General features: G+C 63.5%; 52 protein-coding genes (1 of these 52 running past the window's edge). 12 read left to right on the forward strand and 40 right to left on the reverse strand.

The features are described 5' to 3' along the window. Positions 1 to 547: 547 nt before the first annotated feature. From E4L96_RS19685 to E4L96_RS19705, 5 genes are all read right to left on the reverse strand, one after another. Positions 548 to 1,189: a Vat family streptogramin A O-acetyltransferase gene (locus E4L96_RS19685; RefSeq protein ID WP_135208917.1), complete on the reverse strand. Its 642-nt coding sequence runs from the start codon at positions 1,187 to 1,189 to the stop codon at positions 548 to 550. 58 nt (positions 1,190 to 1,247) lie between these two features. Next, positions 1,248 to 1,607 (reverse strand): DUF1428 domain-containing protein, encoded by a 360-nt coding sequence (locus tag E4L96_RS19690; protein ID WP_135208918.1) that lies wholly within the window; start codon positions 1,605 to 1,607, stop codon positions 1,248 to 1,250. A 150-nt stretch (positions 1,608 to 1,757) separates the two neighbouring features. Continuing rightward, positions 1,758 to 2,177, reverse strand: coding sequence for a 4-fold beta flower protein (locus E4L96_RS19695; RefSeq protein WP_135208919.1), 420 nt, complete (start codon positions 2,175 to 2,177; stop codon positions 1,758 to 1,760). A gap of 168 nt (positions 2,178 to 2,345) precedes the next feature. Next, positions 2,346 to 4,046 carry an AMP-binding protein gene (locus E4L96_RS19700; RefSeq protein WP_135208920.1) on the reverse strand — a complete coding sequence of 567 codons (1,701 nt, stop codon included), beginning with the start codon at positions 4,044 to 4,046 and terminating at the stop codon, positions 2,346 to 2,348. A 262-nt stretch (positions 4,047 to 4,308) separates the two neighbouring features. Beyond that, complete coding sequence (locus E4L96_RS19705) at positions 4,309 to 6,714, reverse strand: outer membrane beta-barrel family protein (RefSeq protein WP_135208921.1); 2,406 nt, start codon at positions 6,712 to 6,714, stop codon at positions 4,309 to 4,311. A gap of 128 nt (positions 6,715 to 6,842) precedes the next feature. Between E4L96_RS19705 and E4L96_RS19710 the strand changes: the two genes are divergently transcribed. Beyond that, complete coding sequence (locus E4L96_RS19710; protein ID WP_135208922.1) at positions 6,843 to 7,526, forward strand: response regulator transcription factor; 684 nt, start codon at positions 6,843 to 6,845, stop codon at positions 7,524 to 7,526. 184 nt (positions 7,527 to 7,710) lie between these two features. Here the strand turns inward: E4L96_RS19710 and E4L96_RS19715 are convergent, their stop codons facing one another. The 5 genes from E4L96_RS19715 to E4L96_RS19735 all read right to left on the reverse strand — a co-directional run bounded on the left by E4L96_RS19715 (position 7,711) and on the right by E4L96_RS19735 (position 14,406). Beyond that, positions 7,711 to 9,420: an acid phosphatase gene (locus E4L96_RS19715; protein ID WP_135208923.1), complete on the reverse strand. Its 1,710-nt coding sequence runs from the start codon at positions 9,418 to 9,420 to the stop codon at positions 7,711 to 7,713. Positions 9,421 to 9,843: 423 nt separating this feature from the next. Continuing rightward, entirely contained in the window at positions 9,844 to 11,721 is a 1,878-nt protein-coding gene (locus tag E4L96_RS19720; RefSeq protein ID WP_135208924.1) for a diguanylate cyclase, read from the reverse strand. A gap of 71 nt (positions 11,722 to 11,792) precedes the next feature. Beyond that, a complete protein-coding gene (locus E4L96_RS19725) occupies positions 11,793 to 13,127 on the reverse strand; it encodes a GGDEF domain-containing protein (RefSeq protein ID WP_135208925.1) in 1,335 nt (444 codons plus the stop codon). Positions 13,128 to 13,366: 239 nt separating this feature from the next. Further along, a complete protein-coding gene (locus E4L96_RS19730) occupies positions 13,367 to 14,137 on the reverse strand; it encodes a hypothetical protein (RefSeq protein ID WP_135208926.1) in 771 nt (256 codons plus the stop codon). Continuing rightward, a complete protein-coding gene (locus E4L96_RS19735) occupies positions 14,134 to 14,406 on the reverse strand; it encodes a helix-turn-helix domain-containing protein (protein ID WP_135208927.1) in 273 nt (90 codons plus the stop codon). The genes E4L96_RS19730 and E4L96_RS19735 overlap by 4 nt, the downstream gene beginning before the upstream one ends. Positions 14,407 to 14,484: 78 nt before the next feature. Here E4L96_RS19735 and E4L96_RS19740 point away from each other — a divergent pair, with 78 nt between their 5' ends. Then, on the forward strand, positions 14,485 to 15,741 hold the full coding sequence (locus E4L96_RS19740) for a DNA cytosine methyltransferase (protein WP_135208928.1): 1,257 nt from the start codon (positions 14,485 to 14,487) through the stop codon (positions 15,739 to 15,741). 459 nt (positions 15,742 to 16,200) lie between these two features. Here the strand turns inward: E4L96_RS19740 and E4L96_RS19745 are convergent, their stop codons facing one another. From E4L96_RS19745 to E4L96_RS19800, 12 genes are all read right to left on the reverse strand, one after another. Continuing rightward, complete coding sequence (locus tag E4L96_RS19745) at positions 16,201 to 16,662, reverse strand: very short patch repair endonuclease (protein WP_135209012.1); 462 nt, start codon at positions 16,660 to 16,662, stop codon at positions 16,201 to 16,203. A 297-nt stretch (positions 16,663 to 16,959) separates the two neighbouring features. After that, entirely contained in the window at positions 16,960 to 17,358 is a 399-nt protein-coding gene (locus E4L96_RS19750; RefSeq protein ID WP_135208929.1) for a hypothetical protein, read from the reverse strand. 95 nt (positions 17,359 to 17,453) lie between these two features. Next, complete coding sequence (locus E4L96_RS19755; protein ID WP_135208930.1) at positions 17,454 to 20,624, reverse strand: efflux RND transporter permease subunit; 3,171 nt, start codon at positions 20,622 to 20,624, stop codon at positions 17,454 to 17,456. Beyond that, a complete protein-coding gene (locus tag E4L96_RS19760; RefSeq protein WP_135208931.1) occupies positions 20,621 to 22,237 on the reverse strand; it encodes an efflux RND transporter periplasmic adaptor subunit in 1,617 nt (538 codons plus the stop codon). Before E4L96_RS19760 ends, E4L96_RS19755 begins: the two co-directional genes overlap by 4 nt. Further along, complete coding sequence (locus E4L96_RS19765; protein ID WP_229414631.1) at positions 22,234 to 23,535, reverse strand: TolC family protein; 1,302 nt, start codon at positions 23,533 to 23,535, stop codon at positions 22,234 to 22,236. The genes E4L96_RS19760 and E4L96_RS19765 overlap by 4 nt, the downstream gene beginning before the upstream one ends. A 558-nt stretch (positions 23,536 to 24,093) precedes the next feature. Further along, entirely contained in the window at positions 24,094 to 24,438 is a 345-nt protein-coding gene (locus E4L96_RS19770) for a hypothetical protein (RefSeq protein ID WP_135208932.1), read from the reverse strand. Next, entirely contained in the window at positions 24,435 to 24,878 is a 444-nt protein-coding gene (locus tag E4L96_RS19775; protein WP_229414633.1) for a hypothetical protein, read from the reverse strand. The genes E4L96_RS19770 and E4L96_RS19775 overlap by 4 nt, the downstream gene beginning before the upstream one ends. A 53-nt stretch (positions 24,879 to 24,931) precedes the next feature. Continuing rightward, a complete protein-coding gene (locus E4L96_RS19780) occupies positions 24,932 to 27,247 on the reverse strand; it encodes a heavy metal translocating P-type ATPase (RefSeq protein WP_220433458.1) in 2,316 nt (771 codons plus the stop codon). Further along, a complete protein-coding gene (locus E4L96_RS19785; RefSeq protein WP_135208933.1) occupies positions 27,244 to 27,537 on the reverse strand; it encodes a DUF5676 family membrane protein in 294 nt (97 codons plus the stop codon). Before E4L96_RS19785 ends, E4L96_RS19780 begins: the two co-directional genes overlap by 4 nt. Continuing rightward, complete coding sequence (locus E4L96_RS19790) at positions 27,521 to 28,189, reverse strand: methyltransferase family protein (protein WP_135208934.1); 669 nt, start codon at positions 28,187 to 28,189, stop codon at positions 27,521 to 27,523. The genes E4L96_RS19785 and E4L96_RS19790 overlap by 17 nt, the downstream gene beginning before the upstream one ends. Further along, positions 28,186 to 28,419 (reverse strand): DUF2933 domain-containing protein, encoded by a 234-nt coding sequence (locus E4L96_RS19795; protein ID WP_135208935.1) that lies wholly within the window; start codon positions 28,417 to 28,419, stop codon positions 28,186 to 28,188. Before E4L96_RS19795 ends, E4L96_RS19790 begins: the two co-directional genes overlap by 4 nt. A gap of 120 nt (positions 28,420 to 28,539) precedes the next feature. Beyond that, a complete protein-coding gene (locus E4L96_RS19800) occupies positions 28,540 to 28,914 on the reverse strand; it encodes a four-helix bundle copper-binding protein (RefSeq protein ID WP_135208936.1) in 375 nt (124 codons plus the stop codon). Positions 28,915 to 29,650: 736 nt separating this feature from the next. Here E4L96_RS19800 and E4L96_RS19805 point away from each other — a divergent pair. The 4 genes from E4L96_RS19805 to E4L96_RS19820 all read left to right on the forward strand — a co-directional run bounded on the left by E4L96_RS19805 (position 29,651) and on the right by E4L96_RS19820 (position 31,685). Beyond that, positions 29,651 to 30,022 (forward strand): hypothetical protein, encoded by a 372-nt coding sequence (locus tag E4L96_RS19805; protein ID WP_135208937.1) that lies wholly within the window; start codon positions 29,651 to 29,653, stop codon positions 30,020 to 30,022. A 123-nt stretch (positions 30,023 to 30,145) separates the two neighbouring features. Further along, complete coding sequence (locus E4L96_RS19810; RefSeq protein ID WP_167758751.1) at positions 30,146 to 30,445, forward strand: copper-binding protein; 300 nt, start codon at positions 30,146 to 30,148, stop codon at positions 30,443 to 30,445. Then, positions 30,442 to 30,801 (forward strand): copper homeostasis periplasmic binding protein CopC, encoded by a 360-nt coding sequence (gene copC, locus E4L96_RS19815; protein WP_229414635.1) that lies wholly within the window; start codon positions 30,442 to 30,444, stop codon positions 30,799 to 30,801. Before E4L96_RS19810 ends, copC begins: the two co-directional genes overlap by 4 nt. Next, complete coding sequence (locus E4L96_RS19820) at positions 30,801 to 31,685, forward strand: CopD family protein (RefSeq protein ID WP_135208939.1); 885 nt, start codon at positions 30,801 to 30,803, stop codon at positions 31,683 to 31,685. Before copC ends, E4L96_RS19820 begins: the two co-directional genes overlap by 1 nt. A 25-nt stretch (positions 31,686 to 31,710) precedes the next feature. Here the strand turns inward: E4L96_RS19820 and E4L96_RS19825 are convergent, their stop codons facing one another. From E4L96_RS19825 to E4L96_RS19845, 5 genes are all read right to left on the reverse strand, one after another. After that, positions 31,711 to 32,409 (reverse strand): DUF305 domain-containing protein, encoded by a 699-nt coding sequence (locus E4L96_RS19825; RefSeq protein ID WP_135208940.1) that lies wholly within the window; start codon positions 32,407 to 32,409, stop codon positions 31,711 to 31,713. A 45-nt stretch (positions 32,410 to 32,454) separates the two neighbouring features. Continuing rightward, positions 32,455 to 33,093 (reverse strand): PEP-CTERM sorting domain-containing protein, encoded by a 639-nt coding sequence (locus E4L96_RS19830; protein WP_167758752.1) that lies wholly within the window; start codon positions 33,091 to 33,093, stop codon positions 32,455 to 32,457. 47 nt (positions 33,094 to 33,140) lie between these two features. Then, positions 33,141 to 34,145, reverse strand: coding sequence for a copper resistance protein B (locus E4L96_RS19835; RefSeq protein ID WP_229414636.1), 1,005 nt, complete (start codon positions 34,143 to 34,145; stop codon positions 33,141 to 33,143). After that, positions 34,142 to 36,265, reverse strand: a complete 2,124-nt coding sequence (locus E4L96_RS24490; protein WP_135208942.1) for a copper resistance system multicopper oxidase — start codon at positions 36,263 to 36,265, stop codon at positions 34,142 to 34,144. The genes E4L96_RS19835 and E4L96_RS24490 overlap by 4 nt, the downstream gene beginning before the upstream one ends. Before the next feature lie 538 nt (positions 36,266 to 36,803). Continuing rightward, positions 36,804 to 37,469 carry a cation diffusion facilitator family transporter gene (locus E4L96_RS19845; protein WP_135208943.1) on the reverse strand — a complete coding sequence of 222 codons (666 nt, stop codon included), beginning with the start codon at positions 37,467 to 37,469 and terminating at the stop codon, positions 36,804 to 36,806. Between the two features lie 251 nt (positions 37,470 to 37,720). Here E4L96_RS19845 and E4L96_RS19850 point away from each other — a divergent pair, with 251 nt between their 5' ends. Continuing rightward, positions 37,721 to 38,002 carry a hypothetical protein gene (locus E4L96_RS19850; RefSeq protein ID WP_135208944.1) on the forward strand — a complete coding sequence of 94 codons (282 nt, stop codon included), beginning with the start codon at positions 37,721 to 37,723 and terminating at the stop codon, positions 38,000 to 38,002. On the opposite strand, the gene arsH is transcribed toward E4L96_RS19850, so the two are convergent. From arsH to E4L96_RS23910, 13 genes are all read right to left on the reverse strand, one after another. After that, a complete protein-coding gene (gene arsH, locus E4L96_RS19855; protein WP_135208945.1) occupies positions 37,977 to 38,693 on the reverse strand; it encodes an arsenical resistance protein ArsH in 717 nt (238 codons plus the stop codon). The genes E4L96_RS19850 and arsH overlap by 26 nt on opposite strands. 15 nt (positions 38,694 to 38,708) lie before the next feature. Beyond that, the gene (locus E4L96_RS19860) at positions 38,709 to 39,989 is read right to left on the reverse strand and encodes an arsenic transporter (RefSeq protein ID WP_135208946.1); all 1,281 of its coding nucleotides are present in this window, start codon (positions 39,987 to 39,989) and stop codon (positions 38,709 to 38,711) included. Positions 39,990 to 40,052: 63 nt separating this feature from the next. Continuing rightward, positions 40,053 to 40,532: an arsenate reductase ArsC gene (locus E4L96_RS19865; RefSeq protein WP_135208947.1), complete on the reverse strand. Its 480-nt coding sequence runs from the start codon at positions 40,530 to 40,532 to the stop codon at positions 40,053 to 40,055. Between the two features lie 19 nt (positions 40,533 to 40,551). Continuing rightward, a complete protein-coding gene (locus E4L96_RS19870; RefSeq protein ID WP_135208948.1) occupies positions 40,552 to 40,890 on the reverse strand; it encodes an ArsR/SmtB family transcription factor in 339 nt (112 codons plus the stop codon). A gap of 13 nt (positions 40,891 to 40,903) precedes the next feature. Next, positions 40,904 to 41,443 carry an arsenate reductase ArsC gene (locus E4L96_RS19875; protein WP_135208949.1) on the reverse strand — a complete coding sequence of 180 codons (540 nt, stop codon included), beginning with the start codon at positions 41,441 to 41,443 and terminating at the stop codon, positions 40,904 to 40,906. An 88-nt stretch (positions 41,444 to 41,531) separates the two neighbouring features. Continuing rightward, entirely contained in the window at positions 41,532 to 42,230 is a 699-nt protein-coding gene (locus tag E4L96_RS19880; RefSeq protein WP_229414637.1) for a ZIP family metal transporter, read from the reverse strand. Between the two features lie 8 nt (positions 42,231 to 42,238). After that, complete coding sequence (locus tag E4L96_RS19885; RefSeq protein ID WP_135208951.1) at positions 42,239 to 42,448, reverse strand: hypothetical protein; 210 nt, start codon at positions 42,446 to 42,448, stop codon at positions 42,239 to 42,241. Beyond that, entirely contained in the window at positions 42,445 to 44,481 is a 2,037-nt protein-coding gene (locus E4L96_RS19890; RefSeq protein WP_229414639.1) for a heavy metal translocating P-type ATPase, read from the reverse strand. Before E4L96_RS19890 ends, E4L96_RS19885 begins: the two co-directional genes overlap by 4 nt. 81 nt (positions 44,482 to 44,562) lie before the next feature. Continuing rightward, positions 44,563 to 44,898: a P-II family nitrogen regulator gene (locus E4L96_RS19895; protein WP_135208953.1), complete on the reverse strand. Its 336-nt coding sequence runs from the start codon at positions 44,896 to 44,898 to the stop codon at positions 44,563 to 44,565. 13 nt (positions 44,899 to 44,911) lie between these two features. After that, on the reverse strand, positions 44,912 to 48,013 hold the full coding sequence (locus E4L96_RS19900; RefSeq protein WP_135208954.1) for an efflux RND transporter permease subunit: 3,102 nt from the start codon (positions 48,011 to 48,013) through the stop codon (positions 44,912 to 44,914). A 10-nt stretch (positions 48,014 to 48,023) separates the two neighbouring features. After that, positions 48,024 to 49,190: an efflux RND transporter periplasmic adaptor subunit gene (locus E4L96_RS19905; RefSeq protein WP_135208955.1), complete on the reverse strand. Its 1,167-nt coding sequence runs from the start codon at positions 49,188 to 49,190 to the stop codon at positions 48,024 to 48,026. A gap of 17 nt (positions 49,191 to 49,207) precedes the next feature. Continuing rightward, positions 49,208 to 50,521: a TolC family protein gene (locus E4L96_RS24615; RefSeq protein WP_135208956.1), complete on the reverse strand. Its 1,314-nt coding sequence runs from the start codon at positions 50,519 to 50,521 to the stop codon at positions 49,208 to 49,210. 90 nt (positions 50,522 to 50,611) lie between these two features. Then, the gene (locus E4L96_RS23910) at positions 50,612 to 50,977 is read right to left on the reverse strand and encodes a DUF2946 family protein (RefSeq protein WP_167758753.1); all 366 of its coding nucleotides are present in this window, start codon (positions 50,975 to 50,977) and stop codon (positions 50,612 to 50,614) included. Between the two features lie 153 nt (positions 50,978 to 51,130). On the opposite strand from E4L96_RS23910, the gene E4L96_RS19915 reads away from it, so the two are divergent. The 5 genes from E4L96_RS19915 to E4L96_RS19935 all read left to right on the forward strand — a co-directional run. Then, entirely contained in the window at positions 51,131 to 52,996 is a 1,866-nt protein-coding gene (locus E4L96_RS19915) for an ATP-dependent nuclease (RefSeq protein WP_167758754.1), read from the forward strand. Between the two features lie 12 nt (positions 52,997 to 53,008). Further along, positions 53,009 to 54,664: a UvrD-helicase domain-containing protein gene (locus E4L96_RS19920; protein ID WP_135208958.1), complete on the forward strand. Its 1,656-nt coding sequence runs from the start codon at positions 53,009 to 53,011 to the stop codon at positions 54,662 to 54,664. Between the two features lie 100 nt (positions 54,665 to 54,764). Then, a complete protein-coding gene (locus E4L96_RS19925) occupies positions 54,765 to 55,277 on the forward strand; it encodes a hypothetical protein (protein ID WP_135208959.1) in 513 nt (170 codons plus the stop codon). A 139-nt stretch (positions 55,278 to 55,416) separates the two neighbouring features. After that, a complete protein-coding gene (locus tag E4L96_RS19930) occupies positions 55,417 to 56,499 on the forward strand; it encodes a hypothetical protein (RefSeq protein WP_135208960.1) in 1,083 nt (360 codons plus the stop codon). Positions 56,500 to 56,536: 37 nt separating this feature from the next. Beyond that, a protein-coding gene (locus tag E4L96_RS19935; RefSeq protein ID WP_135208961.1) for a hypothetical protein crosses the window boundary here: on the forward strand, positions 56,537 to 57,671 show its 5' portion. 197 nt of this gene lie beyond the right edge of the window; 1,135 of the gene's 1,332 nt are visible here — the first part of the coding sequence; it begins with the start codon at positions 56,537 to 56,539; the stop codon falls past the right edge of the window.

Below are 57,671 nucleotides of genomic sequence, written 5' to 3' on the forward strand. Positions count from 1 at the left end.
GCGCCGACCGCATCCGATGCACCTGCCGCGGCGCAGGCCACGGCGGGCACGCCCGAGGATGCCGCGCTGGGACTGCACGTGATTCCGGACCTGCGCCCGCACGCCAGCCCGTGGGCGCTGCTGGCGGTGGCCGTGCTGGCCCTCGGCTACGTGCTGGTCAAACGTCCCCGCTGACCGGCCGCGCAGGCCTGCATTGGCCTCCGCGCTTTACTGGCGCATGCCACCCGTGCTGGCGCTCGTGCTGGTCAAGCGTCCGCGCTGACCGGCCGCGCAGGCCTGCATTGGCCTCCGCGCTTTACTGGGGCATGCCGTGCGGTGCCTGTCATGACAGACTGTTCATTAACTGATGTCGTTATCCAACAGCGGCCCATCCGGCTGTGCAGTTCGTCGCAAATCTCTTGCCTCTGGCCCACAAAGGGGCGCAGAATTCCGATCGGAAAGCCGGTTTTCTCAGTTGGCGGCGAGAGCCTTCAGCCGGGGTCGACAGGGCGCCAAGTGACGAGTAGTACCCAGGAGCCCGGCGGAACACCGCACCGCCGGGCTTCTTTCATTTCAGGGCTTGCAGCGCCCGCACATCGCCGCCCACGATGAGGTCCAGGTGGGCCGTGATCTTCTCCACCGGCCAGTTCCACCAGGCGATCTCCAGCAAGACCTTCACCGTGGCCTCATCGAAGCGGGCGCGGATCGGCTTGGCCGGATTGCCGCCGACGATGGTGTACGGAGGTACATCCGCCACCACCACCGAGCGCGAGGACACGATGGCGCCATCGCCAATGGTCACGCCCGGCATGATCAGGCTGTCGTAGCCGATCCAGACATCGTTGCCGATCACCGTGTCGCCCTTGTAGGGCAAGTCACCCGGCTGGGGCATCACCTTCTCCCAGCCATGGCCGAAAATCTGGAACGGATAGGTCGAGATGCCGGACATCTTGTGGTTGGCGCCGTTCATGATGAACTTGACGCCGGTGGCGAGCGCGCAAAACTTGCCGATCACCAGTTTGTCGCCGATGAAGGGGTAGTGGTACAGCACATTGCGCGCGAAGTCCTCGGCCCCGGCCGGGTCGTCGTAATACGTGTACTCGCCCACCTCAATGTTGGGGTGGCGCGCCGGGTCGATGGTGTTGCGGATGTAGCAGACCTGGGGAAAGCCTGCCATCGGATGGGGGTTGCGGGGATCGGGACCGTTCATGCGCCGATTGTAGCTGCCTCCCCGCCGGGACCGCTACTGGGCGTGCTGCCTGCGCCGGCTACAGCGTGACGCGCGGCTCGAAGCCGCCGTAGATCATGCGCTTGCCGTCGAAGGGCATGTTTTCGGGCTTCATGTCCTCAGCCAGGCGCGGGTCTTTCATGACCTTGTCGTTGATGGCGTCGCGGTCGGCGCGCGACGGGTATTCGATCCACGAGAACACCACCACTTCATCCTCCTTCAGGTCCACGCTCTGCGGGAAGGAAGTCCACTTGCCAGGCTTCACGTCATCGGCCACGCACTCGCGGAAGGCCAGCGCGCCATGCTCTTTCCAGACGGCGCCGCAGCGGCGCGACATGGCCAGGTAATCGTCCAGCCTGGCGCGCGGGACGGGGACCACAAATCCATCGACATAAGACATTTTTCAGGCTCCTTTGAGGTTGAGGGGGGGCCTGCTCAGCATAGACGCTCAGCGCGCGAGCGCAAGGTGCGATCGCGCGGCGGTGCGGCGGCGCTCCCGCGTTGCCGCACGGCGCTGGGTTTCGCGCCTGCGCCCGGCCCGGCACCGGGATCAGCGGGCGATGGCTTCGGCGGAGCGGGTGGCCAGGAGGGCCGCGGTGGCGTAGCCGGCCGCAAGGTCGGCGTCGGTGTGGAACAGCGCTGCAAACGTGAGCGGCGACGGGCCGCCGGTCAGGCTGCGCGGCTTGCGCGGCTTGAGCTTGGGCACCTTGGGGCGGCGCACGGCGGCGCCCAACGGGAAGCCGGCGCCATGCACCGGCATCTGCTGCACCGTGCCCAGCACACAGCCGTCCAGGTCCAGGATGCGTCCGCCATCGCACCAGCCGACGTGGGTGCCGTCGAGCGAATACAAGCCGGTGCCAAACACGAAGCCGAGGATGCCGTCCTGGCGGTCGGTCACCCAATGGTCTTTCAGCTGGCCCACCACGTCGCCGTCATGGTCGCGGACGAGCCGGTAGTCAATGTCGTGCATACGCGCCTCCTGTTGCGGTGGAAACATGGTAGCTCGACACGGCGCCGGACCGCGCACGGCTGGCGCCGCCGTTGTAAATGATCCCCCTCGCGTGGGGAGACCGGGGAATGCTGGCGCTAGCGATGGGCTGCGGAACGTTTAGCCCGCCGGCCACCGCCGGCGGCCCGCTCACAACTGGACGTCGTCTTCCCAGTACTCGTGCTGGCGGCGCGTGCCATCGCTGGGCGCGTGCTCCAGGCGGCGCAGTTCCACACGGCGGATCTTGCCCGAGATGGTCTTCGGCAGGTCGGCAAATTCCAGGCGCCGGATGCGCTTGTATGGCGCAAGCTTCTCGCGCGCGAAGGCGAAGATGGCGCGGGCCAGCTCGGCGCTGGGCTCGTGGCCGGCGCGCAATAGGATAAAGGCCTTGGGCACCGACAGACGCAGCGGGTCCGGGCTCGGCACGATCGCCGCTTCCAGCACCGCCTCGTGCTCGATCAGCACGCTCTCCAGCTCGAACGGGCTGATGCGGTAGTCGGAGGACTTGAACACGTCGTCATTGCGGCCGACGTAGAAGTAGTAGCCGTCGGCGTCACGGGTGGCGGTGTCGCCGGTGTGGTAGAAGCCGCCGGTCATCACGTCGCTGGTGCGCTGCGCGTCGCCGGCGTAGCCGAGCATCAAGCCGATGGGGCGCGGGTCCAGGGCGATGGAGATTTCGCCTTCGGTGGCGGGCTGGTCGTCGCCGTCCAGCAGGGCCATCTGGTAGCCGGGGAGCGGGCGGCCCATGGAGCCGGGCTTGATCGGCTGGCCGGGCGAATTGCCGACCTGGCAGGTGGTTTCGGTCTGGCCGAAGCCGTCGCGGATGGGGATGTTCCAGGCGGCGCGCACCTGCTCGATCACCTCGGGATTGAGCGGCTCGCCGGCGCCGACCAGCTCGCGCAGCGGGACCTTGTATTGGGTGAGGTCCTCCTGGATCATCATGCGCCAGACGGTGGGCGGCGCGCACAGCGAAGTCACGCCGCAGCGGATGATGGTCTGCAGGCAGGCGCGGGCGTTGAAGCGCGCGTAGTTGTAGACGAACACCGTCGCGCCCGCGTTCCACGGCGCGAAGAAGCAGCTCCACGCGTGCTTGGCCCAGCCGGGCGAGCTGATGTTCCAGTGGACATCGTTCTGCTTGAGGCCGATCCAGTACATGGTGGACAGGTGGCCGACCGGGTAGCTCTGGTGGCTGTGCAGGACCAGCTTGGGCTTGGAGGTGGTTCCGGAGGTGAAGTACAGCAGCATGGGGTCGCTGGCCTGGGTGGGCGCGTCCGGCGTGTAGTCGTGCGATGCGGTGCGGCTGTCCTCGTAGGTTTGCCAACCTTGGGCGGCGCCGCCGACGCTGATGCGGGTGTAGCGGCCGGTGAGTGCCTCGAACTTGACCGTCTCGGACGCTTGCGCCACCACGTGCCGGACTTCGCCGCGCTCCAGGCGGTCGGCCAGGTCCGCGGTCGAGACCAGCATGGTGGTCGGCACCATCACCGCGCCGAGTTTGATACATGCGAGCATGGTCTCCCACAGCTCCACGCGGTTGGGGAGCATGAGCAGCACGCGATCCCCGCGCTGGACGCCCGCATCACGCAGGTAGTTGGCGACGCGGTTCGAACGCCGCGCCATGTCCGCGAACGAGATCTTCTGCTCCGAACCATCCTCCTCGACGACCCAGAGCGCCGGCGCGTCATTGCCCTGCGCCTGCACATCGAAGAAGTCGAGCGCCCAGTTGAAGGTAGTGAGCTGGGGCGGCTGATAGTCGCGATAGGCGGTGGCGTAGTCCTCCCGATGCTGCTGGAGAAAATCGCGGGCGGACAGGAAAGCGGCGGTCGCTGCCGAGGGTACCGAAGAGGTGCTCATAAAGGATCCCTTATCGTCTCGTTATCGCCAGCAATATAGCAAATCCCCCGCCCTCCCCCGTCCCGCCACACCCTTGACCTCCCTCAACCGGGGTCAGGCCTCCCCCCTTTCCACCGGGGTCTGACCCCACCCCCTGTGAATAACGCGTTGGCCGAGTGAAGCCGCTTGTGGATAACCCGCCGGGGTCAGACCCCTCTATGAGAAGCAGGCCTGACCCCGGTGTTGACGGGCGGGGTTGGAGGTGCGGGTTGAGGGAACTTTTTTAGTCGGAACCGCCGGGGCCGGCGGGGGCGGGGCCCATGCCGGGGCCGCGTCCGCCAGGGCCGCGGCGCATGAAGGGGTGGTCGGTGTCGTCGCCGGTGCCGGATTTGACGCCGCCGAAACGGTAGGAGAGGCCGACATACACCACGCGGCCGTCGAAGCGGCGGGTGCTGGTTTCGCGCAGGGTGGCGCTGTCGACCACCGTTTCCATTTTGTTGGTGTTGAACAGGTCGGTCACGTTGGCGACCAGCGTCCACTGCGGCGTCAGCGTGTGGCGCCAGCTGGCGTTCAGGCTGTGGTTGGGGGAGCGGTAACCGGCGCCGCTCAGCATTTTCCCCATCATCATCAAGGCCAGCTGGACCTGGTCGTTGGCGTCGAGCTGGTAGTTCAGGCGAACGCGGCCACTCAGGGAGTTGGCGGTGCGGCTGACCAGCTCGCCAGCGTCGTCGTAGAAGCTCTGCTGCATGCGCGCGAGGTTGCCGCTGGTGTTCAGCGTCAGCGCGGGCGTCAGCTTGCCGCTCAGGGTGAACTCGAGGCCGCTCGAATGGCCGCCCTCGCCGTTCGCGCGCGTGGTCAGCAGCACGTTGGGGGCGATGAAGGTGCGGTAGTCGACGATCGCATCCGTGTCACGCCGGTAGTAGCCGCGCAGGTTCGTGTCCAGCCCGGCGAACTTGGTCTCGTAGCCGACTTCGAACGAGTCGGTCTTGGTCGGCTTCAGCGCCGGGTTGCCGGAGGAGACGTTGAATTCGTCGCGGTAGATCGTGTACGGATTCAGGTCGCCCGCGCTCGGGCGGCGAATGCGGCGCGCGTAGGCGAAACGCACCGTGGCGTCGTCGCTCACCTTGTAGGTCGCGTAGGCGCTCGGCATCCAGTTCAGGTAGGAGTTCTTGCCCTCGACATGGCCCGTGATCTGGCGGATGTCCATGTCCGTGTACTCGGCGCGCAGCCCGGCCAGCGCGCCCCAGCGTTCGTTCAGGCGCATCTGGTACGTGCCGTACAGCGCGCTCACGGTCTCCTTGAGCTCGTAGTTATTGGTGCGGCCCGCGTTCACGGTGGCGACACCGCTCAGCGGGTCGATGTCCGCGTACACCGTGTCGAAAGTGTTGTCGTTGGTGGCGATCTTGTAGCCGGCCTTTAAAGCGCCACCCGCCAGCGGCCTCTCGTAGTCGCCGGTGAAGTCGACGATGCGCGTCTCGAAGTTGTTGTGCTGCCGCGCACGCGAATCGCGCAGCACGCCCGCCAGCACCTGGTTGGCGTAGGCGCTGACGTTGTCGTTCTCCGAGGCGGACACGCGCAGGTCGATCTTCAGCGTCTCGCCCGGCAGCTGGCCCTTGTGGTCGTAGCGCCCGCCCCAGCTGAAGTTGTGGCTGTCGCCGGTGCGGTCCACGGTGCGGATGTAGTCGCTGGCCGGCAGCAGCGCCGTGGCGCCGTTGATGTAGTGGTCGACGCCCTGCTGGTCGTTGGTGCGGGTGTTGTAGCTGGCGCTCGCGGTGAGCGTGTCGGTCGCGTCCAGGTTGTAGCTGACGGTGCCGTTCAGCGCGCCCATGTCGTTCAGGCCGCGGCCAGTGGAGGTCTGGCTGCTGTGCACGAACTGGCCGGACTGGGCGTCCAGCCGGTCCCGCGTCAGCTCGCCGACGGAATTGCGGCCGTCGTGCCGGATGTTGGCGCTGCCCTGGAAGCCCCACGGCCCCTGGTTGTAGCTGCCGTTGACCGAGCTGTTGTAGCGCCCCGCCGTGCCGGCATTGGCGTTGACGGCGCCAAACCCGCCCGGCTTGCGGCTGCGGCGCATGACCAGATTGAGGATCGGTCCGCCCCCGCCTTCGTTGCCGAACTGGGCGCCTGGGTTGTTGATGACCTCAACCGATTCGATGTCGTCCGCGGGCATGGCCTGCAGCGCTGGGCCACGGTTCTCGCCTTGCAGCTGGGCGGATGGTTTGCCGTCGACCAGGATCTGGACGTTGGCGCTGCCGCGCAGGGTCACGGTCCCATCCGGGTCCACGTTCACGGAGGGCACATTGTTGAGCGCGTCCGCGGCCGAGCTGTTGGTGGTGGAGACGTCCGTCTTGAGGTCGTAGACCTGGCGATCGATGCGGTTGGTGGGCCGTTCGGCGCTCACCGTCACTTGCGGCGCGGCGGAGGTGGCCTGGACCGGGCCGGCGGGAGTAGGCACCGGCTGCGGGGCCGCTGCGGGAGCGGTGACCGGCTGCGGGGCCGCTGCGGGAGCGGGATCCGGCTGCGGGACCGCGGCGGGTGCCGGAACCGGTTGCGCGGTCGCGCTCGATTCCGTCGTCGTCCCCGGCTTGGCGACCGGAGCGGGAGCGGTCTCGAGAGTCGTTTGGGCCAGCGCGTACGGCGCCGCGATGAGGGAGGTGCCAGTCAGGCACCATGAAGCGAGGAACTTGTGCATTGCATAGGGAAAGCTGCAGGAAACCCGACCATTTTACCCGTCCCCATAGGCAAAAATTATCATTTACAAAACTTTACGAAAGTAAACAGCGTGTCTCAAAATGAACAATGCGCGTTACAATCGGGCTCATGCGCGTGCTCATCATCGAAGACGACCTCGACATCGCCACCAACCTCCTCGACTACCTGGCGAGCGAGGGCTACAGCCCCGAGCACGCGGCCGATGGCATCAGCGGCCTACACCGCGCGGTGAGCGAACGCTGGAGCGCCATCCTGCTCGACCTCTCCCTGCCCGGCCTGAGCGGCCTGACTCTGTGCAGCAAGCTGCGCAAGGAAGCCCGCCTCGACACGCCGGTCCTCATGCTGACCGCGCGCGACACCCTGGACGACAAGCTCACCGGCTTCAGCCATGGCGCGGACGATTACCTGGTCAAGCCGTTCTCGCTGAAGGAGCTGGGCGCGCGCCTGCAAGCGCTCATCAAGCGCGACCGTGGCCAGGTGGTGCCGGGCGTGCTGGAGTGGGCTGACATCCGCCTCGACCCGGCCAACTGGACCGTGGAACGCGGCAACCGCAGCATCAAGCTGCCCCGCAAGTGTCACCAGCTGCTGCACCTGCTGATGGCGGCGCCCGACCGGGTGCTGTCCCGTAATGAGTGCGAGCTGGCCGTGTGGGGCCAGGCCTTGGACGGCAGCGACACCTTGCGCTCCCACATGCACACGCTGCGCCGGGCGCTGACGGCCAACGGCGAGCCGGACCCAATCGAGACCGTGCACGGGATCGGCTACCGCATGCTGCGCCCGGCCGCGGATTGAGCCTGCGCCCACCTTCACAAGAACTTTATAAGTGTTTGACGCGTTCCTCACGCCGCTCTGGCTATGATGGACTCAACATCCTCACGGGTGTGCCTGTTGTTCCTCTCGACGCAAACCTGGTTTATGCGTCCCACCGGCTTGGTTCGCCCGCACGGGCCAAGCCGGTGGTGTGCGCATATTCGAGTCAGGCCACGTGGGCGAAACTCAAGGTCCCGGTCAAGTCTCCCGGCGGCACGGCGCCGCGCTCACGGAACGCCTTGTTGCGCGCGGCCAGCCCCTCCAGCAATGGCAACTCGAAGCGGCGCGTGATGAAGCGCAGGATCGAGGTCGTGTCGTAGAAGGTGTGGTCGACCGCGCCCTTCTTGGCGAACGGCGACACCACGAGGGCCGGAATGCGCGAGCCCGGGCCCCAGCGGTCCCCCGGCGGCGGCGCCACGTGGTCCCACCAGCCGCCGTTCTCGTCGAAGGCGATCACCACCACCATGTTCTTCCACTGCGGCGACTTGCGCAGATGCTCGACCACGTTGGCGATGTGCTGGTCGCCCGATTCCACGTCCGAATAGCCCGCGTGCAGGTTGAGGTTGCCCTGCGGCTTGTAGAACGCCACGGGCGGCAGGCGGCCCGCCACCGCGTCCGCGATGAACTTGTTGGACACGGGGCTGTCGCCGATGCCGCCATCGCGCAGGTGATGGGCGCGCGCGGCCGTGCCGGGCGCATAGTTGCGGAAGTAGTTGAAGGGCTGGTGGTGCTCCTGGAAGTTGGGGCGCGAGCCTGCGCCCCGCCCTGCCAGCGCGGCCGACCAGGCGCCGGCATACCAGGCCCAGTCAACGCCCTTGCGGGTCAGCAGGTCGCCGATGGTCGTGAAATCCTGCGGCGGCAGGACGGTCGGATCCTGCGGGTCGGCCAGGTGCGGGTCGCCGCCCGGCGCGGGTTTGACCCAGCTGGGCTGGAACGGGGGAGCCATGGTGTTGACCACGTAGCCATCGGGCGTGATGGCGCCGTCGTTCACGTACACGGGCTGGCCGTCCAGCGCGGACTTGGGCGTCTTCTCGGGGTCGATGGCCAGTTTGGTGCCTTGCGGGCCGTCGGCCACGGCGGCGATCTGGCTGCGGGCGGGCGTCTGCGCGGCGTTGAAGTATTCGTTGGGGCGGCCGCTGATCAGGAACTGGTGGTTCATGAACGAGCCGCCAAAGGCCGCCATGAAGAAGTGGTCGCACAGGGTGTACTCACGCGCCAGCTGCCACAGGCCGAGCGCCTCGCGCGACTGGCCGTAGTGGCCCATCACCAGGCCGCCGGAATCGCCCCAGGCGACGAAGCCATCATTCTTGCCACCGTTGATCTGCATCTGGTTCTGGTAGAAGCGGTGCGTGAGGTCGCGCGTGACGATGGCTTCCGGCAATGGCTGGCCGGCGGCGTCCTTCAGCGCGTAGGGGGCGTTGGGCAGGCCGTGGATGTCCGGCTCGGCGATGAGGTAGTCCTTGCCGCCGAGGTTCTGGCGGCCGGGAACCATGCCGCCCCAGACCTTCGGCAGCTCGCGCAGGACGGTGCCGTCGCGGTCGCGCTGCTGGTATTGCTCGGGCTTCACCGATGACAGCGGCTCGGCGGTGCCGGGGAAGTCGGCAAACAGGTTGGTGAAGCTGCGGTTTTCCAGGTAGATGACGACTACGTTTTTAACGTGCGCCTTGAGCTTGGCATCCAGCGAGGTCGCGCGCGGGTGGGCGGCGTGGCGCGGTGCGGCGTCAGCCTCCGAAGCGAGCGGCAGGCTGGTCGCCAAACCCGCGGCGGCGGCGGCGCGGAACACGCGACGGCGGGACGGGTTGGACGGAGTGTCGCTGGTGCGGTCCTGAGCGGCGGAGTTCTGGGCGGTGGGGGTGCTGCGGTCGTGGTCGGTCATGTGTGGATCCTGGAGCGTGGCTGAGCTAGCCCGGCAGGAACTGTAACGGAATTGGCCGGAGCTGGGTAGGCTGGCGTTGTGGCAGTGGTGGGATGGCGTAAGCACAGCGGTGGCGCGGATGAGGTCCGGCGCGGTGGCGCGGATTGGGTCCGGCGCGCGGTGGCAAGGATGAGGTCCGGCGCGCAGTGGCGCGCGCGGCCGAGAAGACGGGCTGCTCGTGGCTGAGTCGCCAGCGCACCACTTCTGTGCCTCAGCACGGCGGGGTACGTCCCCGGCGTGCTGAGGTGCAGAAGTGTGTTGAGTTTGAGACGGCGGATTCGTCTGGCACGAACGCTGTGGCAATGGCGTGGGGAGGCCGGGAGGCTGTCGCAAAAAGTATCACTGCGGTCGGGTGATATGCTACGCGACAGTGCCGCGCTCTAGTCAGGCCGCCTGACGGGCGCGCTCGACGCGGTTGCGGCCGCCTTCTTTGGCGCGATAGAGGGCGGTGTCGGCGTGGTGGATCAGCTCGTCCAGGTTGCGCATGTGCGCGTCGCATTGCGCCACACCCACACTGATGGTCGGCGCCAGGCCCGGCGGCAAGCCGCTGACATCGATCTGCGCCACCGCCGTGCGCAGCCGTTCGGCCGCCCGGATCGCATCCTCTTCCGTCGCGCCGCGCAGCACGGCAATGAATTCCTCGCCGCCGGTGCGGCCGACCGTGTCGCCCGGCCGCAGCGACATCCGCAGCGCGTGCGCGACCCGCTGCAGCACCACGTCGCCGGCGGCGTGCCCGTGCGTGTCGTTGATGCGCTTGAAGTGGTCTATATCGAGTGCGGCGATAGACAGCGCCCTGCCCTCCTTCTTCGCCTGCGCAAAGGCCTCGCGCGCTACCGTCATCAGGTGGCGCCGGTTGGGCAGCCGGGTCAATTCATCGGTCAGCGCGAGGTCCCGCATGCGCGCACCGAGGCGGCGCTGACGCACCACCAGCACACCCATCAGCACGATCACCACCGCGCTCGCCACCAGCGCCGCCACCTGCCAGCGCCGCACCAGTCCGGTGTGCTCCAGCTCGGCCTGCTGCAAGTTGTTCTGGTACTGCAGCTCGGCGTTGCGCAGCCGCGCCTGCTCGGACTGGAACTGCACGCGCAGGCGCGTAGTGCGGTCGTCCAGCATCTGCTTCTGGATGGCGGCCTGGGCGGCCATCATCTGCGCCTGGGCGGCGTAGGCGGCCTTCCAGTTGCCCATCTGGGCGTGCGTGGCGGCGGTCTCTTCGTAGATCTTGGCGAGGAAGCGCTCGTTGCGGTTGCGCTCGAAGTAGCGGCGGGCTTCGTCGAGATCGGCGAGCGCTTGCGGTGCGCGGCCGGCGCGGCGGTAAGCAGTGCCGCGCGACAGGTGGATGCTGGCGATCATGTCCGCATCCTGCGTCGGCTGAGCCTGTGCCATGGTGTAGGCCTCGTCCAGCAGCGTGAGGGCGCGCTCGTGCTGGCCGAGCTTGGACAGGACCACCGCATAGGCGCGCTGGTCGTTCACGATGTCGTCCGCCCCGCCGCGCGCCTTGTCGATTTGCAGCGCCTGCGCGAAGTGCTGGCGGGCGCGCTCCAGGTCGCCCTTGTTCTCGTAAGTGCTGGCGATGTTGAAGTGCGCCGTCGCCATGCCCTGCTGGTTGCCCGCCTTCTCGTTCACGGCCAGCAGCTGGGCGTAGCTCTCCAGCGCGTGGTCGTAGTCGCGGATGTTGCGGTCCGCGTAGAGGTTGGCCAGCGCGTTGAGCACGTAGCGGCGGTTGCCCTGGTTGCCGAGGCGGGTCTCCAGGTCGTAGCTGGATTTGAGGTCGTCGATGGCGTCCGCGTACAGGCCGCGCACGTAGCGCTGCTCGCCGCGCAGGGCCAACGCGCGGGCCAGCACGGTGTTGTCGCCCATGCGGCGGGCGGCGGTGACGCCGGCTTCGTATTCGGCCAGCGCGTCGTCCGGGCGCTTGAGCTGCTCCCAGGCGTAGCCGCGGCAGACCCGCAGGCCGATGGGCGGCTGCGGGCCCTGGGCTTGCACCAGCGCCACCGCCTTGTTCGGCTCGGTGTAGGCGAGCAGCCAGCACTTGGCGGACAGGATCTCGGTGCGGCTGGCGGGGACGCTGGCGTAGTCGGCGCGGGCGGCCAGCTTGTCCAGCAAGGCCAGGGCCTGAGCCGGGTCGCGGTCCGCCAGGCGGGAGGCTTCGGCCAGGTCTTCCTTCAACCCGGCCGATGCGGGCGCGGCATGCAAGGCCACCAGCAGGCTGGCGGTGGCGAGCGGAGCGAACGCGCGGCGGGGCGAGCGGCATCGAATCATGATGCCAAGAAATATACAGGAACTTGTGGTGGCTGGACCATTTTGAGTGGGCCTGCCGGGGAGCGGCCGGGTCAGGCCAGCTTGCGCTGGGGTTCCGCGCGGTGGTCGGCGAAGGTGACGCGGTTGCGGCCGGTGTTCTTGGAGCGGTACAGTGCCTGGTCGGCACGGTCCAGCGCGCGGCCAAAGTCCTCGCCTTCCGCCAGCGTGGCCACGCCGAACGAGGCTGTCACGGCCAGGGCGGCGGGCCAGTCGTGGTGCTCCAGCGTGGCGCGCAGCTTTTCGGCGAACTGCAGCGCCTGGGTCGAGTCCGTGCCCGGGCAGATGATCAGGAACTCCTCGCCGCCCCAGCGCACCAGCTTGTCCGTCAGGCGGATGCTGCGCTGGGCCAGTTGGGCAAAGGCGCGCAGCACCTGGTCGCCAATCAGGTGGCCGCAGCGGTCGTTGACCTGCTTGAAGTTGTCCAGGTCTACGAACACGAGCGAGCACGGCTGCTCCAGCAGGCTCGGCGTCTTGAGGTGGCGGGTGAGCAGCTCGCGCAGGCCCTGGCGGTTCATGGCGCCGGTGAGCTCGTCCACGTAGACCTGGCCGGCCAGCTCGTCCTTCTCCAGCTTGAGCGCCTTGTTGATGCCGGTGAGCGAGGCCAGGTGCGCGCGCGCCTCGCGCAGGTTGCGGCGGTAGGCCACCAGCGCGCCCAGCACGTACAGCAGGCCGCCGGTGCCCCACATCGCGACCAGGCCGGCGTAGAGCTGGGTCTGGCTGATCCACTTGCCTTCGAAGCGCAGCGACTTGATCGTCAGCTGGTGGCGGCCTTCGGCGTCCTGGCTGCCGGTGTAGAGGTCGATGGAGGTGACGTTGTCGCGCTGGGGGGCGGTGCGCAGCAGCGGCACATTCTGGGCCGTGATCCACCAGGTGGCGGTGTGCAGCAGGGAGAGCGGGATCTCAACGCGGCCGTCCGCGGGGACGGTGAATTCGATTTCGTTGACCTTTTGGGTCTCCCACTTGCCGGGCAGTGAGAAGCCGGGCTCGAAGTTGTGCAGGTATAGGCGCAGGCTGTGCGGGGCGGGGCCGGTGTAGTCCACGTGAAGGGTGACGCTGTGGTAGGCGGACATGTCGATGCCGTGCACGCCGTCGCCGAGGCCGAAATAGGCACCGCAGTAGGGCCAAGCGTATTTCTTGGTGAGGGTGCAGTCGAGCTGGAGGCCTTGCGGGGTGGCCCGCAGCAGGGACTGGCTGGCGCCGCCTTCGCCGCGGTCGTCACGGGCTTCGATGGTGATGCCGCGGGCGTGGACCACGTCCAGGTGGCGGTTTATTCCGAGCTTTTGCCAGACCACCAGCACCATGGTCAGGAGCAATAGAAAGGTGATCGCCACGGACGGGCGCACGGATGCAGCAACGGGGGAAGGCATGGTCTCCGCGGGCCTTGGGCGGGCTCGAACTTATGCAATTTATTGTTGGCAACGATTGTTGCACGATAAGCGCAAACGGTTGCGGAAGCAATACACGTGTTGCGAGGAATTCACTAATAAACTCGAATGTTTCTCTAATGCCGAGTCGAACACAGTTTGAATGTGATCCGCCCAATGCGATCGGACACTGTTTCGAAGCCTACCCTTCAGTTGAGCCCTACTTTGTGCTGCTCTTTCACTTAAGACAACAGACTGCGCAAATCCTCATTCGCGCTCGGGTGTGCCGCTATCATTGCCGCCACCTCATCCCAACTAAACGGACGGGCTGTGAATGAGATACGTGTCGCATCGGCTGGGATATCGTGATCCGTGAATATTTGGTTGTGCTTATAGTGCATGCGTAACAAGCGAACCTCTTCTGGCTCTCCCAGAAGACGGCCACGCTTTGGTGCGAGCCTCAACCGATCACGGGCATGTAGGCCCGCATCTTGCACGATCCACTCAATTTCACCTGCAGAGTCCCGCGCTAGAAGGTTCTCTACGAAACCAAGAAAATCTTCCTCCCAATATAGGAAGTCGAAGTTCGTCCGGGTCGGATCCCAATGCTTCAAGAGAATCAGGGAACGAGCGGTTTTAATCCCTCTTGTTTGCATCTGTTCACGTATGCGCTCATACATGTAGTTCAACAATATCCGACCTTGGGCCTGTGCATTGTCCCCCCCGGCCGTTCGCATACGACGCACTTCCTCCACATCGCAAAACCGCTGCTCTTGAAGATCCACGCGCAAGGATACAGGCGACTTAAACAGAGTCTTTACAGAGTACCCGATTGTCCCATCTATGATATCGAACAGTTCTTTTCGTCTTGATCGAGGGCCCGTGGCTCCTTTTACAATACGAAGGAGCGTTTCGGCGTCCTTGCCATCCAAATCTGTCGAGTACGGAAGAGAAAAAAACGTTCGAAGTAACCGAGACAACTCTAGGACTTGTTCAACCGACAAATAGCTCATGCGTTGTCTCCGCCCTGGCCTAAATCTAGGGATTGGTCTAGCTGACCTATCAGCCCCCCTGGAGGGACTCCAAGGCCTTCAGCAATGCGATAAATGTTCTCAAGCGTAAGATTTCGCTCGCCTCGCTCGACCTGTCCGAGGTAGCTTCTGTCCACACCTGCCCTCAGCGCAAGTTCCTCTTGTGACAAGCCCTTCGCGTGCCGCACCTCGCGCACGCGATCCCCAAAGGCCTGACGGATCGCCTTGCGCCACTTCGGATCGATTTCCATTTGCACCCCTACAGTAACGTAGGTATAGTGTGCAGTTGCGGTCTATGAGTCCACGGATTATCAGTACCAATTGATTAAATGAAAGACAAGAAATACACAGTAGTCGACCTTTTCTGCGGTTGCGGGGGAATCAGTAGAGGTTTCCAGCGCACTGGTCGTTTTTCGATTGAACTCGGCGTGGAGCTTGAGCCTCACCCGATACAGGCTTTTGCTGCAAATCTGACCAATCACGCACTCAAGCCGCCCGTTGCTTACCAAGGCGACATTCGGCAACTCGTGGGGCCTGAGGCGGTTGACAATTTTTGGGAATGGATGCGCCCAACCGGAGTAAATGCGCCGGGCGAGCTAGACGTACTTGTGGGAGGCCCACCCTGCCAGGGGTTCAGTCGTAATGGTGTTCGTCAGTACCTTGCTAACGGAGCAATGCGATTTTATGATGACCCTCGCAACCATTTGTATCGCGCGTTTCTAAGTGCCATCGGTGAGCTGCAACCGAAGCTCGTGCTTATTGAAAACGTCCGAGAATTTCTTAACTTTGGCGGAGGGAAGTTTTCCGAGGATCTTCTAGCGAAACTGGACGAGTTAGGATACGTCGCCGACTATCGCAAGGTTTGTGCCGCGGATTTTGGTGTGCCTCAGATGCGCCATCGTGTATTGTTTGTCGCTGTCCGCCGGGATTTTGCGAACGTGAGCTTGCAACAACTTCCGTTTGCCAAGCCAACTCATGCAAAAGGGAGTTCTCAAATGGATCTAATAGGAGACGTCACCTACCGCACCGTACGAGACGCGATCGCCGACCTGCCTGAACCGGTTTATAAGCACGGAGTCGGAATCAAGTATCCTAAAGCACGTCGCCAAATTAGCGCTTTCGCGGAAGCGATGCGCTCGCCAACTGGGGAGGTATCTAATCACGTTGCTCGGAAACTTAGTGCACTGAGCCTGGCCCGAATCAACGCGGTAGGCACGGGGCGGATGAAACATGCGCCAGAAAATTTACAAACGAAAAGCTTTTACGGGAGCGCGTACCGCAGACTTGCGTGGGATGAGCCCTCACTCACCATCACAACTTGGGTTTATCACGTCGGGTCTGGAAGATTTGCCCATCCCGAAGCTGATCGATGCGTGACGATGCGTGAGGCAGCGCGCCTTCAAAGTTTCGACGACGATTTCATATTCCCGAACTTGATCAACCCAGTTTCGCAAATGATTGGTAACGCGGTCCCTCCACTGCTTGCGCAAGCATTTGCTGCGACGTTTGCGAAATTCCTCGACAAACATTCGGCGCAAGCTGAGCGCCTTACTCACAGCCGTAAAAACTCGATTATCGCTGATTAAGCTAGATGTGAAACCGCAATAAACTGGTCGGCTTGCATTCCCCGCGTTAGCGCTTGCCGGACGGTCCCCAATGAAAATCGCGCCCGACGTGTGGTTGCGTCTACTCGAGCTGCTACGTAGGTCGCTCATCCGAACACCCGCACAAGCGGCGTAGTACGACAATCAGAGCGTGCTCGCCGCCGAGAGGCAGCGGCCGCCAATCAAACGACTTCGCTGCAGTCAGATTGATTTCGACTTACGCGATGACCAGCCTGTCGCAAATTGCTCGCTTTGCGGTGATTCGAAAATAAGCCTGGTGGCTTGAGCTCCAATCACACGACCAGTTCAGCCGGTACCGGCCGCTTGTACAGTCATGCCACGCAGGAACCAGCCTCACCTCGAAATGCCTAGCTCCCGCAATATGCGCTTTTGTCAAGTGCTCCTTGCGTGCGCTCGCGACGGTTGATGCAATTCCCGGCTTTATTGCCCGTGGAGGACGCGGACCGACCTCGCAGCGCCTAGATTTGCTCCGGGGAGGCCCAGAAATTCCTGGAGCGAGCCTAATAATTTGGCGTGATTCTGAAGCTCGCACTCCCAGATCGTCATCACTCCCCACCCGAGCGGCTGCAGAGCCGCGACATTCAGGGCATCACGTCGACGATTTCCCTCCAGCTTCTCCGTCCAACATTCCACCCGCGACTTTGGCAATCGCGCCTTTGCACACCCCGCATGCAGATGCCAAAAACACCCATTGATAAAAACTACCAATCTTCGCTTGGGGAAGACCAGGTCAGGCCGTCCGGGCAAGTTCGGCACATGTAGGCGATAGCGATAGCCAGTGGCGTGCAGTAGCCGCCGTACAACCAGTTCGGGCTTGGTGTGTTTCGCTCGCACCTCGCCCATAATTCGACTGCGAAATTCCGCAGTAAACTTGTCTGTCATATGAGTACGCTCACGAGATGGAATTGTGGTGAAGCTTCCGCCGTAATTCCGCTCATAGCATATGGAGCCAACGTTGCGAAGAACAATCGCCACGGCAGTCCATAATCCGTTCACGTGCTGGTTGTAGAAAAAAAGCCCCAGTTCGTCACTGGGGCTTTTTCACATTCTGGCGGAGAGGGTGGGAGCCAGAACCTGGGGCGTGAGAGCGAAAAACGCGACTTCATGCCCCCAAACATGCCACCAAACGCCAGAGCTATGCCATCCACGATGGAACCGAGGACAGTTTAACACGGCACCTCACGTGTCGGTGGGCGAGCGCCGGGTGCCGCCCGACAGCTCCTGCTTCCGTTTCCGCCCCTTGCCGCGTTCCTTCCGACAGAGCACTGCGCCTGCGACGATTCCATACAGGACCAATGGAACCCAGCTGCGCCACGCTCGCACCATCGAAACCTGCTCGCTCTGCCTATCGTAACGCACGAACTCCGCGGCGCCATCCGCGAAGTGCAATGCAGTCCCATCATCTTGCCAGAGCACCATGTCGCCCTGCCAGCTACGTGACAAGTGCCCCGAATAAGACGCTCCGACAAACCCAACCGTCGCCTTCATCGGATGAACCTGGCTCTCCCAAATGCTGCCGAGAGCCACGGACAGACAACCGAGTATAGCGACCGCGAGACAAACCATGAGCGTGCGCATACGTCCACTCCTTGACTAGAAATCACCAAGTCTGCAATGCCAGGTGCCCGGCGTAATGAGGCATCACAAGAATGAATTCGGACGAAGTTGCTTGCCTACTGTGCCGCAACCACCGCCTCTGGGGACAACGGTGTACGTCGTGCTGTAGAAGAGCGCTTCCTCAGCAAGTAGTACCCCGCCGGGATCACAAACATCGACACCAGCGGCGCCGTGATCATGCCACCGACCATCGGCGCCGCGATCCGCTGCATGACATCCGATCCAGTGCCGCTGCCCACCATCACCGGCACCAGGCCAGCCAGGATCACCGCCACAGTCATCGCCTTGGGCCGCACGCGCAGCACGGCGCCGGCCGCAATCGCCTGCAGCAGGTCGGACACTCCACTCTTGCCCTGCCCCTCCGCGTCTTCCCAGGCGTGCTTCACGTACAGCAGCATGATGACTCCAAACTCGGCCGAGACCCCCGCCAGCGCAATGAACCCGACACCACTGGCTACCGAGAGGTGATAGCCAAGCAGCCACATCAGCCAAGCGCCGCCCGCCAGCGCGAACGGCAACGTGGCCATGATCAGCAGCGCTTCATCCCAGCGGCGGAAAGTCAGGTACAACAGCCCCGCGATCAGCAGCAGTGTGACCGGCACCACGATGCGCAGCCGCGCCATGGCCCGCTCCAGGTATTCGAACTGGCCCGACCACGCCACCGAATAACCGGGCGGGAGAACTACCTCACGGGCGACGACACGCTGCAGATCGGCCACTACGGAGCCGAGGTCACGGTCGCGGATATCCACGTACACCCAGCCGGACAGGCGTGCGTTCTCACTCTTGATCATGGGTGGGCCATCGGCTACGCGAATTTCGGCCAGGTCGGCCAGCCGCAACTGCGCGCCGCGCGAGGTCAGCACCGGTAGCTGGCGCAGCGCGTCCACGGAATCGCGCAGCTCGCGCGGGTAGCGCACGTTGATCGGGAAGCGCTGCAGGCCTTCCACGGTCTCACCCACGTTATCCCCGCCGACGGCTGCCGCGACGACGCTCTGCACGTCGGCCACGTTCATGCCATAACGGGCTGCACGAGCGCGATCGATCTGGATGTCCACATAGCGGCCGCCATTCAAGCGCTCGGCCAACGCCGAGGACACGCCCGACACCTGCTTGACCACCCGCTCGACCTGCGCTGCCACCCGGTCAATCTCCACGAGACTGGGTCCGGAGATCTTGATTCCGACCGGGCTCTTGACGCCCGTGGCCAGCATGTCGATCCGATTCCGGATGGGCGGCACCCACACATTGGCCAGGCCCGGGACCTTGACCACCCGGTCCAGCTCCTCCGTCAGGCGCGCCATCGTCATTCCCGGCCGCCACTGGTCACGCGGCTTGAACTGGATGGTGGTCTCGAACATCTCCAGCGGTGCCGGGTCGGTGGCCGATTCGGCCCGTCCTGCCTTGCCAAACACGGTCGCCACCTCCGGCACCGTCTTGATCAGGCGGTCCGTCAGCTGCAGGAGCTCGGCCGCCTTGCCAGCCGAGAGGCCGGGCAGCGCCGACGGCATGTACAGCAGATCGCCTTCGTCCAGCATGGGTAGGAATTCGCTGCCCAACCGGTTGACCGGCCACACCGTGCCCGCGGCCAGGATGGCGGCGGCCACCAGGGTCGTCTTGGGGCGACGCAGGACAGCGGCGAGCAGCGGGCGGTATGCCGCAATCAGCATCCGGCTCACCGGATTGTCCTGCTCTGCTGGGATGCGGCCCCGGATCAGGTAGCCCATCATGACCGGCACCAGGGAAATCGACAGCCCCGCAGCGGCGGCCATCGCATACGTCTTGGTATAGGCAAGCGGTGCAAACAGGCGACCTTCCTGCGCCCCCAGCGCAAACACCGGGACGAAGGACAGCACGATGATCAACAATGAGAAGAACAGCGCCGGTCCGACCTCTGCGGCCGCATCCCCGATCACGCGCCAGCGCTCCTCCCCCTCCAACGCGGCGTCTGGATGCGCGTGGGACCACGCTTCCAGGTGTTTGTGCGCGTTCTCGATCAGCACCACCGCGCCATCGACCATCGCGCCGATGGCGATCGCGATACCGCCGAGCGACATGATGTTGGCGTTCACACCTTGGTAGTACATGACGATGTACGCAGAAAGCACGCCCAGCGGCAGGCAGACGATGGCCACCAGCGCGGAGCGCAGGTGGAATAGGAACAGCGCGCACACCAGTGCCACCACGAAAAACTCTTCGAGCAGCTTGTGCTCCAGATTCTGCACCGCGCGGTCGATCAGCTGCGAGCGGTCATAGGTGGTCACGATCTCCACGCCCGGCGGCAGGCTGGCCTTGAGCGTGGCGAGGCGCGCCTTGACGGCGGCAATCGCGGCGCGCGCGTTCTTGCCAGAGCGGAGAATCACCACGCCACCCGCGACTTCGCCCTGCCCGTTCAGCTCCGCGATCCCGCGCCGCATTTCGGGGCCAACCTGAATGCGCGCGACGGCGCCCAGTTGGACTGGCACTCCGGTCTCGCTGGCCGTCAGCGGGATCGCACGGAAATCGTCCAGCGAGCGCAGGTAGCCGGAGCTGCGAACCATGTACTCCGCCTCGCCCGCTTCGAGCACCGCCCCGCCGCTTTCCTGATTGGCCCTGGCCAGCGCCTCCAGCACCATCGCATGCGTGATGCCGTAGGCGCGCATGCGATCCGGATCGAGCACCACCTGGTACTGGCGCACCATCCCGCCGATGCTGGCAACCTCCGAAACGTCGGGCACGGACTTCAGCTCGAATTTGAGGAACCAGTCCTGCAGGGCGCGCAGTTGCGAAAGGTCATGCCGGCCGGTGCGGTCGACCAGCGCATATTCGAAGACCCAGCCGACCCCCGTGGCATCCGGCCCGAGCGCAGGGCGCGCCTGGACCGGAAGGCGTCCCTGTACCTGGTTGAGGTACTCCAGCACGCGCGTGCGCGCCCAGTAAGGGTCGGTGCCATCCTCGAACAGCACGTAGACGAACGAGTCGCCGAAGAACGAGTAGCCGCGCACCGTCTTCGCACCCGGCACGGACATCATGGTAGTAGTGAGCGGATAAGTGACCTGGTTCTCGACAATCTGCGGTGCCTGGCCAGGCCAGGTTGTGCGGATGATGACCTGCACATCGGACAGGTCGGGCAGCGCATCCACGGGGATGCGGGCCACTGACCAGATACCCCAGCCAGCTATCGCCACCGCCGCCACCAGCACCATGATGCGGTGCGCGATCGACCAGCGGATCACGCGGGCGATCATCGCGACGCTCCCGGGTGAGCGCTGTGGTCATGTGGCGCCGGCGGTGACGTCGGCGTTTGAAGCGGCGCAGGCGCTGGGGTGGCTGAGGCCGGTCGCGGTGGCGTCCCCGCCGGGGCCGCCGTCTGCACCCGGATGCTGGTGATTTCATAACGGTGGCCCGCGCCCTGCCTGAATGTGAAGTCCACGTTTGCGCCCACGGCCACTCCGGCGGGCAGGCCGCCTGCGGGTGGCAGGAAACCCATCGTCATCGCCGGCCACTTCATGCTCGGTACCGGACCGTGCGAGATCGTGATCTCGTCCGGCCCCACCTTGTCGATTCTTCCGCTGGCTCGATGCGTCGCTTCCGCCGACTGGCGCTCACCTGACGGTTTGCCCTCCTTTGCGGGCGGGGATGCCGGCTCCATCCGCCGCAATGCGCCGCGCAGGCTGGCCTCCGAATCGATCAGGAACTGGCCCGACGCGACGACCCGCTGGCCAGCGCTGAGACCTTTGCGGATCTCGGTTTCGCCATTCGCCTCTCTGCCCACCAGAACTTCGGTCGGCAGGAAACGGCCTTGCTCCTGCGCGACAATCACAACATCGCGTTGGCCGGTACGGATCACCGCTTCCGACGGCACCACCAGCATGTGCCCCGCCTGCAGAGCTTGAGCGCTGACATTGGCAAACATCCCCGGCGTGAGCTCGCCCGCTTCGTTGGCAACCGTGACCCGCGCCACCAGCGTGCGCGTGGCCGCGCTCACCTGAGGAAGCAACGCTTCCACGCGGCCGGCGAAGGTCTTGCCGGGGTAGGCTGGCGCCGTGACCTGCACGGCACTCCCCGGCCGCACGCTGGCCGCAGCTGTCTCCGGCACTTCCGCATTCACCCATACCCGCCGCAAACCGTTAATGGTCACCAGAGGCGCTCCGGTTGCCACCGTCATGCCATCCCGCGCCACCAGTTCGGTCACGATGCCTGCTGCAGGTGCGGTGACCGTCACCCGGCGCAGCACGCGCGCGCTGCCCGCCACCTGCCGCACCTGATCGTCCGTCATCCCCGCCAGCCGCATGCGCTGCAGGGCTGCGTCCAGCAGGCCGGGCTCCGGCGCGGCCATGCGCTTGATCGCCAGATAGTCCTCCTGGGCCGCCACCCATTCCGGCACGTACAGGTCGAACAGCGGCTGCCCCTTGCGGACCGGCTCCAGCGCGGCCCGCACATGCAGGCGCTCGATGAAGCCGTTGCTGCGCGCCGTCACCAGTACCCGGTCGCGTTCATCGTAGGCGACGTTGCCGACCCACTGCGCACTGGCGCCTACAGCCGCTTCCCGCACCTCGGCCAGCCTGACGCCGAGGCTCTGTTGCACGCCCGGACTGATGGCAACGCCGCTGCCTGCCACCTGTTCGTCCGCATACACCGGCACCAGATCCATGTCCATGTAGGGTGATTTGCCCGGCTTGTCGAAGCGCTGGCCTGGCACCATCGGATCCTGCCAGTACAGGATGCGGCGCCCACTCGCAGCCGCGGGCACGGATGTTTGCTTGACCGCCGACTGCTGACCAAGGCGGTAACCGCCATAGCCCAGGGCCGCCGCCATCAGCAGCGTCCCGGCGCACAATACAGCGATACGGGTATTCATCGCGCCTCCGGCAGAGAGTTAGAAGGGAACAGGAAGTTCAGGCGCGCCCACAGCCGCGCGGTTTCCGATTCCAACTGCAAGGTCTGCAGGCGTGTGTCCAGGGCGGCCGCGCGGGCGCTCAACACGTCCGTGAGCGGTGCCTGGCCGCCTCGGTAGGCCACGGCGATGGCTTCCACGCGCTCTTGCGCCAGCGGCATCAATTCCGTGCGATAGCGGTTCAGCCGCGCGAGACCGGAACGCCAATCGCCGATCTGGCTGCGCGCTTCCGCCGCATGCATGCGCAGCGCTTCCTCCCGCTCCGCGTGCGCTTGCTCCGCCATGGCGACGCGCGCCGCCACTTCGCGGTCCTGCCGGTTCCTGCGATCCCAGCGCAGTGGCACCGCAACCCCGAACGAGACCATGTCGGGATAGCCTGGACCGCGCTGCTGGTAGGCGAACTCAACCCGCCAGTCCGGGCGGGCCTCGGCCGCCGCCAGCCGCGCCTCCGTGCGCGCGAGGTTCTCGGACTTGTCCAGCACCGTCACTTCGGGATGGTGATCCAGCTGCTCCGGCAAGGTGTCCGGATTGTGGCTGATGCGGGTCAAGTCGGGAACACCCGAGGCCACCGCGTCGGAAGCCGGGCCGATCCAGCGGGCCAGCACATCGCGGGCATTCTCGCGCTGGCGGTGAATGGTGGCGGCGCGGTCACGCATCTGCGCCGCGGCACTGCGTGCGGCCAGCAAGTCGCCCCGCGTCGAGCGGCCGCCGCGGAAAGCAGCATCCTGCGCCAGCACCTGGTCGTCCGCCTGGCGCACAGCCTGGTCGACGACATCGGTCATCTGCTGGCCATAGTAAAGATCGAGCCACGCGAGCGCCGTGTCGCGCGCGATCGCCGCTTCCGCCACGCGCCGCTCGGCCACCGTACGCTCGGCCATCCGGTCATAGCGCTCGCCCCGCAAGGCGCGCTTGCCTGCACCGGGCAGCTCCTGCTCGATGCCGATCCGGCGCATGGTCATGTTGTCCCTGCCCAGTGAATACTTGTCGGGGCCATTGAAAGGGATGTTGTCAACACCCGCCTTGAGCATCGGATCGGGCAACTGGCGCGCAGCGACCGCCAGGTCGCGCGCGGCCTGCGCGGCGGCATCCTGCCCGCGCAGCTGATAGGAGCGGTCGAGCGCCCGCTTCTGGGCCTCCGCCAAAGTAAGTTCACGTGTCTGCGCATGAACAGGGGTGTGCAATATCGGGGCCAACGCCAACGCGCAAAGCATGGCCGGCACTCCGCGGCGGCACAGCGCCGCAATAACGATCGGGAACAACATAACATCTCCAGATGCAGGGAACACAGCACCGGCGCGCGACGCACCGGCACACCGTGACGAGCAAGAGGAGTGGCTAATTGCGCAGGCAGCAGTGCCTGATAGAGATGGGGGGAGCGGCGCCGGGAGCCAAGAGGAAGGCCAGCGGCGCCGCCCGGGGCTCAAGCGGCGCAACGTCGATGGGAGCGATGGACTGCACCAGCGTGGCGGGAATGAATGGCATGACCGGTGGCTGCGCTGACACTTCCGCCGACTGTGAACCTACTTGCCCATGAGCGTGACACAGGCCGGGATTATTGACGTCGTGCTGCGGGCAGCAAGACTTGTGCATGACCTGTGCTTGCGCAGCCGCCTGGGCGAGTGCACGCCCCAGCTCTGGACAGCTGTAGCTGGCCAGGGCAATTTGGGTAAACAGCATGCTCACGAGCGCCACCAGGGCAGTGAGCACGCGGAGGCGGCGTGTGCGATTCATTGGTCGGGCATCACGATACCAGCTTGGCCTTTGTATGTCGAGCAACTAGTCCGGTTCAGTAAGGCGGCTGACAGCGCCGGGCCAGTCTGTCACTTGCAGTTCTCATCCATCATCTTCATACGCTGACGCCTTTGTTCAGCGGACATGCCCTTCATTTCCTTTTTGGCCATTCGGTCCCGTTCAGTCGACGACTTGGTCCCCATCATCTTGCGATGCATCTCGCACATGGCCGTCATGTCCATCATGCTTCCATTGGCCGGTTTGGTACGGTTGTCCGCCCCTGCTTGCGGCGGCGTGGACTCCTGTTTCGGCTGGCCCGCGGCGGCGGCCGTGTCATGCTGATGGTCATGCTGCGCTTCCTGCGCTACCACACCACCGGACGCAAGCACCGCCACCACAGCGGTTGCCACCATAAAGCGAATCGTCGTTTTCATATGCCCTCCTTCGAAAAGTTTATCCCCTCACGCCAGTACAAGACCGTTGCTACGATCCACGGCACCGGCAACCCTAACAACACCCAGCGGAAATCCGATGCGATGGCGAAATTGACCGCGATCATTGGTCCGATCGATGCGATGCCTGACGCAGCAATCGCCACCAATGTCCCCGGCACGCGCCTGCGCATGCTGGTCGCCGCGACAAAACACGTCAGGATGGCGGTGGCGATGATGTAGCCACCGAGTACCGCAAATACTTTGGGCAGCCACCTGCCAAGCCCCGGCATCGCTCCCGAGATGACAGAGGCTTGCACGCCCATATACCGCAAGTCCTCCGGCAGCAGCGCCGGTCGGAACAGCACAAAGTACACGCCGACACCGGCCACGATGGCACCGCCGGACATCAACACTCCCCAGGCCGGCACTTGCAGCTTCACTACACGTTTCCCCCGTCGCGTTCCCGGCACAGCACGGTAATGGCTTGCTGGACTCAAGACCCGCTCCCCTGCCCTGCGCGGCTGCGCCGCAGACGCGACGCGTTGGTGACCACCGACACCGAACTCAGGCTCATGGCGAGGGCGGCGATCATCGGTGACAGCAACTGCCCCGTGAATGGATACAGCAGGCCCGCCGCCAATGGGATGCCAAGCGCGTTATAGAGGAATGCGAAGGCCAGGTTCTGATGCATGTTACGCACTGTCGCCCGCGAAATGTCGCGCGCCCGCGCGATCGCGCGCAAGTCGCCCTTGACCAGGGTGAGGTGGGCGCTGTTGATGGCCACATCGGTCCCGGTTCCCATGGCGATGCCCACATCGGCTTTGGCCAGCGCCGGCGCATCGTTGATGCCGTCCCCCGCCATCGCAACGATCCGCCCCTCGGCCTGGAACCGTTCGACCAGCGCCAGCTTGTCGGCCGGCTTGACCTCCCCGTACACCTCGCTGATTCCGAGCCGCTGGCCGACCGAGCGCGCGGTCGTCACCCCATCGCCGGTCGCCATCACCACCCGCAGTCCGGACTCGCGCAGACGGGTCAGCGCCTCGGCGGTGGTGCCCTTGACGGGATCGGCCACCGCCAACAGCCCGGCCAGCTGTCCCGCACGGGCCAGGTACATCACACTGGCGCCTTCAGCGCGCAACGTTTCGGCCTCGCCCTGCAGCGGCCGCCAATCGACGCCCTCGGCGTCCATCAGGGCGGTATTGCCAAGGGCCAGGGACTGGCCATTCACGAGTCCGCGCACGCCGATACCACTGGCCGACTCGAAGCTGTCCGGCTTGGCCAAGGCGAGACCCCGGCGGCGTGCCTCTTCCACAATCGCGTGGGCCAGGGGATGTTCGCTGCCCTGGTCCAGGCTGGCGGCGAGGGTGAGAACCTCATCTTCAGTGACATTGGCCGCACCGATGACCCGACTGAACGCTGGCCGCCCTTCAGTCAGCGTGCCGGTCTTGTCCACGATGAGCGTGTCCACCGTGCGCAGCGATTCGATGGCCGCCGCGTCCCGGAACAGGACGCCCTGCGTCGCGGCCTGGCCTGTGGCCGCCATCACCGACATTGGCGTGGCCAGCCCGAGCGCGCACGGACAAGCGATGATCAGGACCGCGACCGCGTTCACAAAGCCGTAGTTCCAGCTCGGATCGGGACCCCACAGGCCCCAACCAACCAGAGTCAACAGCGCCACCGCCACGACCACCATCACGAAATAGCCAGCTACCACGTCAGCCAGCCGCTGCATCGGCGCCCGCGAACGCTGGGCCTGAGCCACCATCTGAACGATCTGCGACAGCATGGTGGCGGCGCCAACTTTGTCGGCACGCATGACCAGCGCACCGCTCGTATTCACGGTGGCGCCAATCACTTTGTCGCCGGGCCGTTTGGTGACCGGAACGGGCTCGCCGGTTAGCATCGCTTCATCGACCGCGCTCTCGCCTTCGAGGACTTCGCCATCGACCGGCACCTTCTCGCCCGGCCGCACCCGCAGCACGTCCCCCACCTGCACTTCGGACAGCGCCACATCCGCTTCGCTGCCATCCTGCGCGATGCGCCGGGCCGTCTTGGGAGCCAAGCCCAGTAGTGACTTGATCGCCGCGGAGGTCTCGGCCCGGGCCCGCAGTTCCAGGATCTGTCCCAGCAGCGTCAGTGACACGATCACGGCCGCAGCCTCGAAGTACACGCCAACCTTGCCGTTCATCCGGAAAGCCGGTGGGAACAGCTCCGGCAGGAACGTGGCGAGGACGCTGTACCCATAAGCTGCGGCAGTGCCAATTCCGATCAGCGTCCACATGTTGGGACGCAAATGATGCACCGACTCCCAGCCGCGCCGGAAGAACGGCCAGCCGGACCAGAGCACGACAGGCGTGCCGAGTGCAAATTCGATCAGGTTTTGCCCTGGAACGCCGCCGTTCTCAAGGCGGTGCCCCAGCATGGCCAAGGCCGTAACCAGGACCGTCAGCGGGAGGGTCCACCAGAAACGCCGCCGAAAATCGGCGAGTTCGGGGTTCTCCTGCTCATCCAGCGAGGGGAGCATGGGCTCCAGCGTCATACCGCAAATGGGGCAGTTTCCGGGGGCATTCTGTCGGATCTGCGGGTGCATCGGGCAGGTGTACACCGTCCCGGGCGCGGCGGCCGTCGCCGGGCTCACCTGGTGCGTGGCCTTGGCGTTGGGAGAATCATGCGAGTGATCCCGATGGCCTGCGTGACCATCGGGACGGTGTGCATGGCCACTCGTGTGGCCATGCTCATGGCCGGCATGACCGGCCGCGGCGGGACCGTCATGCGTATCCTGCATGGTGTGTTTGGGGTGTCCACTCATGGATGCCCCGCGCGCCGCGCGCTCAGTCGTTGAGCCGCCAGCCAATGCGCCACCGCCTGAAACACCGCAGCAAACGCGAGCGTCCACAGGAACATCACGGCCGCGGCCAGGCAGAACCCGCGCCAATCGAAGGCGGCATTGGATTTCAGTATGCGGAAGTCCAGCCCGTGAAACAGACTGTTCATGAAGACCAGGAACTGGTCCGGAAACGCCGCGGCCGTGAGTGTGCACAGCGCGTAGAAGAGCACTGCCGTGACGGCCAGTGCGAGGGAATTACGCCACGTGTTCATGGTGAGACTCCTTTTTCGACCAAAAGCGCGGAACAAACGCTGGCGTCTGCCGCGCGTAGCGCTCGTATTCCGCGCCGAATTGAGCCCTTATGGTCTGCTCTTCGCGCCGCGCCAAGCGAGCATAGATGAAGACCAGGATCGGGAACATGACTAAGGTAGCCAAGGTCGGCCATTGCAGGAGGAAGCCGAACATGACCAATACGAAGGCCACGTATTGCGGATGGCGAATCCGGGCGTAAGGCCCTTCTGTGGCCAACTGGCCCGCCCGCTGGGCGCGGAACAGCACAGACCAAGCGGACGCCAGTAGCCAGAAGCCGAGCAGAATCAGGGCATTGCTGGCCAGGTGAAACGGTCCGAAATGCGGATCGATGCGCCACCCAAGCAGGGTCTCCAGGAGGTGGCCTGCATCATGCGAGAGCCAGTCCACGCCAGGGTAGTGACGCGTGAGCCAAGGCATCAACAGGTAGATCGTCAACGGAAAACCATACATTTCGGTGAACAGGGCCAGCACGAAAGCCGAAAACGCCCCCAGGCTGCGCCAGTCCCGCGCCGTCTTCGGCTGGGTGAAGCTGAAGGCGAAGAAGATGAAAAACGCCGAGTTGATCAAAACCAGAGGCCACAGGCCGTAGGCTGGTGCTGAGGTGTGCATCATGGACTCCCGTGCTCGTGTGTGTTGTCAGCGTCCTTCCGATACCCGCCGTGTCCGTGATGGTGAAACAAATGCATGAGTGGACATGCGGCCAGCAAGAGATAGGGCAACACCCCAAGGAGGTGCGCGCGGTGTTCCGCGAACAGGTAGAAAGCCGCGACGGCTAAAAAGGCGATAAGCAGCCAATTCTGCCGCCACGGCGAAGAGACGCCCGGGTGGTGCTGTCTAGACATTTTGGAGTCCTCCTGAATCAACGGGCATGATTCGATGCTAGTTGCGCATCGTCCTATGCCTCCTTGATCCAGGTCAAAAATGCCAGCATCTTCCGATGCTAAGCACGGACTCGCACCGGATCAGTGCGCCGGGCTTACACCGGTCGAGGCTCCGGCCGACCGGCCTTGCCCACCCATCCGGCGGCATTCGTCGGCACAACGGCGGCAGGCAGCGGCGCAATCGCGGCAGTGCTGCATCGGATGCTTTTCGCATTCCTCGGCGCAGGCGTCGCACACATCGGCGCAGGCCGCGCACACAGTCGACGCCAGTTCGCTGCCGCGCCCCATGAATCCGGCTGCCAGGCGGCAAATCGCCGCGCAGTCGATGTCAAGGGCGATACAGCGCGCCATCATGGCGACATCCTGCTCTTGGAGACAGGACGTGGCGCAGTGATCGCAGGCCAGGGCGCAGTCATTGCAGGCTTCGATGCACGAAGCGAATTGTTCATGAGACATGATGAATCCTCCTTCAAATTGGTCATAGCAAAACGTAGGGTGCGCTGCACAGCGCTCAATTTGCTGCGATCGATTTCGGAGGTGCGCGGGGTACGGGCGGGATGAAGTCTTCGAATGCCCCTTCCGGAACCGCGAAGGCGGCAACGCCAAGGTGAATGCTGGCAAGCTGGACAGGTCCGGGCCACAGGACAGGTCCAATTGAGCAACTGGCACAGGCAACGCAATGGCCCGCGGCACACTGACGTGGCTTACAGCAGCTGTGCCCGGCATGTTGGACGGTATGGTTCGCCCCACCTGGCATGGAGAGAGCGGGCCCATCCGCCGACAGCGTGACTCCAGAGGCGCGGCGCGCGTGCTCACAGCCGTGCGTCCTGGCTCCGGCCTGCAATGGCAGAAGCAGAATGAGCAGGTACACAAGCAGCCGTTTTAGCAGGCAAGTCATGAGCGGACGATACCATTCGGCACCCGCTCCGCGCCGCACGATTCCCATGCAAAAGTTCTAACTTTCGACCATAGCGAAACCATCATGAGTCCCCCGACTCAATAAATCCGTATAGCGCCGCCATCGCTGCCATGCCGGCAGCTTTTTTTTCCATGTGCTGAAGCTTTGCCATCTCGTTTTTCTTTTCGGTGTCGAACATCTCCTTCGCACGACGAAGTCGTTCGCGGCCCGTACGCTCGCGCACTGCGGAGCCGTCCGCTGCGACGCTGGAATGCCCATGCTATGATTCCCGCCATGCCTGCTATCCGTGCACTCATCCTGTGGCTGCTGATGCTGACTGTCCCGCTCCAAGGCGTGGCGGCAGCGACGATGCTCGTGTGCGCAGACACGGACCAGACAGTGCTCTCCGTTGCGGGTTCCGCCCAGCACATGCACGCGGACGTGAACGCCGAGGGACACAGCCACACGACAGTTCACGACATCCACCACGGCTCGCACAAATGCGCTGCTTGCGGTGCCTGCTGCCTCGGGGCGATTGCGCCGCCCGTCCATCAGTTGGCGGGGGCTCACGCGGGCAGCGATAGTCCGGCCGCCTCCTCGCTGCCGTTTGTCACCGAAGTCACCCACGCCGTGCCCGAGCGGCCGCCACGCCTGGCCCTTGTTTGATATCGATTTCGTCGGCGGCCTCTTTTGTCGCCAGCATCTCTTTTCATTCAGGAGTCAGCAATGTTTAAATCCCTACTTTTCGCGGGCGCACTTGCGTCTGCGCTCTTGGCCTTTCAACCGGCAATGGCTGCCGATGACCAGGCCAATCCGCACGCGCACCACGGCGCATCCACCCCTGCATCAAATGCCCCTTGGGTCGAAGGCACGGTCAAGGGCGTCGACGCGCATACTGGCACCGTCACGCTCGACCATGGCCGCATCGAGAATATCGACATGGACGCCATGACCATGGCCTACCGCCTGCAGAACGCGGCGCTGGCCAAGGACCTCAAAGTTGGCGACCGCGTCCGTTTCTCGGCCGAGATGGTGGACGATGAGCCGCGCATCACCCGCATCGAGCGCCTCAAGGGCGGTGCCAAATGAAGGTCGTCGCCACGATGGCCCTTTTGCTGACCCTGGCCAGTGCCACGGGCGGGGCTTGGGCGCATGCCGCGCTGCAGTCCGCCAGCCCCGCCGCTTCTGCGGTGCTGGCTAAGGCACCCAAGGAAATCCGTCTGAGCTTCAATGAAGCCGTGGAGGGCCCGTTCAGCAAAATCGCCTTGAGTGACGCGCAACACGCGGCGGTCGCCTTGCCTGCGGTCCAGCTCGATGCGAAGAATCCCAAAGTGATGACTGTGGCGGTGCCGCCCCTGAAGCCGGGTACCTACCAGGTGCAGTGGTCCACCATGACCCGCGACGGGCACAAGACCAAAGGCCAGTACAGCTTCCAGGTGAAGTGATGGAGGGGGCTGCGTTCCCCCAGCTCGCGGCCACCTTCGTGCTCAACCTCGCCTTCGCCATCCTGGCCGGGGCGAGTGTTGTGGCGTGGTGGCTGCGCAGCCATGACTGGGCCGGGCGCCCTGCCCTGCCCGTGCCAGCGCTGGTCGCGGCGGTAGCTGCGGTGGCCTTGACGGCCGACGGAGCCGGCTTCTGGCTGGCTGCGGCGCGCATGGCGGAAGTACCGCTGGGCGAAGCCTGGCCGGCGGTGCGCTCCATGGCCGCGGACACCCATTTCGGCCGAGTCTGGGTGCTCGGGATGGGCGCGCTCGCGGTGGTGCTGGCCTCGGCGAGCCTGCCGGTCCGCGCCGGGGGCGGGCTGCGGCTGGCTGCCCTGCTCGTGTTCGCCGTCAGCCGCAGCCTGGGTGGGCACGCTGCCGCCGAGGGCGATCTGAGCCTGGCCCTGGGCGTCGATGTGCTGCACTTCATCCTCATCGGCCTGTGGCTCGGCGAGGTGGCGATGGCTCTGCTGCTGCTGCGTGGTCCGGCCCAGCGGGAGGCGATGGCGTTTGTGGAGCACGTGTCCAGCACGGCCACCTCGGTGCTGGTGGGCATCTTCGCGACCGGGGCCCTCAACACCTGGCGCATGGTGGCCCCGCTCGCGGGCACCCTGGGCAGCCCGTACGTGACGGTGCTCTTGCTGAAGGTCGGACTGGTTCTGCTCGCAGCGGCACTGGGCGGCATCAACCGCTTCGTGGTCATGCCGCAGATGCGGACGCCCGCCATCGCCTTCGGCGTTTCGCGCGGCCGGTTCCGAACGGTGCTGGGCATCGAATCGGTGGTGCTGGCGGCTGCCTTGGCAGCCGCCGCAGTGCTGAGTTCAACCCAGCCGCCGCACGCCGGTTGAGCGGCTGCGGCGGCAAGCGCAGGGATCAGAAGTCCTGGTCCTTGCGCCGGTCGCCCGTCTCGGGCAGGAAGTCGCAGTCGGAGAACTGCTTGCACAGCATCTCGCGCATATCGTTGATGCCGTTCTTCTGGGATGTCACGATATCGTCGCAGTAGCGGCGCAGCGAGTCATGGCTGAGGTCACTCTTGACCTGGCAGTGCAGGCTTGGGGCCAGCGCGCTCAGGTGGTGATTGCTGAAGGTGCGCAGGAACACCTCATCGAAACGGGCTCCGGATGGGGTCCCCTCCAGCATCGCGATCATGCGGCTGCCTTCAGCTGTCAGCTTCGGTTCGTGTGTCAGGCCATACCAGTCGCGCAGCATGCGCTGGGCACGGCCGATCTCTTCGCGCTGGGTGCGGTTGGCCTGGCGCGACATCGAACGGATCTGCTCCGAGCTGGCCTTCGGCGGCGTGCTGTTGATGCCCGGGGTCGGCGAGGTGCCCTCCGCCGGGTTCACCACCGGCGCGTCGCGTGTCGGGTCCGTGCCTGCCGCCAGTTCGGTCATGCGCAGAGCGGAATAATGGTGGTCGATGATGAAGACGAGATAGCCTTTCTCCCATGTGCCAGTGGGGCCACGGCCGGGTCCATCCGCCCAGGCTCCCACAGCAGTCAGCGACAGGGTCACCCCAAGAAGTGCGGCGCCAGCGCGCGATTTGAAAGCGCTTGCACGGTTCATTGTTGTCATGATGTGTTTCCTTTCGTATTCAAGTGACGAGTCAGATGCAATCGGTCAGGCGCGGCGGCGCGTCAGCAACAGTCCCATGCCGAGGCCCACGCTCAGCATGGCCCAGCTGGCCGGCTCGGGCACCGCAAGGAGCACATCGCTGGTAGTCGCCCAGTACACATTGGCTTCGGTGTCGTGGGTGCTCAGGCTCACCTGTTTCAGTCCGCTGGTGGCAAGGAACCCGATGAATGAGTTGGCTTCGGGATGCTCCAGCGTGTAAGTGAGCGAGCCATCCGCATCGACCGCGGTCAGCACGAGGGGCCCCGGATCGACGACATTGCCGAAGACATCGGTCCCGAAAAAGCCGCCGCCGAAGCCGCGCACAGGGGCAGTAAATCCGGTGAAGGTCAGCGCATCGCTGGCGACCGTCGGCGTCAGCCACGTCCCGCCGCTGGCCGGGCGCATTGCGTACAGCCCGTCCGTGCTGGCCTCGGTGCTGACGGTGTAACCGACAGCACCAGTGGCACGAGTCAACGGGCTGTCCAGGAACCCCGGCTCCAGGTCCATGAAGGTGTCGCTTGCCGTTGCCCCGACTGCAGCCAGAAAGGCCGTGCGGTCGGTGTACACCGTGATGTCCGCATGCGCCATCGGGACGCTGAGCAGCAGCACCGCACCCACTGTGGTACAGCCTATTCGCTTCTTCATTTTGTTCTCCTCTGAGTTAGAAAACCATGCACGGCAGTTCGGTGCTGCTAGTACCAGAGCCGCACGCCAAACCGCAATGCGGTAGCCGAGGTCTGCCTGCCCTCGCTCTGTGCCAAGTCGGCTGTCTGGTGAAACCGGCGCGTCCATTCCAGCCCAAGGTAGGGCGCGAACTGGCGGGTGACTTCGTACCTGAGCGTGAGAGCCGCCGACGTATCGGACAGCCCCGCGCCAAGGCCGCGCTCACGGTCCGCACGCGAATACATGTTCGCAGCGAGCTCCGGCTCCAGGATCAGACGCGGCGTGAACAGCAACTCGTACTTCACGTTGAAGCGCGCTGCCAGACTGCCGGCACGGCCCACGTACGCGGTCGCCTCGGTTTCGAAGCGGTAGGGAGCGAGCCCCTGGATGCCTGCCGCCAGCCAGTCCCGTGCAGGCCCTCCGCCGGTGTCGTGGCGTGCCCCGAGCTGGGTACTCCAGAAGGCCGCTACATTCCGGTTCCACAGCAGCTCCGTGCGGGCGCTGTCCAGCCGCCCGCCGCGCCGTTCTGCGTCCAGCTTGAACCAGACCTTGTCGATATCGCCGCCGTACCAGGCTTCGGATTCGGTCCGCGCGCTTGTTGCGTGCCGGTCGCGGGACCATTCGAGCCGGTCGACAAGAATGCGCCCGAACAGCATGTCGTCGGCCATCTCCATTCCGCCGAGATGAGATCGTTGCGTCCCCTCCGAGTAGTCGGGTGCGCGTGCGTTGGCCGGTGGCTGGCCACCCTGCATCGGGCCCATGGTCATGCCGGGCATCGAATCCATCTGCATGCCCGGCATCGAATGCTTCTGCATGTCCGGCATCGAGTCCTTCTTCGTGTCTGGCATGGAGTCCTTCTGCATGCCCGACATCGAATCCATCTTCATGCCCGGCACCGAATCCATCTGCTTGCCTGGAGTCGAACCCATCGGCATCCCGGGCATCGGTTGGCTGGTTTGCTGGCTCCAGGCGGGCACCGGACTGGCGGCGGCACAGAGCAGCACGCCAAGGGAGAGTTGGTCGCGAAATTTCATGAGACGATCACCTCCCGGAACATGCCCGCTTCCATGTGATAGAGCAAATGACAGTGATAGGCCCAGTGCCCCAGGGCGTCCGCAGTCACGCGGTACGCGATGCGCTGTGCTGGCTGAACATTGAAGGTGTGCTTGCGCACCAGGAAGTCGCCCTCCGGGCTCTCCAGCTCGCCCCACATCCCGTGCAGGTGGATGGGATGGTTCATCATCGTGTCATTCACCAGGACGATGCGCAGCCGCTCGCCGTGGCGGAAATGCACTGGCTTTGATTCGGAGAACTTCTGGCCGTCAAAGGACCAGACGAAGCGCTCCATGTTGCCTGTCAGGTGCAGTTCGATGTCCCGCGATGGTGCGCGCCGGTCAATGCTGCCGCCCACCGTCCGCAGGTCAGCGTAGGTGAGCACGCGGCGTCCGTTCCCGCGCAGGTTGATGCCGGGGTCGTCGAGATTGGTGCGGGGCATGTCCACATGCATGTCCACGTTGGGGGTATATTCCGTTCGGGCATGCCGCGCTGAACCGACAGGAGCGCCGCGCTCCCAGCGCAACTGGGGCGGCGCGGCCCCGGCGGAGGCTCCCATCGCCATTCCTGGCATGGTGCCCGGCGCGGCGGTCTGGCTGGGTGGCTTCTGGTTGTGGTTCGTCTTGTTCGGGTCCATCGCCGTGTGACCCATCTGGCCGTGGCTCATCTGCATCTGGCTATGGTCCATTTGGCTCGGTTTCATTTGGCTCTGGTCCATTTGACTGTGGTCCATCTGGCTGTGGTCCATCTGGCTGTGGTCCATCTGGCTGTGGTCCACCTGGCTGTGGTCCATTTGGCTGTGGTCCATCGGATTCGGGTTCATCCGGCTCTGGTCCATTCGACTATGGTCCATCTGGCTGTGGTCCATCGGACTGTGCTCGCCGCTGTCCGCTCCTGCGGGGCCCGGCCCCGTTCTGTGCATCGCGCCATGCCCATTTCCGCCCATGGCCATCGCCCCCATCATGTCGACCATCTCCAGCCACTGAGGCGGGTCCACAGCCGGCACTGGCGCCTGCATACCGGCCCGCGGCGCCAGGGTCCCCCGCACAAAGCCTGTGCGGTCGATGGACTGGGCAAACACGGTGTACGCTTGATCATCGGGCTCGACAATGACGTCATAGGTTTCCGCAACGGAGATCCTGAATTCATCGACCGTCACCGGCTCGACGTCCTGGCCATCCGCCGCCACCACGTTCAACTTGAGCCCGGGAATGCGCACGTCGAAGATCGTCGTGGCCGAGCCGTTGATGAAGCGCAGCCGCACCCGCTCGCCTGGACGGAACAGGCCGGTCCAGTTGCGGGCGGCGATCTGGCCGTTGATCAAGTAGTGCAGCGATGCGGTGACATTGCGGCTTGCCGTCACGTCGCTGAAGTCCGTGGGCATCATCCGCATGCGGTTCCACATCTTGCGCTTGTCGAGTGCCGCGGCCCAGCCCATGCTGCGCACATCGCGGACCAGGTCGCCCAGGGTGGGCTGATTGGCGTTGAAGAAGTCACTCATCTTCTTCAGGTCGGCGAAGATGCGCTCGGGTACGCCGTCCGTCCAGTCTGAAAGCATGACCACGTAGTCGCGGTCGGCCGGGATCCGCTCGCCACTCTTTGGAGCGATGACGATGGCCCCGTAGAGCCCGGTTTGTTCCTGGAACCGCGAATGGCTGTGGTACCAGTAGGTTCCACTCTGCTTCACCGGAAAGCGGTAAGTGAAGGTTTGTCCGGGCGCGATGCCCGGAAAGCTGAGTCCAGGCACGCCATCCATGTCGGCCGGAACAAGCACTCCGTGCCAATGAATGGACGAAGGCGTGTCCAGGAGATTGGTCACGTGCAGGGTGACCAGGTCGCCCTCGGTCCACATGAGGGTGGGAGCGGGAACGCGCCCGTTGACCGCGGTTGCAACGCGCTGAGCGCCGGTGACATTGACGCCAGTGGCACCTATCGTCAAATGAAATGCCTTGCCGCTGAGGACGTCCGAGTCGCCAGTCAGCTGAGCCAACGCGCGGGCCGGCAGCCCGCCGCTCGCGATGGTGCCGAATGCCGCGAGCCCCTTGAGCACACGGCGGCGCAACTGGCTCGGCAAGCCAGGCGCCAAACGAGAAGTAAGCATGAGTGATCCATTGAACATGAGCCCAGTTCGAGCTCGTCAGTCGCTATCCAGCCCGGGACGGGCCAGCCCTGAAAATGTCAATGGGGGAGTACTCTGGGCGGAGGATCGGGGAGCGGAGGGATAAAGCTATGGATAGCGAGGTCGGGCGCGCTGACCAGCTGGCTCGGGATGCGGACTGCCGCGATCAAGGCGGGCCCGCGCTGCGTCACCCACGTCCCGGCGCAGGACGCCGCACAGCCACAGGACACCTTTTTTTTGCCTTTGCAACAGCACTTGTGCCGAGCGCTGGCGTCGGAAACCGTGAGCGACATCAGCGTGGGAGCACCGTGTCCGCCGACTGGCCGGCTGTGGCGATGCAGAGACTGAGCCCACGCGCCACCGCCGCCCTGCAGGCATATAAGCAGGACCAGCAGGTGCAGGAGCGAGCGGGACAGGAGACGGGCCATGTCTGAAACTTAGCATTTCAGGCTCGCCCAGGCGTGCACGATTCTCGTCGGAATGTCCGATATCCGTACAGCAGAGCCCGCCCCTGGCACTCTCAGCGCAAGCGCGTGATCTCGTGTGCCCCAGGGGTCCGGACCACTTCACCGCCCCCATCGCGCACGGCGCGCAAGGAGCTCCCCAGCACGGACAGCGCGGACCGCACGAACAGGGCGGCGATGGCCACGCCCACGATGACATCCGGCCAGCGTGACGTCCACGTATAGCTGGCGACAGCCGCACCGAGGACGCCAACGTTGGCAAACAGGTCGTTGCGCGAGCAGAGCCAGGTGGAACTCATGTTCAGGTTATCGCCGCGATGGCGGTACAGCAGCCCGAAACACACGAGATTGGCGAACAGTGCGACCGCACCCACCGCGCCCATCGTTTCGACACCCGGCATGACCGGTACCAGCATCTTGTGCAGAGCCTCGCCGAACACACCCAGGCCAAACACCAGCATGAAGACGCCTTTCGCCAGCGCGGCCCCGGCTTGCCAACGCGCCGACCGCGCCAGGACGAACAGGCTGAAGCCGTACACGAGCGCGTCACCGAACATGTCGAGCGCGTCTGCCAACAAGGAGGTCGACTGCGCCATCCAGCCGGCCGCGCCCTCCACCAGGAACATCACGGCGTTGATCGCCAAAACGATCCAGAGCACCCGGCCATGCGACGCTCGCAGAGCCTGGATTTCGCAGCCCTTGTTCTCGCAACAGCCCGCCATTCCCGCATCCTGAGAATCATGAAAGCCGAATGATACCGGAAGGCTGGATCGCTAGTCTGGCACTTGATGGCGGCTCCGGTCAGGTGAACGCGGCGCGTCGGTCAGGCTGTCAGCACGACAGAACGGAAAACGCCCTGGATTTCACTCACGTTCGCGCACCAGATTAATCGAGTACTGCGGCAGGGAGACGGTGAGATCCTCACTGCCAACCGTGACCTGACACGCGAGGCGCGAAAGCGGAGTCAGACCCCATGCGCGGTCCAGCATATCCTGTAGCTGCGCAAAGCAAAGGCGCGCTGCTGCCGGCCTTCAACGCGGCCGCGCTACCAGGGCTGGGGGTGAAGGCCACGGTCGGCACCGCCGAGATCTACCTGGGCAACCTTCGAATGGTGGGGCAGCCTGGAGCGGATCTGGTGGCGCTGGCGACCGCTGCCGAACTCAATGAAGGGCTCGGGCGTACGGTGCCCTGGCTGGTGCGCCGCGAGGATGAACGGTCCGTGCTTGCGATCAGATTTTGGCAAGCTGCGCGTTGATGGCCTTGCGTGCCCGTTCGTTCCGCTCACTGTAGCGGTCAGTCAAATAGTCGGCCCGTCCACGCATCAGCAGCGTGATCTTGAAAAGCTCTTCCATCACGTCCACCACCCGGTCGTAATACCCCGATGGCCGCATCCGTCCCTCTTCATCGAATTCCTTGTAGGCCATCGGCACCGAGGATTGATTCGGGATCGTAAACATGCGCATCCAGCGCCCCAGCAGCCGCAGGGTGTTAACCACGTTGAACGACTGCGATCCACCGCAGACTTGCATCACGGCCAGCGTGCGCCCCTGGCTGGGGCGGACCGCGCCCTGTTCCAGAGGGATCCAGTCAATCTGGTTTTTCATCACGGCCGCGATCGTGCCGTGGCGCTCTGGACTGCACCAGACCTGGCCTTCCGACCACAGGCACAGCTCGCGCAGCTCGACGACCTTCGGGTGCGTCTCCGGGACGCTCCCCACCATGGGCAGCTCCGTCGGATCGAAGATCCTCACCTCGGCGCCGAAGTGGCGCAGAATGCGGGCCGCCTCCAGCGTCAGGAAGCGGCTGTACGAGCGCTCCCGCAGGGAGCCGTACAGCATCAGGATGCGCGGCGGATGGTTCAGGTCACCGACCGGTTGCAGCTTGGCCTCGGTGGGCAGTTCCAGCAGGTCGGCTTTGATATTGGGGAGATCGGAAATGTCACTCATGGCAGATAGTTCAACTTAGCTCAGCCGCAGGGCCAACGCGGCCAAGGTCACGAACAGAATAGGAAGGGTCAGTAGAATGCCGACCCGGAAGTAGTAGGCCCACGAAATCCGAATGTCCTTCGTGGAAAGCACATGCAGCCACAACAGCGTAGCCAGGCTGCCGATAGGAGTGATTTTCGGGCCCAGGTCCGCACCAATGACGTTGGCATACACCATCGCCTCGCGAACCACGCCGTGCGCGGTGGTGCCATCGATGGCAAGTGCACCGACGAGCACAGTGGGCATGTTGTTCATGATGGACGACAGGATCGCTGTGATGAAGCCGGTACCGAGCGAGGCACCCCAGATCCCGTGTTCCGCACAGCTGTTGAGCAGCGCCGTCAGGTAGTCGGTGAGCCCGGCATTGCGCAGCCCATACACCACCAGGTACATGCCCAGCGAGAACACGACAACCTGCCAGGGCGCCCCGCGCAGCACCTCCCGGGTCGCGATCCGATGCCCGCGTGCGGCCACGGCCAGCAGAACCGCCGCCCCCGCTGCGGCAACAACGCTGATCGGAATGCCTGCGGCGTCCAGCCAGAAGAAGCCGATCAGCAGCACCGCGAGCACGGCCCACCCGGTCAGGAACGTCGCTCGATCATGGATGGCTTCGGCCGGGCGCCGCAGCTGGGCGAGGTCATAGTCGGCCGGGATGTCCTTGCGGAAGAACCAGACGAGTGCGGCCAGCGTCGCTGCCACGGAGACCAGGTCCACCGGGACCATCACCGCCGCATAGCGGGCAAAGCTGATCCGGAAAAAGTCCGCCGACACGATGTTCACGAGGTTGGACACCACCAGCGGCAAGCTGGCGGTATCGGCGATAAAGCCAGCCGCCATCACGAAGGCCAGTGTCGTGCGCGGTGAGAACCGCAGGGCGGCCAGCATGGCGATGACGATCGGCGTGAGTATCAGCGCCGCGCCGTCGTTGGCGAACAGCGCCGCCACGGCTGCACCCAGCAGGACCAGCAGCACGAACAGCCGCCGTCCGTGCCCGCCGCCCCAGCGTGCCACATGCAGTGCGCACCACTCGAAGAATCCGGCCTTGTCGAGCAGCAGGCTGATGATAATGACGGCCACAAATGCGCCCGTGGCGTTCCACACGATGTGCCACACCACGGGAATGTCGCTCACATGGATGACGCCTGCCAGCAGGGCTACGACGGCACCGGCGGCGGCACTCCAGCCGATGCCGAGGCCACGCGGCTGCCAGATGACGAAGGTCAGCGTCGCCAGAAAAATGAGGAATGCAATCAGCACGAAAAGCTTTCAAACAATGGGAAGTCCCCGCCGGCATCAGCCAGCAGGCGGGTGGGTACAGGTTCAGCCTGCGAGCTGCCCGATGCGGTCCAGTTCAGCCTTGAAACGAGTCCGGTCCTGCGCGAGCTCGTCCAGCGGCAGCGCGAGGAACGCCTCGATACGGGCGCGCAGAATCGCGTAGGCCTGCTCGAAAGCGGCGCTGATTTCCTCGTACGTTCCCACCACGTGGCTCGGGTCGTCGACGCCCCAGTGAGTCCGCAACACCGGGCCGAGATAGGCTGGGCATGTCTCGCCTGCCGCACTGGCGCACACGGTGACGACGACGTCCGGTGTCACCGGCAGATGGTCCCAGGATTTGCTGAAATATCCTTCGGTTGGAATGCCCTTTTGAGCAAGCAAAGCCAGGGCTCTTTCGTTCAGCTTGCCGGTCGGCTGGCTGCCCGCGCTGAGGGCATGCCAGCCTGGCGGCGCGAGATGATTGAAGACGGCTTCACTGATCAGGGAGCGGCACGAATTGCCGGTGCAAAGGAAAAGTACGTTCAAGATGATCCTCGGATTCGGTTCAGGGAGTGGCGGACCCCGGGGCACTGCCGCATCTGCTCCCGGTCGAGCATGGATTGCCGCCGCAGCAGTTCTCGGTCAGGAAGGCGAGGACACCGTTCATGGTGGCGAAATTGGCCGCGTAGATCACAAACCGGCCGTCCTGGCGCGCGCTGGCGAGCCGCGCATGCGTGAGTTCTTTCAGGTGGAACGACAGCGATGACGGTGGGATGTCGAGGGCTTCCGCTATCTTCGTGGCGGACATGCCGGACGGGCCGACCTGCACCAGCAGGCGGAAGATCGCGAGACGCGATTCCTGGGCCAACGCTGCCAGTGCAGCCAGTACAGCGGCAGTATCCATGCGATATCCTTCTTCAGTCATTTGATTCATGAGGTGTGACCGCCCCGTTTTCATTGCGCGACGCTCCAATGGTGATCAATTCCGCCTGCAGGGCCATGCGCGACAGCTTTTCAAGCGGCAGATTGGTGAACATCTCCAGCCGGGTCTTGATTTCCCGAGCGACGGTGGCGAAGGCCTGGCGCACAGCGGTCTCATCGTCTTGTGCCCGGGTCGGATCGACGAAGCTCCAGTGTGCCGTGACCGGATGGCCGGGCCAGCGCGGACAGCCTTCGCCGGCTGCCTGGTCGCAGACTGTGATTACGAAGTCCATATCCGGCGCGTCCGCGGTGCTGAATTCGTCCCAGCCTTTGCTGCGCAATCCGTCTGCTGGGAACCGCAGGCGTTCGATCTGCTCCAATGCGAGCGGATGAATTGCTCCGGCGGGTTGGCTTCCTGCGCTGAAGGCCCGGAACTTGCCGCCACCGAGTGGGTTAAGCAAAGCCTCAGCGATGATGCTGCGGGCGGAGTTTCCGGTGCAAAGAAACAAAACATTGAAAACACGGTCGTGTGACATGGCCTGGCCTTTCGATATGATACGACACTTCCAAGAATATGGAAATCTTGTGACGGCCGTGTGACAACAGCGAAGGCGACCGAGGAAGTCAAATGAGCATTTCAAAGGTCCATAGCGCAATGAACCCAAAGAAAAACATGCCGGTCTGGAGCGGCGTATCCTTGACCTCATGGGCTTCGACCAGCAGTTCTTCCGTCACCAGATACAGCAAGGCCGCAACCCCGACGGCCAGCAAGCCATCGATGACACTCGGACGCAGCACGGTCAACGCCCAAGCACCAAGCCCGGCCCCTACGACCAGAACAACGCCGAGTAGGACGGCAGTGGTGATGATGCGGCCACCAGCCGTCCGGTTCGCCGCCAGGGTGGTGGCGATGGCGACTCCCAGGAACCCGAGCTCCAAGGTCAGCCCCACGGTCAGAAGCATGCTCTGGACCTGCCCCGCCGCGAACGACAGGCCAATCAGTAACCCGTCCAGAAAGACGTCCACGCCCACGGCCGCCAGCATGGCTCCATTGCTGGCTTGCAGTGCGTCTTCCGGCTGCAGGAACTTCAGCGTCAGCAGGACTACGACGCCCAGCGAAAACCCAAGTAAGGTCACCCATGGCATGTGCCGGTGAACGAGATCCGGCAGCAACTCGGTTGCCAGCACACAGAACACGACGCCCGCAGCTAAGTGCTGGATGCCACTACGAACCGCATCGCCAGGCACTCTCCACATCGCGACTGCTGTTCCTACCAGGACCGCCAGCGCGGGAATGCTCGCATACCCCAAAGACTGCAGCATCGGAGCGCTCATCGGCCCTGCCCCCGCTTCTTCCCGAACGGTGTCGCGCTCCGTTTCTTATTATGGATGTAGGCGAGCACTTTCAATCCGACCAGCAGCGCTGCGATGCTGCCCACTCCGCAACCGAGCACGGTCCAGATGAGATCGGGCGGAATAGCGGCCGCTGGCGGCTCCAGAGAGCGGGATCCTGCAGCTGTGAGGATGGTCAGCGAAGTCATGTGCGTGGTGAGAATGCCAGCAAGCGCAGGCCGTTGATCACGACCAGCAGGGTGGAACCTTCATGGAACAGGACTGCCGTTCCAATGTTCAATCCGAACAGCGTGGCCGGAATCAGCACCGCCACCATGCCCAGGCTGACCCACAGGTTTTGGCGGATGGCGCGGCTGGTATGGCGCGACAGTTCGACCGCGAACGCCAGCTTGGAGAGGTCATCGCCCATCAGGGCCACATCGGCCGCCTCCAGTGCCACGTCCGAGCCGGCCGCCCCCATGGCGATTCCAACGGTCGCGTGCGCGAGCGCCGGGGCATCGTTTACGCCGTCGCCGACCATCGCCACCTTCGACTCTTCCTGCTTGAGGCGCTCGATCGCGGTGACCTTTTCTTCCGGCAGCAAGTCGCCCTTGGCCTCGGTCAGCCCGATCGCCTGACCCACGGCATCGGCCACGTTTTGGTTGTCGCCCGAAATCAGGATGCGCCGGCGGATTCCCAGGCGGTCCAGCTGCCCCATGACTTCCTTGACGTTGGCGCGCGGCGTGTCCATCAGACCGAAGACGCCGAGGAAGGCATCGCCGTACCGGACAATCACGGTTGTCCGTCCCTGCTCCTTCAACGCGTCATTGGCCTTTCGAATCTGCTCGGGCACCTCCGCGAACATGCTGGCCTTACCGATCCTCACTTCTCGCCCACCAATGCGCGCTTCGACGCCTTTGCCGGTCACGCTGCGCATCTCCGTCGCAGGACTCCAGCGCTGCGGGCCATCCGGCTGGCGGTCCCGGATACCCTGGACGATCGCCGCAGCCAAGGGATGGTCGCTTTGCGCTTCGACGGCCCATCCCACCGCCAGCAGATCATCTTCGCTGGCGCCAGGCGCGGGCACCACATCGACGAGACGCGGCTTACCTTCAGTCAGCGTGCCCGTCTTATCGAAAGCAATCGCACACAGACTGCCAAGATTCTCCAGGGGAGCCCCACCCTTGATCAATACCCCGCCACGGCCGGCACGCGCCACCCCACTCAATACGGCGCTGGGAACCGAAATCGCCAGCGCGCACGGACTGGCTGCGACCAGCACCGCCATCGCTCGATAGAAACTGACAGAGAACGCTTCATCCCGCACCACCCACGCAAACATCAGCAGACCCACGAACAGCAGCACGGCGGGAACAAAGTAGCGCTGGAAGCGGGCGGTAAAGTCCTGGGCTGGAGAACGCTGTGCCTGCGCTTCAGTCACCAGTCGCACCACTCGCGCCATGGTGGACTCCTTTGCCAGCCGAGCCACCTGGATCTCGATCGCCCCTGCGCCGTTGATGGTGCCGGCGTAGACCCGGTTCGCCGCTGGCACTTTGGAGAAATTGGCCAGTGCGGATGCAATGTCGCCCTCCAGCCTGACCTTATCCACGGGCACACTCTCTCCGGTGACAGGCGCCTGGTCCACGCTCGTACTGCCTTGGGCCACGACGCCATCGGCGGGCAGGCGCTCATTGGGTTTGACGAGCACCGTATCGCCCACCTTTAGGTCGGCGACGGCGACCTCCTCTTCTTTCCCGTCCCGCCGCACCAGCGCGTGGTCCGGAGCCAGATGCGCGAGCGCCTCGATGGCCTTGCGCGCGCGCCCCATGGCAAAGTGTTCCAGTGCGTGCCCCAAGCTGAAGAGAAACAGCAGGACCGCTCCTTCCGCCCATTGCCCCAGCGCGGCGGCACCCGCCGCCGCGACCAGCATCAAGGTATCGATCTCGAATCGCCGCGCACGCAGGTTGCCGATCGCCTCCCGGGCGGTAAAGAAGGCGCCGCATGCGTACGCGGCCAAATACAGCGCCAGCGGCAACCATTCTGAACCTGCACTTGCTCGTTCAATCAACCAGCCCGCGAACGTTAACGCTCCAGCCGCAACCGCGAAAATCAGCTCGGTGTGCTCGCCAAATATGCCTCCGTGTGCGTGCCCATGCCCAGCATCGCCTTCGTGCTCGTGTTGATGGTCTTCCCTGTCGGACTGTCTGCTGCCCTGCTCTTGGCTAACCTCGGTCTCAGTCACGTTGATCCTTTCTTCGTGGGGTCGCCAGATTCCACCACCACCCGGCGACCCCGTCCGTGCGTTCACTCACTCGTCGGCAACTCAGGCAATCGGAAGCAGGTTCCCGATCTCCGTGGCGTACACCCACCCCGCGTTGCGCTGTCCGGTACGTCCCACGGTGCGAATGATGCCGATGAGCTCATCCACATGCTGATCCTCGCAGAGCAGCTCCAGCTTGTACTCATTGACCACCTCGTCTCCAAGCGCCACCGAATAGTGGCGCTCGGTCTGGTTGAGCGGCAGGAGCGAGCCCTGGACCACATAGACAGCCAGGTTATGCTGACCTGCGTCTGCTGCGCTCCAGGCGATCGAGCCCTTGAGGGCGGCAATGACCTCGCCAATCCGGTTCGCATGCACAAATGCCTTCACTTCTTTCATGCCATGTCCTCCATCAAGAGTTATCCCGAGCGCGGGCATCGGCCCGGGCTTCAGCCCATTCGTACATCAAAGGCAACAGCAGCAGGGTCAGCGCGGTGGACGTGATCAAGCCGCCTACCACCACAGTGGCCAGTGGCCGCTGGGTTTCCGCACCCACGCCAGTCGCCAGCAGCATGGGCACCAAGCCGAGAATCGCCACCGAGGCGGTCATCAACACCGGCCGCAGGCGTAGGCGGGCGCCCTGGCGCACGGCTTCCCGCAGCTCCAGGCCCTGCTGGCGCAGGCCATTCAAGAAAGAGATCAGCACGATCCCGTTCAGCATGGCGACGCCGAACACCGCGATGAAGCCGATCGCCGACGGCACCGACAGGTACTGCCCGGTGATGAACAGGCCGACCACGCCACCGATCACTGCGAATGGCACGTTCGCGATGATCAGCGTCGCGTGGCGCAGCGAGTTGAACGCCGTATAGAGCAGCAGGAAAATCAGGCCAATCGTCAGGGGGACGATCATCGCCAGGCGGGCCATGGCGCGTTGCTGATTCTCGAAGGCGCCCCCCCATTGCGTGTAATAGCCGGGAGGCAGCGAGACCCGGGCCTTCAGCGCCGCATCGGCGTCCTTGACGAAGCTGTCGACATCACGCCCCTGGACATCCATCTGCAGCACCGAGTAGCGCTGCAGCGCCTCGCGACGGACGAAGGAATATCCCTCATCGGTCTCGATGGTGGCCACTTGCGAGAACGGCACCACGGCCCCGGACGGCGTGCGGATCGGGATGGCGGCGATCGCCGCGGGTGACTGGCGATACTGATCCGCCAGCCGCACCGCAATGTCGAAGCGGCGCGTCCCTTCGATCAGGGTCGAGACGGGCGCTCCGCCGACCCCGGCCTGCACCACGCTCAAAACTTCATCGGCATTGATGCCATAGCGCGCCATCGCCTCGCGATTGACTTTGATGATCAGTTGCGGCTTGCCCTTGTTCGCCTCGGCCGACAGGTCCGCCACGCCATTCACTTTGGCCAGCACGCGTTTCATCTGGGCCGTGAGACGGTCCAGCGTCTCCAGGTCTTCCCCGTAGATCTTCAGCGCCAGGGTCGCGCGCACGCCCGAGATCAGTTCCTCGACCCGCATCTGGATCGGCTGGGTCGCCCCAAACACCACCGTCGGCACCGACTGCTCCAGGGCCTCCTGCATCTCCCGTGCGAGGGCCGAATAGCTGAGGGTGCGCGGCCACTCCTTCTGCGACTTCAAATCCAGGAGGATTTCCATGTAGTTGACGTCCGCGGTCTCGCCCTTCTCCGCGCGGCCGATGGTGGCGAGTACGCTGCGCACCTGCGGGAAGCGGGATCGCAATTGCTGCTCCACCACCGTCGAGACGCGTATCGATTCCTCCAGAGACGTCGAGGGAATGCCGGTGACACGGAACATCAGCGTCCCCTCCTGCAGCGTCGGCATGAATTCCTTGCCCAGGAACGGGAACAGCGCCAGCGTGGCCACGAGCAGGAGCACGGCCCCGGCGACCACTGGCTTCTTGCGTTCAAGAGCCCAGTCGAGCAGCGGCACATACAGCCGCTTGGCGCGCGCGACCAGGAAAGTGTCGCGTTCCTCCTTGGGGCGCAGAATCAGCGCCGCCAGCACCGGCACGAGAGTGAGGGACAGCAGCAACGAGCCGGCCATCGCGAAGGTAATCGTCAGGGCCATGGGCTTGAACATCTTGCCTTCCAAACCCGTCAGCGAGAACAACGGCAGGAAGACGACGATGATGATCAAGATGGCGAAGGCAATCGGGTTGATCACCTCGCGCGCCGCCTCCAGGATCAGCGCGGTGCGGCTGATTGGCCGCCCGTGCTCCCGCGCCTCGGCCAGCAGGCGGAAGGCATTTTCCACCATGACCACGGCGCCATCCACCATCATGCCGGTGCCGATCGCCAGGCCGGCCAGCGACATGAGATTGGCCGACAATCCGAACTGCCGCATCAGCATGAAAGCGATCAGCATCGCCAGCGGCAGCGTCACGATGACCACCACGGCGGAGCGGACCTCGCCGAGGAACAGGAACAGGATCACGGCCACGAGAATCGCGCCTTCCACCAGCGAGCTTTCGGCGGTGCTCAAGGCCTTCTCGACCAGCTCGGTGCGGTCGTACACCGGTTTCAGTGTCACTCCCTTCGGCAACGCCGCCTGCGCCACCGCCAGCTTCGCCTTCACCGCATCAACGACCGATTTCGCATTCTCGTTCACCCGCGCGAGCGCCATGCCGAGCACGGTCTCCTTGCCGTCCCGGGTCACAGCGCCGGTGCGCAAGGCGGGTGCCTCACGCACCACGGCCACGTCCCGCACGTACACCGGCACGCCTTCGTGTGCGGCCACGACGATGGCGCCGATGTCGTCAGCACTGGACACCAGTCCCAAACCGCGCACCAGGTATTGTTCGGAGCCGATGTTGAGATATTGACCGCCGACCTGCTGGTTGTTGGCGGTCAGGCGTTCCATGACCTCCTTGAACGTCAGCTTGTACTTCAGGAGCTTTTGCGGATCGATCTGGACCTGGAACTGCCTTTCTTCGCCGCCCCAGGAAATCACGTCATCCACTCCGGGCGCAGTGCGCACGATCAGACGCACCGTCCAGTCATGCAGCGTGCGTAGGTCCATGGCGGACAGCTTGTTGTCGGCCGACTCGATCGTGTACCAGAACACCTGTCCGAGACCCGAACTGTTAGGCCCAAGCACCGGCTCGCCGTAGCCCTGCGGCAGGCGTTCGCGCGCTTCCTGCAGCTTTTCGCCGACCAGGCGGCGGGCGAAATAAATGTCCACATCGTCCTTGAAATAGACGCCCACATAGGACAGGCCGAACAAGGACACCGAGCGCACTTCTTCGACACCCGGCAGCCCCGCCATTGCGCCTTCGATCGGCGTGGTCAGCAGCTTCTCGACATCTTCCGCGGCCAGGCCATCCGATTCCGTGTAGACGTTGACCTGGACCGGAGTCACATCGGGAAACGCATCAACTGGCACCGTTCGGAAAGCCCGTATGCCGAGACCGATGATGACGGCGAAGGCCACCAGCACCAGCACTTTGTACCGCAGCGATGCATCGACAATTGCATTGAGCATGTGCGTCCCCTTACTCTTCGCCGATCTGCGACTTGAGCAGACGCGCCTTCAACGCATACGCTCCGGCCACGACCACGCGCTCGCCGGCGGACACACCGGACGTGACTACCACCCTGCCATTCAAGCGCTGTCCGGTCTGGACAGGGCGTGGTTGATAGCCGTTCTTGAGTGCCACGAAGACGGTCGACTGCCCCTGCAGCAGCACCACGGCGGCGTCCGGCACGGAGAGGACGCTGGGCACCTGCTGGCCGGTTGCAATGTGAACCGTGGCGAACATCTCCGGCTTGAGCCGCCGCTGCGGGTTGGCGACCACGATACGGGCCACGCCGGTACGCGTCTCCGGATCCAGTGCCCCGGCCACGTAGTCAACCCGGCCGGTGAAGCGCTCACCGGGCAATGCACCCACTTCGGCTGTGGCCGACGCCCCGGCACGCACCCGGGACACCAGTTCCTCGCTCAGGTTCGCCTCGATCCAGACGGTGGAGAGGTCAGCCACGGTAAACATGGGCTCCGTGCTGCTGGCCTGCTCGCCTATGCTCGCGTTCTTCTGCACAATCTCGCCGGCGATGGGCGAGCGGACCGCCATCACGGCCGCAACTTCGCCCGTGGCAGGTGTGGCACCGAGCAGCCTGAGTTTCTCGCGGGCCGTCCGCAGCTCCGCGTTGGCCTTCTCCAAGTCGCCTGTGGCACGGATCAAATCGCGCCGGGGAACGATTTCTTCGTCCGCCAACTTGCGCGTGCGGTCAAAGTCGGCCGCGGCCACTTGCTGACTGGCTGCCGCCTGGCGGTAGGCCAGTTGGGCGTCGCCGACGGCCAGGCTGTCGAGGGTGGCGAGCACCTGGCCCGCGCGAACGGTCATTCCCAGTGCACCTGGCGAGCTAAGTACGCGCCCCTCTGTCCGCGCGACGATGCGCGCATAGCGATCCTGGTTCGGCTTGATCGTTGCACTGACGTTCACAGTGGCGGTAGCGGCCGCTGGTGCCAAGGTCTCGACCTTGAGACCGGCATGTTCAAGCTCCGCTGGAGTCAGGACGAGCGTCTCTTCGTCGGCAACAGGCGTGGCTGCGGGTTTTGCCTCTGGCGCAACGGCCTTGTTGCCGCAAGCCGCGAGCAAAAGACTCAGGGCCAGCATGATCGCTGGGGCGAGATTGTGTCGGGTGTCGAAAGTCATCTTCATTGGGTCTTCAATTCTTGTCAGGGTTGGGCGGACCAGCCGGCAGCGGTCTCCAGGGCCAGTCGGGTCTCCTGGTAATCGAGTTGGGCTTCGATGAGGTCGCGTCTGGCATCGACGGCCTGCCGATCTGCCGTCAGCTGTTCCAGCAGACCGATCTGGCCAGCCTGGCGCGACCTGCGACTCAACTCCTCATTTCGGGCCAGGGCGGGCATGACAACGTCCTGGAGGCGCTGGATGCGCTCCCGCAAGCTGCTCAATTTCATCCAGAGAGCGTGGATCTGGGCAGGCCCGTTCCGCTGGGCCGCGGTCCTCTCAACCGTGGCCTGTTCGAGATCAGCCCGCGCTGCCCCGATGGCGGAGGCGTTGTGCTTGAAGAGCGGGAGCGGCACCGACAGCGTCACGGTGGTGAGCTTCTCGCGGGCGGACAGCGGGCCTTCGCGGCCCATCGACACCCCCAGTGTCACGTCCGGGTAGCGCCCCGCCCTTTCCAATGCCAGGCGGGCCTGCGCCGCGACTTCGCGCGACGCCAGGGCCTGCTGGTTCGGCTGCGTGCTGGCCGTAGCCAGGAGCTCTCGCTCCGCGTAGCGCAGCGGCGCGGCGGTCAGGTCCCCTGCCACCGTGGGCAGTTCGCCGGGCGGCAGTTGCAGCGGCACGGCCAGCTCGGCGCGGGCTTCGGACAACTGTTCAGAGACAATGGCGAGCTGATTGCGGGCCCGCTCCGCCTCGACCAGAGCCACGTTCGCATCGAGCCGCGTGTCTTCCCCGGCGGCCCGGCGCTTCTCGACGGCGGCGGCGGACGCTTCGAACAGTTTGGCTGCGCGTGTTTCGACATTAAGGCGGGCTTGCAGAGCCAAAACTCGGTAGAAGCGCCGCGCCACCTCGGACCGCTGCTCCCGGCGAAGGGCCTCGATCTCCATCTGCAGGGCGCGCAGCTCGGCATCGGCAGCGTTGCGCCGATGGCCGCGCTGGCCCGCGATTTCGATCTGCTGGGAGATCCCGGCCGACCACTCGCGGTAGCGGTCGGGCTCGGTCCCGGCCAGATTGCGGCGAGTGCGCTCCAGCGTCAGTTCGGGATTTGCATTGAAAAGCGCTCCGGCATCTTGGCGCGCGCCTTCCGCGGCTGCCAGCCGTGCAAGGCGTGCGGCGATGAGGGGATTGACGTTTTCAGAACGCTGCAATGCAGCGGTCAAGGTCCAGACCGAGCTGGGTGACGGGGCAGCATCTAGTTGAGATGCAGAGCCCATTCTGGGAACGTTTGGTGTCGCAACCTGGGCGACGGCGGTCAGAGGCAGCAGCTGAATAGCCGCGGCCAGAAGCAGCGTTGGGTAACGCATCGAATTCTCCTGTGAGTGGAACAGATGTGCAGGGAGAATCCGCGATGCGGAGCAACCGAAAGCGACGAAAGACGCTACCGCATCGACGGATTACGATGCGGACAGCCAGTTGGGCCGTTCGGGAAGATCTGGGTGGAGATTGGGGTGCAACTCGATGGCCGAGCTCACTGGATCGCCGTTGATATCTGCAGGGAGGCCTGCCAGAGACTCGCCGTTCGGTGAGGCCGAGAACGCATGGCAGAAGGGACAGTCGCTGTCGGAACCGGGAGGCTTTTTCGCTGCACCACCGGCCCCCTTGTCATCCTTGGTCTCGCTGTGCGCTTTGTGCACATGGATATGGTGCCCGAAGTGCATGCTGCCCTTGCCGCTCTCATGCGTGCACGCGATCGATGCCGCCGCCCAGGAGAACTGGAGGGGGACGATCAGCAGCAGGAGGATAGCGAAGAAGCGGCGCATGACCGAGATTATAGCCTTCCTCGCACTTTGCGCGGGGACAGACCACCTTTCCCGCAAGCGAACCCAGAGCGCCACCGCTCCTGTCGTGGGGCTTCCACAAACCACACGCAACCAAGGGCGACATCAATTCAACAAAGGATTGATTTCGAATTCATGAGCAAATCGTGGGCCGCTAACGATTGCCAAGCAGCATTTTTGTGTTATATCCTTTGCAACCACATCGGTGTCCGCTTTCGAAAGCCAGAAATGTATCTGCACTCCCTCGAAATCAGGAATTTTCGCAAGATCTCTCGCTTAACGGTACCGTTCTCGCCAGGACTAAATATTTTGCTGGGGGAGAACAACGTTGGAAAAACAACAATCGTAGAAGCACTGCGGACGCTCCTGTCTAATCTCGATGAAGCCCCGGTTCGAATCTGCGTGGACGACCTTCACGACGCTAGCCAAGCGAAAGCATCCTTCCGCTTCATCTTCAAGGCCTTAACTGTCGACCAGGCCAGTGAATTCATGAGCGCAGTCACCCTTGAGCAGGATGGGACGTTTGCGGCGGCCTTTGCGGTCGAGTTCGAGGCACCGGATAGGACAGGCAGACTAAAAGTACGTCGCTATTGCGGTGAACAAGATACGGCGCCGCTAACGACCGAGATGTCTGAACAATTGCGCAGCGTGTACATGCCACCGTTACGCGATGCATCTCGAAACCTGAAGCCCGGTACGCGGAGCCTGTTAGCCCGCCTGTTGCAACGGGTGGCAACGGAACCAGGACTGGAACACTGCAATCAAATTTTGGAGCTTGTCGATGCTCAACTAGACGGAGCGCAGCCGATCGTGGCCACGCGAGAAGCAATTTCGTCACGGTACAACGAGATGCTTGGCGCCCAACTGACGCAACAGCTACACCTCAAATTGAGTCCACAGGACATTGCAAAGGTCACGTCGCGTCTGGCAATACTAGCAGATGGTTTTGAGATCGAGCGCAACGGCCTCGGATATAACAACCTGATCTACATGGCCGCAGTCCTAGGAGAACTTGCCCTCGCTGACGAAGTCGCCTACCGGTGCCTCGTGGTTGAGGAGCCAGAAGCGCACTTGCATCCTCAGCTTCAATCCGTCTTGCTCACTTACCTCCAGGCTGAGATCTCAAGAAACACTCAGCAGCATGTCCAGCTTTTTGTCACGACGCATAGCCCTCATTTCGCAGCCCTCGCCCAGCTTGATTGTCTTGTACGGGTCAATGAACGATTCCGAACTCACACGGCTTTTCCCCTAAAACAGGCATCGCTTTCAGTACCGCAAAAACGAAAACTGCAACGCTATCTTGACATCACTCGGGCCGATTTGTTCTTTGCGCGCGGAGTAATTCTGGTCGAAGGAGCGGCCGAACGGGCACTTCTCCCAGCGATAGCCGAATCTTTAGGCGTCAATTTGCGACATGGCGGAATTACGGTGGTGAGTACAGACGGACTGAACTTCGACTGTTTCCAGCCTCTGTTCGGCGAGCTCGCAATTCCGATCAGGCTCGCAACGCTGACGGACCGTGATCCGCCTGATATACCTTTTCCGGAGCTGGGCCAGGAAGCAACTACGTCGGCAGCCGCAGCGTCCTCCCTGGCAATGGACGAAACATTCCGCAAGACCTTCATTGGAGTGAAAACGCTAGAGTACGACTTGGCGTTGCAAAGTGCAGAAAACAGACGCCTCATGCTTGATGCCCTCTCAGTGCTCCATCCGCAGATTTCAGCGGACCTACAGCGACACGTCGACGCGCAGCCCGACAATACCTCCGCAGCTCGCTGCCTGTTTCAGGGGATGTTCGAGCGGCCCAACAGTACCCGAAACGTCTCGAAAGGCGCGTTTGCCCAGGAACTGGCAGACAAAATTCGTCAACAGCCTGGCCGGTTCACTGCCCCGGCGTACATTCGAGAAGCTATAGATTGGGTCCGCATTCCGCCTCCCCCACTTAATCCTGTTCCACCGGCCCCGCCTGTCGTAGCGGGCGCTGTAGCAGTTGCGCCGTGACCGGGTCTGGAAATGTCAGTAGCTGACCAGAATGCGGTAATCAACGCTCCACTCGTCGACATGTCTGTGATCGCGGGTGCCGGCAGCGGAAAGACCAGGACCTCGATTGGGCGAGTTCTTTCGATATTGCAGCGACTCCCACCACGAACGCGTGTAGCGCTACTTTCATTTTCCAACGTTGCTGTCAACACGTTCCGTCAGGGCCTGACGGCCGTAGATTGCGACTCATCTCGTACGACCGTCGCCACCTTCGATTCCTTCTTCACTCAGCATGTAGTACTTCCTCACGCCTGGCGACTGATGGGATGCGAGGGAAGACCCTATTTAGTCATTGGCGATGAGCCTTTCCTCTCGAATTTTGCGATTCACCACCAAGGGCGGCCGCAGAACATTAGCGAGCTAAAGATCACGTTCGCCGATGGGAACTACCGGGTCTCACTCAGCAATAGCCCCGTACCTTGGCCTGCCGCACAAGACGCGATCTCCAGGTTGGGTCGAGCTGGCGCCTACACCTATGACATCGCGCGCTACTGGGCTCACGCTACTCTCACGCGATTCCCTCACTTGACCCGACTGCTGGTACATCGCTATCCCTATCTAATGATAGATGAGGCCCAGGATATTGGCTCAATGGACTGGGCTATCGTGCAGTTGCTACGAGAGTATGGCGCTCGTATTTGCTTGGTCGGGGATCCTGCCCAGGCCATTTTTGGTTTTAACGGCGGTAGCGGCCACTACCTGCGCGAACTGGGACAAGCAGCAGGCACGGCGCAATTCAGTCTCCGAACGAACTTTCGCTCGGTTCCATCGATTGTCCACTGCGCCAACCAGCTTGCAAACAGACAGGATGCGGCGAGTCGATCGGCGTTGACGACGCACAGCGGCGCCTTCATTGTGCCCTACGATTCGCAAGCACCCCGCGGCATTGTTGACCGTTTCACGGCAGTCACCCAACAACTGTCTTATTCTAGCGCCGATGCTGCGATCATCTGCCGTGCAAACACCTTGGTCGGACAAGTACGCGGTGGGAGCTCAAATCGTGGAGCGGGGCTCGTAAAACGTTTGGTAAAAGCGGCCGAGCTCAGGGTCGCCAATCAATATGATCGTGCGTTTGTAGAGTGCGTAAGCGTGGTCACGGCGCTTTTGACCCCACCTGTCCCGCGGTTTGCCAGCTTAATAAGGGACACCCCTGACGGCCTCGCGCCGCTGATTAGAGCAAGGATTTGGCGCTTTACTTGTGATCATCAAAACGGGTTACCGTCTCCAGAACTCATAGCACGCGACACCTGGTTGCCCCAACTCCTCGACAATATGCGCGCGCTACTACAGGACCTCGAGGTACACGGCTTGACCTTTGCAGATATTGGCCGGCGACTTACCGCCCGGGACTTGGACTCGACCGCATTGATGGTCGCGAACCCAGCGTGGAGGATCGACACGGTACATCAAGTAAAAGGAGAAAGTATCGATGCCGTCCTGTACATCGCGACCGAAAGGCACGCGCAAGCGCTATTCGGCGGCATTGAGACCGAGGAAGGACGGATCGGATACGTCGCACTCACCCGCGCCAGGGATCTCTTCTGGTTGGCTGTTCCAAATGAGTCATACCAAAACCTCATCCATCGAGCGGCGGCAGTAGGAATCATGCCCGTACCGGCGGCTGTGTAGGTGCGCGTTGGCGCAAGGTGATGATTTCGAGCTGTGACAGCAGGATCACGGCACCCAGCGGACCAACAAGGAACTTCTTTTGAGAGTACCAGATATCAAATTGACCGACGACGAGCTCAACCTCCTAGCTCAGATTAAGTTCGGCCGCTCTTCCCATGAGGAGCTTCGTGCGTCAAGTTTGCCAATGGCAGCCTTAACAGAGTCCCTATTGGACCGCCGCGCCATTCCAAAAGCGCGCCTTCTTTATCTGACTGATCCTGAGCGGAACCCTGGCGGGCGAGGAAAGTCCCGACAGCAGATTTTCGAGTTGAACGGCACTTCGGGAAGAGCGATCTATGCTCATGGAAATTTCTTGAAATACCTCGAATATTTCATATTCGGCCCTGATCTACCCGAAAGCATCGTTGCTCTATTCAAGGAGACGATGTGGTGCTCCGGGTATTTGACTAGCGGAGATGTCAATGACTTGGCCCCCAAAGCACGTGCCGCCGTGCGCTCAGCTCGTCTTAACCCAAGCGTTGCTGCTGAAGAGTTTTATAAATTGACCCTTGAGTGCGGTGCTATGCCATGCAGCGCCGAAACCATTCGGAAATCGATTCTCGCCGTTCGTTAGCATTCTGAATTTCACATTCATTTATCCCCAGATGCGCACTACGTTCTTAGTCGGGGCCGGTTTTTCTGCGGCGATGACGCAGGGCCGGGAGCCAATCATCGGCCATCGACCACTGCCAGTCCTAACCGATCTCGGACAGATGCTGACCACACACCTGAAAGGGCAACAATCGTACTGGGCCAGTACGTATGCGTCATTTTCGCCAGCTGTCATCAACGCCGGGGCAGGGTTGTTAAATACCTATTTCGACGGTAATCGACATCCTTACAATTTCGAACAGTTCATGTCGCTTCTCGCTTTTCAAGGAGCTCTTTACAACACAAGCCTACGCGATGCATTTCCGGAAGTCGCCAACACGGACGGCCGTGTTTTGACGTTTATTCTGCATGTGCTGTATGACTATTTCGCCCGCGCGATGTCGTACCCTGAAGAGATTCCAGCAGGCCAGAGTTTTTGGTATCAAGTCAACGACAAGGATCGTGCGGATGCCTTCCGCTCGGGATTACAGCAGTTCCTCCGCACCCATGACGCGACGTTCGTCAGCTTCAACTATGACGCCATTCTAGAATCGATGATGAATGGTCCTTCTCCCGACAAGATGCCTTACGTGCCAGAGTTATCGCACGGGATTCCGCTAGCGTATCCCTCGCGGCTCATCAATCACTACGCCATGCCTAATTTGGGCCGCTACCGGAATGTAACTCAGGTTATCAAGCCCCACGGCTCCATGCACTTTTTTGAAGTACGCGATGAGATGCACCAACTGCTGGGTGGCCCCCGAGTAGCGTTCGTGCACACTGGCCTCTCCAGCGACTTCGATCCGGCGAAGCAGCAAATCGATGTGGAGCGTGATAGAGCGTGGAGCCTGCTACGCGCCACGCCCTTGATCGTCCCACCTGTTCTGAACAAGGACACCTATCTCGCGTCGAGCTATTTCCGTGAAATGCTGGGCCTGACGTATCGCGCAGTATCTCACGCGAATCGAATCGTGGTACTCGGGTTCAGTCTGCCCCCGTCAGACATGCACATGAGAGCGCTCTTTGAGTCGGTTAGGTGGAGCGATAAGGAAGTTTTCTTGTGCTATCGCGAAGGCGCCCTCGATACGACGGAAGACAACTGGCGATCCGTCGCGCGCGGAGCAACGATTCGGACCGTGACGCGCGAGGGAATCGATGTTTCAACCGCGGACCAAATCGAATCGTTTTGGCGCAGCCTCGAATGAACGATTTTACCGAATGAGCTTGTTCGCCGGAGCCCCCATGTACACCCCTCTTCACGGAGTTGAATACGACGAAGACATCCTCGCAGGCCTCGATTGGCTCGCTGTCACAAGCGGCAACAGAAGAGAATTTTGGGACAGGCTAAAGCATGCCCAAGAAGCCTATATTGCAGCAACCGGCGATCCCGAGCGCCTCGGTCAGGACCCATCCATTGCCGAATTAGGAGTGGACCAAGTCGCGAGCTACTTGGCACAGTCAAAGTCATTGCTCGACAATCGTCGCTCCTGGGATCCTGCACTTGCGCCGAAAACTGTGCCTTTGATCAAGCAGCTCGGACTGAACGTAACTGGACTGGATAGAGTTTCAGGATCCGGAACTCGTGCACGCCGCATGCTCCGCGAACGCGGCACGTACCCTGAGAGCGCCCTCTTCGAGCTCGTCATGGCGGGTAACTACTCTGCAATGGGAGTAGACACGATGTTTATCGACGAGATGCCGGGCCAGTCGAAAACGCCAGACTTGCGACTGGTGGTGGGCCCCGAGGAAATTTTGAATGTCGAGTTGAAACGACTGCGCCCCGGACTGTACGATCAAAGGGAACGGATATACGAGCGGTCTATTTACCAGCATGCCGCTGAGCTGATTTATTCTCTGAGACTATCCTTGCACCTGGACGTCACATACTTGTGCGAGGTCTCTGAAGTCCCACCGACGTACCTTCAGAATTGGCTTACCCGTGCACTCAGTGAGACATCATTGACCCAGGAGTATGTGTGGCACGACCGATATGGCGCCGGGAAAATTAAGTCCGCGAATTTGGCTGCAGTACACGATGACGTTCAGGACAGTTCGCTCTACTTCGGCACGAAAATGGCCCGGCTCCTGACCGGCTCGATTGTGAATGAATATCGTTATCATTTGATCGCAGACGCCACTCCGGATTGGCGAGACCCGCGATACGTTTCGGCCATACGTTTCGCTACTGTGGTCACGTGGCGCTGCAATTCGACGGAAGCGATTCAACGGAAAGCGCGGCATTTAAAAGCACGCCTGGTTGAGGCGGACCGACAGGTCGCAGGAGGTCAACCGGCGATCCTTCACTTCGCCATGGACGTCGACTTGGATGACCCTGCGGCAGATTTGCGGCGAGAACGGAATCAGCAGGTTATTCGCG

The organism is Zemynaea arenosa (assembly GCF_004614185.1).
Lineage (GTDB): Bacteria > Pseudomonadota > Gammaproteobacteria > Burkholderiales > Burkholderiaceae_D > Telluria > Telluria arenosa.

Coding starts and splice junctions, on each gene's coding strand:
- E4L96_RS19740 (WP_135208928.1), top strand. CDS start 14,485: ATGAAAGACAAGAAATACACAGTAGTCGACCTTTTCTGCGGTTGCGGG.
- E4L96_RS19710 (WP_135208922.1), top strand. CDS start 6,843: ATGCGCGTGCTCATCATCGAAGACGACCTCGACATCGCCACCAACCTC.
- E4L96_RS19700 (WP_135208920.1), bottom strand. CDS start 4,046: ATGAGCACCTCTTCGGTACCCTCGGCAGCGACCGCCGCTTTCCTGTCC.
- E4L96_RS19725 (WP_135208925.1), bottom strand. CDS start 13,127: ATGCCTTCCCCCGTTGCTGCATCCGTGCGCCCGTCCGTGGCGATCACC.
- E4L96_RS19755 (WP_135208930.1), bottom strand. CDS start 20,624: ATGATCGCCCGCGTGATCCGCTGGTCGATCGCGCACCGCATCATGGTG.
- copC (WP_229414635.1), top strand. CDS start 30,442: ATGAAGGTCGTCGCCACGATGGCCCTTTTGCTGACCCTGGCCAGTGCC.
- E4L96_RS19870 (WP_135208948.1), bottom strand. CDS start 40,890: ATGGATACTGCCGCTGTACTGGCTGCACTGGCAGCGTTGGCCCAGGAA.
- E4L96_RS19825 (WP_135208940.1), bottom strand. CDS start 32,409: ATGACAACAATGAACCGTGCAAGCGCTTTCAAATCGCGCGCTGGCGCC.
- E4L96_RS19765 (WP_229414631.1), bottom strand. CDS start 23,535: ATGTTGTTCCCGATCGTTATTGCGGCGCTGTGCCGCCGCGGAGTGCCG.
- E4L96_RS19690 (WP_135208918.1), bottom strand. CDS start 1,607: ATGTCTTATGTCGATGGATTTGTGGTCCCCGTCCCGCGCGCCAGGCTG.
- E4L96_RS19885 (WP_135208951.1), bottom strand. CDS start 42,448: ATGACTTCGCTGACCATCCTCACAGCTGCAGGATCCCGCTCTCTGGAG.
- E4L96_RS19770 (WP_135208932.1), bottom strand. CDS start 24,438: ATGAAAACGACGATTCGCTTTATGGTGGCAACCGCTGTGGTGGCGGTG.
- E4L96_RS19820 (WP_135208939.1), top strand. CDS start 30,801: ATGGAGGGGGCTGCGTTCCCCCAGCTCGCGGCCACCTTCGTGCTCAAC.
- E4L96_RS19875 (WP_135208949.1), bottom strand. CDS start 41,443: ATGTCACACGACCGTGTTTTCAATGTTTTGTTTCTTTGCACCGGAAAC.
- E4L96_RS19845 (WP_135208943.1), bottom strand. CDS start 37,469: ATGGCGGGCTGTTGCGAGAACAAGGGCTGCGAAATCCAGGCTCTGCGA.
- E4L96_RS19685 (WP_135208917.1), bottom strand. CDS start 1,189: ATGAACGGTCCCGATCCCCGCAACCCCCATCCGATGGCAGGCTTTCCC.
- E4L96_RS19900 (WP_135208954.1), bottom strand. CDS start 48,013: ATGCTCAATGCAATTGTCGATGCATCGCTGCGGTACAAAGTGCTGGTG.
- E4L96_RS19750 (WP_135208929.1), bottom strand. CDS start 17,358: ATGCGCACGCTCATGGTTTGTCTCGCGGTCGCTATACTCGGTTGTCTG.
- E4L96_RS19705 (WP_135208921.1), bottom strand. CDS start 6,714: ATGCACAAGTTCCTCGCTTCATGGTGCCTGACTGGCACCTCCCTCATC.
- E4L96_RS19800 (WP_135208936.1), bottom strand. CDS start 28,914: ATGTCTCATGAACAATTCGCTTCGTGCATCGAAGCCTGCAATGACTGC.
- E4L96_RS19760 (WP_135208931.1), bottom strand. CDS start 22,237: ATGAATACCCGTATCGCTGTATTGTGCGCCGGGACGCTGCTGATGGCG.
- E4L96_RS23910 (WP_167758753.1), bottom strand. CDS start 50,977: ATGCGCCGCTTCTTCGCTATCCTCCTGCTGCTGATCGTCCCCCTCCAG.
- E4L96_RS19905 (WP_135208955.1), bottom strand. CDS start 49,190: ATGAAGATGACTTTCGACACCCGACACAATCTCGCCCCAGCGATCATG.
- E4L96_RS19785 (WP_135208933.1), bottom strand. CDS start 27,537: ATGAACACGTGGCGTAATTCCCTCGCACTGGCCGTCACGGCAGTGCTC.
- arsH (WP_135208945.1), bottom strand. CDS start 38,693: ATGAGTGACATTTCCGATCTCCCCAATATCAAAGCCGACCTGCTGGAA.
- E4L96_RS19830 (WP_167758752.1), bottom strand. CDS start 33,093: ATGAAGAAGCGAATAGGCTGTACCACAGTGGGTGCGGTGCTGCTGCTC.
- E4L96_RS19810 (WP_167758751.1), top strand. CDS start 30,146: ATGGCTGCCGATGACCAGGCCAATCCGCACGCGCACCACGGCGCATCC.
- E4L96_RS19735 (WP_135208927.1), bottom strand. CDS start 14,406: ATGGAAATCGATCCGAAGTGGCGCAAGGCGATCCGTCAGGCCTTTGGG.
- E4L96_RS19695 (WP_135208919.1), bottom strand. CDS start 2,177: ATGCACGACATTGACTACCGGCTCGTCCGCGACCATGACGGCGACGTG.
- E4L96_RS19850 (WP_135208944.1), top strand. CDS start 37,721: ATGCGCGGTCCAGCATATCCTGTAGCTGCGCAAAGCAAAGGCGCGCTG.
- E4L96_RS19720 (WP_135208924.1), bottom strand. CDS start 11,721: ATGATTCGATGCCGCTCGCCCCGCCGCGCGTTCGCTCCGCTCGCCACC.
- E4L96_RS19745 (WP_135209012.1), bottom strand. CDS start 16,662: ATGACAGACAAGTTTACTGCGGAATTTCGCAGTCGAATTATGGGCGAG.
- E4L96_RS19715 (WP_135208923.1), bottom strand. CDS start 9,420: ATGACCGACCACGACCGCAGCACCCCCACCGCCCAGAACTCCGCCGCT.
- E4L96_RS19880 (WP_229414637.1), bottom strand. CDS start 42,230: ATGCTGCAGTCTTTGGGGTATGCGAGCATTCCCGCGCTGGCGGTCCTG.
- E4L96_RS24615 (WP_135208956.1), bottom strand. CDS start 50,521: ATGCGTTACCCAACGCTGCTTCTGGCCGCGGCTATTCAGCTGCTGCCT.
- E4L96_RS19895 (WP_135208953.1), bottom strand. CDS start 44,898: ATGAAAGAAGTGAAGGCATTTGTGCATGCGAACCGGATTGGCGAGGTC.
- E4L96_RS19795 (WP_135208935.1), bottom strand. CDS start 28,419: ATGTCTAGACAGCACCACCCGGGCGTCTCTTCGCCGTGGCGGCAGAAT.
- E4L96_RS19730 (WP_135208926.1), bottom strand. CDS start 14,137: ATGAGCTATTTGTCGGTTGAACAAGTCCTAGAGTTGTCTCGGTTACTT.
- E4L96_RS19805 (WP_135208937.1), top strand. CDS start 29,651: ATGCCTGCTATCCGTGCACTCATCCTGTGGCTGCTGATGCTGACTGTC.
- E4L96_RS19915 (WP_167758754.1), top strand. CDS start 51,131: ATGAGCAAATCGTGGGCCGCTAACGATTGCCAAGCAGCATTTTTGTGT.
- E4L96_RS19920 (WP_135208958.1), top strand. CDS start 53,009: ATGTCAGTAGCTGACCAGAATGCGGTAATCAACGCTCCACTCGTCGAC.
- E4L96_RS19790 (WP_135208934.1), bottom strand. CDS start 28,189: ATGATGCACACCTCAGCACCAGCCTACGGCCTGTGGCCTCTGGTTTTG.
- E4L96_RS24490 (WP_135208942.1), bottom strand. CDS start 36,265: ATGCTTACTTCTCGTTTGGCGCCTGGCTTGCCGAGCCAGTTGCGCCGC.
- E4L96_RS19835 (WP_229414636.1), bottom strand. CDS start 34,145: ATGAAATTTCGCGACCAACTCTCCCTTGGCGTGCTGCTCTGTGCCGCC.
- E4L96_RS19930 (WP_135208960.1), top strand. CDS start 55,417: ATGCTGACCACACACCTGAAAGGGCAACAATCGTACTGGGCCAGTACG.
- E4L96_RS19780 (WP_220433458.1), bottom strand. CDS start 27,247: ATGAGTGGACACCCCAAACACACCATGCAGGATACGCATGACGGTCCC.